Below are 56,891 nucleotides of genomic sequence, written 5' to 3'. Positions count from 1 at the left end.
CCAAGCTCCTACAAGGATTATATTCTCACATTTCTGTTCTTGAAGTATCTGTCGGACCTCTGGGATGAGCGCCGCCGCTTCTACGAAGAAAAGTACGCCACTGACCCTGAGCGCGACCTACGCGTGCAGCGCGCATTGCGTCACGAGCGGTTTCAGGTGCCTGACCAAAGCCGCTACCAATACCTTTATGAATGCCGCGACCAGGATGATATCGGAGAGCTGATTAATCACGCCCTCGACTCGCTCGAAGATGCCAACCGAGCCAAGCTTGACAAGGTGTTTCGCGGCATTGACTTCGCTTCCGAAGCTCAGCTCGGTGCCACCAAGGACATGAAGCGTCGCCTCAAGCACTTGATTGAGGATTTCCGCGCCATCGACCTGACACCAGACCACCTCACGAGCCAAGACGTCATCGGCGACGTGTACGAGTACCTGATTGAACGCTTCGCCTCGAATGCAGGCAAGAAGGCAGGTGAGTTTTACACGCCTAAAGCTGTATCGGCGTTGTTGGCGCAGTTGGTAGAGCCCCGTCCCGGCGACCGAATCTGTGACCCCACTTGCGGTTCGGCCTCTCTGCTCATCCGTACTGGTCAGCAGGTACCCAATGGGGGAAGCTTTGCTTTGTATGGGCAGGAGTTGAATGGAGCTACTTACGCGCTGGCTCGTCAGAACTGCGTGCTGCACTTCCAAGACGATGCTGTATTGGTACAGGGCGACACGCTTACCAATCCGCTGCTTACCGACGGCGACCGGCTGCTACGTTTCAATGTGGTGGTGGCCAACCCGCCATTTTCGCTCGATAAGTGGGGACACGAGACTGCCGCCGCCGACCCCTACCGCCGCTTCCACCGTGGGCTGCCGCCCAAGAGCAAAGGCGACTTCGCGTTCATCTCGCACCTGGTGGAAACCATGACCGAAACCGACGGACGCGGTGGCGTGGTAGTACCTCATGGCGTATTGTTTCGGGGAGCAGCCGAGGGGAAAATTCGGCGGCAATTACTTGAGGAGGGCCTGATTGAAGCCGTGATTGGCTTGCCAGCTAACCTGTTCTTTGGCACTGGAATCCCCACGGCTATTATCCTGCTGCGCCGGCAGCGCCCCACCACTGACGTTCTGTTTGTGGATGCCAGCCGCCTCTACACCGACGTGCGCACCCGTGCCATGCTGATGCCTGAGCATGCGGCCCGCATTGTGGACGTAGTGAAGGGCTTTCGGCAGGCTGGCGCCGCAGGGCCAGCCGGCGTGCTGGAGCCCCGTCTAGCCTACCGCGCTACTCTGGCCGAGCTGGCAGCCAACGACTTCAATCTCAATATTCCGCGCTACGTGGACACCTTCGAGGCGGAAGACACTGTGGATTTGCCCACCGTGCAAGCTGAACTCCACACCCTAGAACAACAGCTTACCGATGTACGCCAGCGAATGCAACAGTACTTAAAGGAGCTGAGCGGTAACTAACCTAAAGTCGGAAAAGCGATGAATAACACGCAACAGCTGCCGACCGGGTGGGTTATGAAACCGCTCGGCGAGTTAGGCAAATGGTACGGCGGTGGCACGCCTAGTAAGGACAAGGCCGCATACTGGACGGAAGGCACCATTCCATGGGTTTCACCCAAAGACATGCGTCACCTGTGGGTTAGCGACGCCGAAGACCACATCACAGAGGAAGCAATTGCCAATTCAGCCACCAATTTGATTCCGGCTGGGTCACTGCTGGTTGTAACGCGAAGCGGCATTTTGCGCAGGCTAATTCCTGTAGCTGTAAATACTGTGCCCGTGGCAATCAATCAGGACATGAAATGCTTAAGGTTAGACCAGGGGCATGACCTGCATTACGTGTTGTTTTGTCTGCGAGGCTTTAATCAGAGCCTACTTCAGTACGCGGCCAAGGTGGGCACTACAGTAGAAAGCCTGGAGTTTTCGAGCCTGAAAAGCTATAAGATTCCACTTCCTCCGCTGCCAGAGCAGCGCAGCATTGCTGCCGTGCTCGTAACTTGGGATGAGGCTATCCAAATCCAAACTAAGCTACTGACAACCTTGCGCGTGCAGCAGCGTGCCCTACGGCAGCAGTTGCTTACGGGTGCTAAGAGACTACCGGGATTTGCAGATGAGTGGAAAAAGCACAAGTTGAGTGCTTTGCTGCGCGAGGTGAAAAGGCCTGTCTCTTGGAATGACGACGAGACTTATGAGCTGCTATCAATCAAGAGGCGTTCAGGTGGTGTGTTCTACCGCGAAAGTCTCAAGGGTTCCGAAATCAAAACTAAAAACCTGCGCACCGCTAAGGCAGGAGATTTTCTGATTTCAAAAATGCAGGTTGTACATGGTGCTTCTGGCTTAGTTAGGGCAGAACATGATGGCCGCAAAATTTCCGGCTCTTATTTAGCTCTTGTTGCAAAAGATTCTGGTAAGCTGGACATAAACTTCTTCGATTTCTATTCTCAACTGCCTGCTTTCTATAGACTTTGTTATGTGTCAAGCTATGGGGTTCATATTGAGAAAATGACATTTGATTTCAATGATTTTCTCCGTCATTCCATTTTCATACCCTCCCTTCCCGAGCAGCAAGCAATTGCAGCCGTTCTCAACACGGCCGCCGAGGAAATCCGCTTGCGTGAGGACGAGTTGAAGGCATTACGGGAGCAAAAGCGAGGGCTCATGCAACAACTCCTCACGGGTCAGCTGCGGGTGAGTGATATATCGGCCTGATAAGGCAAAATTCTTCTCTTGCATTTTGCTACCCGCTATGCCCACGGCCTCTCTATTTCGCGAAACACCCGCCAGCAAGGTGCCTGCGCTCTTGCTATTGCAGGCTCTGGGCTATACCTACCTGCCACCTGCCCAAGTCCGCACCCTGCGCGGACAACGGTCTGACGAGGTACTGCTGACCCCGGTGCTGAACGAGGCGTTGGCTCAGCTCAACCAGCGTCCGCCTGCTCTAGGTATGGCCCCCCAGCCACTGGCCGAGGCCGGCGTGCGTACCTCGGTGGAGGCCTTGCGCCGCTACCCCCTGGAGCGCGGTTACGTGGCTGCCAACCGTCACTTGCACGAGCTGCTCACGCTGGGCCGCTACCATGAAACCACTACGGCCAACGGGGAGCGACGCTCACACGCGGTGCGTTACATCGACTGGGAAACGCCCGCCAACAATGCCTTTCACGTGACAGAGGAACTGGCTGTGGCCCGCTCCGGTCGCGCCGATACTTTCCGGCCTGACATCGTGCTGTATGTGAACGGCATTCCCTTAGTAGTTATCGAGTGCAAGGCCCCTGACCAGAACAGCCCCGAGCACCAGGGCATCCGCCAGCATATGCGCAGCCAAGCACCCGACGGCATTCGGGGCCTATATGTGTACGCTCAGCTGCTGATGGCTATGTGCGGCCCTGGTCCTGCCCGTTACGCCACCACCGCTACCCCAACTGAGCTGTGGGCCCGCTGGCGTGAGCGGCCTCAGGATACCCCCGACCATGCTGCCCGCCGAGCCCGCTTGCAAACCCTCAAAAACGAGGCATCCGTCAACGAGACTCTGTATGCCGCTCTACGCCAGCACCCCGAGCACGCGGCCCTGCACCCGCCTACGGTGCCGGCTGGCGGCGCTCCTCTGTCTTGGGAGCTCACCGAGCAGGACGAACTGCTGTTTCACCTTTGCGAACCGGCTCGCCTGTTGGAATTGGTGCGCGACTATTTGTTGTTCGAGGCCGGCCATAAGGTGGTGGCCCGCTACCAGCAATACTACGGCGTACGCCGCACCCTCGCCGGCCTTGCCGACGACCCCACCCGACCAGGTGGCGTGCTCTGGCACTCGCAAGGCTCGGGTAAAAGCCTAACTATGGTAATGTTGGCCAGGCAGCTCACGCGCCACCCGGCTTTTCCGAATCCCAAGATTGTGCTCGTCACCGACCGAGTGGAGCTAGACGAGCAGCTATTCCACACTTTTAAGCGGGCAGGGCTGTCGGTGGAGCATGCTAGCACCGGCCAGCGCTTGGTGAAGCTGCTGGGCGAGGCACATTCGAGCACTATCATCTCCACGCTCATCCACAAGTTTGCAGCAGTGGTGAAAACCCTGCAGCCCGTGGAGCGCGACAACCTGTTTGTGCTCGTAGACGAAGGCCACCGCACCCAGTACGGCCGATTGAGCGTGCAAATGCGGCAGGTGTTTCCCAGGGCGCGGTTTGTGGCCTTCACCGGCACACCCTTGCAGCGGGGCGAAAAGCATACAGCCGAGCAGTTTGGCGGGTTTCTCCATAAATACCCCATCACCGACGCTGTACGCGACGGGGCCGTTCTGCCATTGGTGTACGAAAGCCGACTGCCTGATTTCCAAGTCAACGCTGACCCACTCGACCGCTACTTCAATCACATCGCTGAGCCGCTTACGCCTTACGCCCAGGCCGACCTAAAGCGCAAGTTCAGCCGCAGCGGGGCCCTCAACCAAGCCCAGCAGGTGCTGCGGGCCAAAGCCTGGGACATCGCGAAGCACTTCTCGCGTTTCTGGAAAGGCAATGAGGGTGGATTTAAAGGCCAAGTGGTTGCGCCCAGCAAGCGGGCCGCTGTGCAACTCAAACGCTTGCTTGATGAAACTCGTTTGGTAACGAGTGAGGTATTGATTTCGCCGCCCGATGAGCGCGAGGGTTACGACGACGCCCACGCCGCTGGTCCCACTGATGAGGTTCTTACCTTCTGGGCACGTATGATGGACCGCTTCGGCCGTCCCGACCAGTATGAGAAAAATCTAAAAAGCCAGTGGCTGAATCCCGACGGCGGGCCTGATCTGATGATAGTGGTTGACAAGCTGCTCACCGGCTTCGACAACCCACGCAACGTGGTGCTCTACCTCTGCCGCCGCCTCACAGGCCACACCTTATTTCAGGCAATTGCCCGCGTCAACCGTTGTGCGCCCGGCAAATCGCGCGGTTTTATTCTTGATTACGATGGTGTTACCACAGAGCTTAGCGCGGCCCTGGAAGAATTTGCAACCGACGACTTCGCTACCTACGACCCCCAGGCCTTGCACGACGCCGCTGTGCCAGGACTGAGCCTGCTCGATGTGAACACCGAGTTGGAGGAGCTGGGCGCGGCCCACACCGACGTACACGAGCTATTTAGGGGTTATGTATCGAACCGGCATGATCCTGCCGCTTACATTCTGGTGCTGGCAGACGAAGCGCTGCGCACCCGGTTTTTCGAGCGGCTACGGCGCTTTGGTCGTTTGCTACAGCTGGGACTAAGTACCTTACAGTGGGTGCGCACCGTGTCTCCAGAGCAACGGGCACTATACGAGCAGGACCTGGTTTTCTTTGAAAACCTGCGGCGAGCCATCATCCAGCAGTACTCACTGCGGGTTGACTACGCCCAATACGAACCCCAGGTGCAGCAGTTGATTGACACGCACGTAACCGCCGGCGACATCCGCGTGCTGACTGAGCCTGTGGACATCTTCGACCGCGAAAAATTCGCTGCCGAAGTGGCCCGCCTGGCCCAGGAAGGCACCACAGCACAGGCCCTTACCATTCTCACTCGTACTCTACGAACTGTCACCGACCACTTTGCCGAAGACCCTGCCCTCAACCAGCGGTTTTCCGACCTTATAAAAGCTACCCTTGCTGATTACGAAGCCGGTCGCCTAGCCGATGCCGAATTGCTGCGCCAAGCCCGTGCCCACGAGGCAGCGGTAGTCGGCGAGCCCGGTTCGGTGAGGCACGACCTACCAGGCGCTTTGCAGGATAGTCACAGCGTGGCAGCCGCCGTGTTTCGAATGGTGCAGCCCCAACTGCATAACGAAGCAGGGACTACCGGTGCCTCCTTGCCTGCCGAAGCCGTGGCCGAGTGGGCAACTGAGGCCGAGTCTATCATGCGCCGTGTCCTCACCGACCCTGCTACCGGTGCCGTTCGCGTGGACGCTCGTCAGTCGAGGGTGAGCAGCCAGTTGCGCCAAGCATTCGAGGACCACGCCTGGGACTTGCGTCGGTTACTACCATCCCTTACTCCCATCTGGCTCGACGACCTGATTCTGCAACTGGAACAGCTAGCCCAAGCTCGCTACCGTCCATAATGCCGCGCTCTTCCCACCCGTCAACAGCGGCTGAGCTAAGTGTGTACCCTCCGCTTGCCAACTCCGCGGCGACAGAGCCCGAGACCGGCTCCGTCGACTTTGGTTCGCTAACGCTTCGCTATGTGATAGAGCGCCGCTCACGCCGCACCCTGGCCCTGAATGTACTGCCCGATGGCCGACTGCTTGTAGCTGCACCCGAAGACGCCACCAGCGCGGCCATTGCTGACAGCGTACGTAAACGCGCTCCATGGGTGGTGCGGCAATGGGAGGCCCAGCGTCGGCAGGCCGTGGCTCAGCCTCGCCACTATCGTAGCGGCGAAATGCACTATTACTTAGGACGGCAGTACCGCCTGCGCGTGGAAGCTGGCCCAGCAGCCGTACGGTTGGTAGGAAGGCGGCTCCTGGTAACTGTTGCCGACCCTACCAACACCGCGCGGGTAGGCCAGCTGGTGAAGCAGTGGTACCGCGAGCAGGCCCAACGTCACTTGCCTCGTGAGTTCGCGGCAGTTCTTGCACGGTTGCCTGCAACGCTGCTGCCGCCCGGACCCGAGTTACGCTTACGTTTACTCACCATGCCCAGCCGCTGGGGAAGCTGTGCTGCCGCTACTCGTACCATTCTTCTTCACCCCGACCTAGTAAAAACACCACGACACTGCATTGAGTACGTCGTGTGTCATGAACTTGCTCACCTACTTATAAGACGCCATAATCAGGCTTTCTACGCCCTTCAGACCCGCCTTATGCCCGATTGGCCGCATTGGCAACAGCGCCTCGCAGAGCTGGAAAGCTTGTTGGAAACAAGCGCCGGTCTGGTTTCTCCCAGCCCGGCGTAAATAATGCGCCTACTATCGGATAAATTTTAACCGAAAGAACAGTGAATATGTTGTAGGTGCCAAGATAGGATGTATCTTTGCTGACGAAGCTGCTGTAAGCATTAACTAGGGTGCTTAGTTCCCCAGTTTCAATTTTTCCTAGCCAACGACATGAAAAAGGCCAGCCCGTCAGAGAACCTCTGCGCAAGCTGGCCGAAAATTTACGCGATGTGCGAAGCGGGGTCCAATCTACTTCACACTTCAGTTTAAGCCGGGGCATGGCTGCCCCTACTCCATACATGAATCCCGCCTCTTGGTGAGCGGGAGTGCAAAGGTACGAAAAACAATTACGTTTGGTCAATACCCTCTGCACTCACCCGTCGCCAGGTTCGACGTATCGCCCCCCGTTGAGGCTTCCGGGGCGCCCACCATGGGTCAGCGCGTAGCGCCTGGCCACCCACAGTTTAAGGATGTTCGGCCTGCCGTGCTGGTTGGTTTCTAACCAGCACGCAGCCTCCTTCGCTTGATTTTAGGCGTAGGGTATTCCGCGTGCACTTTTGGCACGGCGGGCCGGCACATCCTTATCAATCCCATTTTTTACTGCGGATTCGTCCATCAAAAAAACCGGCCTTAAGGGTCGGCTGGCGGAGCCGCGCCTCAAGGAAGCCTCCTCATGACCCCTCAACAACTAATACCCGAATTGCCCGCGCAGCTCGCGCGTCGCCAAGGCGTTGCCCAGCTTCTGACAACCGTTTCGCAGTCGCTCAACATTCCAAGCAGCCGCTACGACGAAGCCAATAAGCGTTATGACACGCTTACAAAGCTGCTTGAAGACTGCCCGCGGCTGGCCGAGCTCAAACCCCGCATGTTCCCACAGGGTTCTTTTGCCCTCGGAACGGTAACCCGACCGCTGAACGGCGAGGAATACGACCTCGATTTCATTTGCCACCTGTTGGCTGCCGGCTACACTGTACACACGCCCCGTAACGTGTATGACCTGCTCTTCAAGCGGCTAAAGGAACACGGGACGTACGAAGAAATGGTGCAGCTTAAGAATCGCTGCGTCCGAGTAGTGTACGCCAATCTTTTTCACATGGACATTACGGTGGCCGTGAGCAACCCGCTATGCCCCAATGGTGGCCTACTTGTGCCCGACCGGGAGCTGCACAATTGGAAGGAATCCCACCCAGCTGGCTACGTAGCGTGGTTTAAGGAACGAGCCGTACTGGTGCCCCGCTTCCGGCTGCTGGAGAAGGCCTATGAGCAGCGCCACATTGCCCTCTCGGGCCAAACCGACCCGCTGCCCGAGGAGCATACGCAGGGCCAGGGGGCGCTGCGCAGCATGATACGCTTGTTCAAGCGTCACCGCGACTTGTATTTCGAAAATCGCTCCGACGCTGATTTCGCGCCCATTTCCATTATCATCACCACACTGGCCGCGCATGCCTACGAGCACGCCGTAGCTACCCAAGTGTTTGACTCGGAACTGGACGTATTGCTAGCCGTGCTGCACGGCATGCCTAACTTTATAAGCTTGGAGCTGGACCGCGACACCAACCAGTACGTGCGTGTAGTGGCCAACCCCACCACCAACGGCGAGAACTTCGCCGACAAGTGGAAGCGGGGCCCAGCCTATCAACTGGCCTTCGCCGATTGGCAGCAACGGGCTCTGGCCGACTTCAGCCGCCTGGCCGAACTTGAGGGTCGCGACCGGCTGCAAGAATCCATGCGGGGCCTGTTTGGCACCCGTGACACGGACCCGGCGTTTGGCGTTCAGACGGCAAATCTTAATGCGCAGCGTCTGCAAAAAGCGGCCACGCTCACCCCGCTAGTAAGCGCCGGGGCCAAGGGCCTGGTCAATGCGGCAGGCTTGCCCATCCGGCGGGAAACGGACTTTTTCGGGGCCGCATAATGGGGCGCTTTCCTCGCCCTCGCCAGCTGCCGCAGGAGCAGCAACTGGCGAACCTGCGGGCCCTATGGCCCCTGGGTAACGCGTCCATCACCAGTGCCGGGCTGGTTTGGACGGGCTTTCTCACGCCAACTGTCCTGAGCCGCACCTACCGGGTGCGGCTCACGCTGCCGGCTCGGTTAGGCCCGCCAGTGGTAGAAGTGCTTGAGCCGGACTTACGGGCTCTGGCAGGCCCTGGCGAGATTCCGCATCTATACTGCCAGCAGCGGATGCATTTGTGCCTTTACACGCCAGCCAAAGGACAATGGAACCGCACCATGTCGGTGGCCCACACGCTGCTGCCCTGGGCCATGCTCTGGCTATACTACTTCGAAGACTGGCTTCCCGACCGGGTATGGCGTGGCGGAGGCACTCCGCACGGGAGTACTGCCCTCACGCCGCCGTCCCCACGACCACGCCGAGCCTCCGGCCCTACCATTGCAGCCCGGCTGCGCCAACTCCGTTTTCAACAACTCCATGCCCGCCGCTAAAACATCCCGCAAAACCCCTGCTGCACCAGCTGGTCAGCCGGCCAAGCAGAAGAAAGCGCAACGCACATCCCCTACCGAAAGCGTGCGGGTTGAAGTGTGGACCCGCGCCGCCGGACGCTGTCAGCTCTGCAACGAGTGGCTGCTCGAATCGACACAAATCGGCCATTACTCCTACCGCCGGGGCGAAATGGCCCATATCGTGGGGCAGAGCGACGACCCCCGTTCTCCCCGCACCGATTCCCCCCTTACCAAGGAGCAGCGTGAAAACCCTGACAACTTCATGCTCTTGTGTCAGCCCGACCACGATACCATTGACCACAAGCTGGGCGTGGGTGAATTCACCATTGCCAAGCTGCACGAGCTGAAGCGAGAGCAGGAAGCTCACATGCGTCACGTAACCGGCTTGCCGCGCAATAAAAAGACGTGTGTAGTCCGGGTGTTCGGCACCATCCGAAGCAACACTGTTCAACTCTCGCGGCAGGAGTGTAACGAAACAACGCTGCGCCACGCCAATCCCCGATTCGCCCAGTTCTACCTGGATCCTCGCAATGAAGGCACCGAAATCGAGCTGACTCCTCTGGGCAATCCCGAAGACCATGCCAGCCTCGAAATCTACTGGAGCGCAGCCCGAACGGCTATTATCAAGGGTATCGGCAAGATTCAGGATGCCGTGAAAGCCGGGGATATTACACACTTGTCCATCTTTCCCTTTGCCCGCATTCCCGCCCTAGTGTACTTTGGATTTCACCTGGGTAATAAAGTGCGGGTTACTTTATTCGAGCGACACCGGGTAGCGGAAGAAGAATGGTATTGGCAGCCTGATGCCGCCACTCTCGCATTTGAGTGGCGACGTCTTCAGCAGGGCACTCAGGTAGATTCCGTGGCGCTCATCGTCAATATCAGCGGCACTATTCCAATCGCTGATTTGCCCTCAGCCTTTGACCAGCGCTTCACTGTATATGAGTTGCGCCCTGTTGGCGTAACGCCCGTGCCTGGACTGATAGCATCGCAAGCAACGCTAGGAGCCTTTCGAGGCTGCTACCGGCAGTTCCTGGGTATGTTGGAGCAAGAGCACAAGTCGGCTCGACAACTGCATTTATTTCCCAGCGTGCCGCTTAGTATAGGCGTGGCAGTGGGAATGGACTTAATGCCCAACGTGCATCCTGAACTGCTGGTTTACGACCGGTGCCCAAGCAACTTTGCGCTTGCACTAACTGTGAATTCCTGAACTGTTGCCGGCCAGCGGCACAATCAAAACTCCCCGCGAAGGCACCAGCCTTACGGGGAGTTTTTTGTTCTCAACAGTAGAGTACACTCTCAGGCCCAGTGTCAGAATTTGCCCGAACGGCTAATGCTCCGCAGCAACTGATTCTGCAACAGTTGGTCGCGGTAAGCTCCTTCCACTGCCTGACGGGCTGGCCCAGGTTTACCTGCCTCCTGAATTAGCCGGTCGGCTTCCTGACGCAACTGCAGCGCTTTCACCATGTTGTCATTGGCCTGCCCCATGGCCCGTAGCCTCTCCGCCTCCGTCATCGAGTAGCGGCCGGGGTTCTTCAGCGTGGCCATAAGCTCAATGCTCTGAGCCGTCATCTCGTCGGCAATCTTCTGGTAGTTAAAGGCCGTTTCCACGTTCTTTTTCTTCACCACTTCCTCGTAGGCGTAGGCGGAGGCAAACGCCTCTTCCCGCATGTTCTTGTAGTCGCGGTAGGTAAAAGACTGGCTGCCGGCGCGGCCCACGTCGAGGCCAGAGAAAGCCTGGTAAACGGTTTCTACGTCCCGCTCGGTGCGGTTCTGCAAGGCCTGCCGGAGGCGTCGGGCCTTATTCACCGGCGGCATGTAGTCCGGCTGGGAGGAGGTGTTCATAGCCATGCCCCGGCTAAACAGCTCCAGCGGATTGGCGTAGCGCAGATCCTTCACCGATTCCACCTTGCGCAGGTCGGCCTGAATCTGCCTCTGCAGCTCCAGCCCTTCGTAGGTGAGCTCCTTGACCTGCCCTGTGATGTCGCGTGTGACGCCGGCTATTTGCCGGGCATCCTTGATGACCTGGTAGTTCTTAATGGTCTCGGTCCACTGCTTAAGCTGCTTGGCAAACTGCCCAATGTGCACACCCATGTGTACGGGGTCGTTCACAACCATTTGGGCGGATGCGAAATAGGGAACGGTGCCAGCCACAGCAGCCAGCGCGAGAGCAACGACAATCCTTTTCATGGCTTGGACAGTGAAGTACTACTTAGTTGTTAGCCGTGGGCGCGCTGGCATCGGTAGCCCCCGTGGTGATGAGCACCGGGTAGCCATCGGGCAGGCGCACGTCGCGCAGCTTCTGGCGGGGCGTCGAAGCCCGGCCTACCATAGCCGCGGCTACCCGGCCTCCCACCCCAACCACTGAGTTGGCCGCCGAGGCCGAGCGGTCAATGGCCAGGCCTACTTCCTGGGCGCCAATGGCGCGGGCATCGTTCAGCGGGTTGTCCCCGGCTGGCAGGGGCTGACGCTTCTGCGGGTCAATCATGAGCCCCGGCAGATAATGGTAATCGTAGATATCGGCCGCCACCCGGGTAGGGCCCAGCCGCGAGATGCGAATGGCCACGTGGTTGGTTTCAACGCTGGCCACGCCGGCAAACACCAGGTTTTTGGGGAAGGTCTGCCCGCTAATGACAGCATCCTCGACCAGGCGCAGTAGCACCACCGAACCCGTCCGAATCTTCTGCTCCCCGTTAACGACTGCTTTGTAGAAGATATCCGGCAGCAGCTGCGCCTGGTTATCCGAAGCGTACCGGAAATTACCGGCTTTGATGGTCCCGAAGGCATCGTAGCCCGCAGCATTACTACCAGCCGCGTTTGCGCCGCCGGCGCGCACGGCGGCGCGCCGGTCAAAGTAGCGGCGCCCGGTCATCTGTTCGTAGGAGGTGCGGGAAGCCGGGGAGGCTGCATCGAGCATATCCAGCACGTCATCGTTTTGCTCGTACGGCACGCCATCGGGGGCCGTGCGGGGCCGGGCCCCGGCGCGCAGTTGGCGGCGCGGGTCTGAGCTCCCGTTGTTACCCCGGTAACTGGTTTGCACCACCGGAACACGTACGGCCCGGTACGCGCCGGTCTGCGCATCAACGGCGGTTATCTCCGTCGAGTCGGGCGGCGGCAAGGCGGCACGGTTAGCCGCCGCGCGGGCCTGGCGCTCCGCGGCAGCCAACGCCGTACGGCGGCGCAGGGCCGCCTGCCCAACCGTATCGACGGCCATACCACCGGCCAGCTGGTCCGGGGACGGCACGGCGTCGGGCGCCGTTCCGGCCTGCCGGGCTGCGGCCTGTTTTTGCTCCAGTACATCGGTTGGCGCCGGCGCCGCGCTGGGCGTGGCCGGCGCAATGCTGGGCTCCAGGTTCTGGGAGGTTGCGGCGACGGGGTTATTCTGTTGGGCGACTTCCTGGGAAAGGGAGCGGGCGTAGAAAAACAGCGTGATGGCCGTTAGCAGGCCGATACCGACCAGCAGAGGGAGCCAGTGCCGGCGGGCCAGCTCCCCCACGGACGCCCGCGGAGACGGAGGTTGGTGGCCGGGCGGCGGACCAGCGGCCGACACCGGTTGGGATTCAGAAGCAGTGGTATCGCCGGCAGGGTACACCGGCTGCATGTTGTGCTCGGACATGGGAAAGAGGAATTAGATGGCAGCGGCCGTGTTGATGACTTTGCTGGGCACTTTGAGCACCAGCACCCGCGCCCCGAACTTCTCGCGCAGCGTGATTTCCAAGTGGCCGCGGTCGGTGGCGGCGTACAGCGGCACGGCGTAGAGCAGGTAGCCCGTGGCCCGGGCCGGAATCGTCTGGCTTTCCGCCCCTCCGGCGGGCGCAAGGGGCCGTCGCGCCTCGTTTTTCTTCTTGCCCAGAAACTTCTTGCGTGAGTTTTCTACCAGCTCGAAGTCGGTAAAGTCCACCGCGTAGTCGATGGTGGTGGTGTTGCGCAGCTTCAGGCGCAGGTAGGTAAAATCCTTGTCGTTACGCACGTTGGCCAGCGAGAGCACCAGGTCGTTGTCAGCCGTGCGCAGTCCACTTGTATCAGGATGCTTGGCCGTGGCCAGCTTGGCCAGGCGGGCTTCGGCCAGCTCCCGCTTTTCGCGGCCCTGGTCCAGAGCCAGTGCGTCATCGACGCCAGCCCCGTTGCGGGCCTTGCCGCCAGCACTGACGCCCAGGGCGCCCCCGTCCTGAAAGTCGTAGAGCTGCAGCACCGGTCGGCCGGTATACACCAGGTGCCCCATCCAATAGCGCGAGCCGTAGCGCACCAGAATGGGCGTGGGCGGCGGGTTGCGCCGCTTGGCCCGCACGAACACGGCGTTGCTTTCAATCTTGACTAAGTAGTGCGGCGCCTGGCCCACGTCGACCAGAGAGACGGGGCCGGGAAATACCAGGTAAGTAGTGGAAGAATCCGAAACCGCTATTTCCAGCTGCATCTTGGGCGCCACGTTGGCTGGATGCGGAGCCTGCACGCTGGCAGAAGGTGTGGTAGTCGAAGCACGGGACTGCGCTTGCAAAGTGCCGGGCAAAAGCGCCAGCAGCGCGCAGGAAGCGGAGGAGAAGAGAAAACGCATAAGAAATGGATAGGGGTAGCTTACTGAGCAGGTTGGGCTGCGGGGGCAGGCGTGGTCGGGGCCGGTTGCGTCAGGGGCACGCCAGCGGCTTCGGCTTCTTCGCGCAGCTTGCGTTGCCGGGCCTGCTCTTGGTCACGCAGCTGGTCTTTCTCTTCCTGCGTGACAGGCGGGTTGTATGCGATGAAGTCGAAGTCAGTGATGAGCAGTCCGAAAGGGTTGGCGTCGGAGCGGTCGGTTTCGACCAGGGCGAACTTGGCACCCAGGGGCTTGCTCTGGCTTTGCTGGTCACCAATGAACACCGTCTGCTTGATGTAGGCGCGCCCGGTGATGGGCCGATGGTTCATGTCCAGGTGGATGCTGTCCACGGTCACGGCCTGCCGGGCGCCGTAGCGGATGTAGTTCTGCAGCACCTGCCCTCGTTGGAAGCTCTCGAACAGAAAGCGCCCGCCACGCTCTTCAATCAGGGGCAGGCCCGCGTCGAGGTTGTGCTTGAAGCTGTACTGGTCATGTCCGAACATGGTCAGCAGAAACGTCTTGACCAGGTTGCGGGCCTCGAAGGGTGTGTGGCCCGTACCGCGACCAATCTGGGCCGAAAACGAGCCCGTGTCGCTGACCACGTACACGCGTTGGCCGGTGGATTCGTAGGCGCGGTAAAGCAGCGCGCCGGCGGCCACCGTGACCACGCCCAGCAGCGCCAGGGCGGCCAGCGCCATGGTGCGCATCGTGACGAAGGACTTATTCAGGTCTTGCACTGGATTCATCGGAAAGTCAAGGAGTTTTGGTTGAGAAAAGGGTGTTGGCCCCGAGGAATTTTATCCCCACTGCCCCGGCCTAGAGCGGCAGGTAGACCATGTGGCGGGTATCGGGCGGGCCGAGCGGGTTGCGGTAAGGGTAGAGCAGCAGGCGGGGCGAGTCGCCCGCAGTGGGGCTGGTGGCATAAGCGTAGAGCAGCCCGCGCACAGTCACCGTCTGCCCGGCCTTCACCAGAATAGTTGCGGGCGTAGCCTGACCCGGCAGGGGACCTTGTGGCTCGCGCAGGGCAAAGCCGCGCAGGGTATCGGGTGCCCAGGGCCCCTCCAAGGCCAGGGCGGTTGGTACTTTCTCCCCGGGCGCGTAGCCGGTGGGCTTCCACTTCAGCACGGCCTCAAACGGCTGGCGGTAGCCCGGCGCAACCGTGGGGTAGTTGCCTTTGACCGGCCGCCACAAGGTGGGCAGCTGCAGGATAGCCGGTTCGGCCGGACTGACTGCCCGTACTGACACCACCTGCAGGTAGCCCTCTAGGGGCAGCAACTGCTCGACGGCCAGGCGCAGATTCTTGGGAGCACCGGCCGCCAGCTTCGCCGGCCGGGTGGTAGCCAGCTTCCAGGCCGCTTCCCGGGCTTTGGCTTCCGGGGACTCGGCGGCCGCCCGGGCTACTTGCTGCAAGGCGTCGGCCGCTTTCTCGCTGTCACTTTTGCATCCGGGCAACAGTAGGCCCGCACTGAGCAGGCCACAAACAAGCTTTTTCATCAGGGTAAGTGGTTAGCGACGGCGGCGCGTGGGGGCGCTGGTGTCGGCCGAAGACATAGTGGGCAGCTCCACCGAAGCGGAACTCGTCGGAGCACTGCTGGCAGAGCCACCGGTACTGCTACCTTTCTCGGGCCCGAAGCCCATCTTGCGACCCAGCGCGCCGCTGGCCCCCCCGCCGTAGGCCCCGGGAAACACCACCCCGCTCACGGCCCCTGCGGCCCCGGCCACGGCGCCGCTGAACATGCCCACGAAGCCCTGCACGGCCGAGGAGCCAATCAGAAAGCTGGTCAGCCAGGGCACCATGCAGTAGAGTATGACAAAGCCAATCGAGTTAATCAGGTAGGTTAAATCATTGCCGTAGTCACCGGACGTCATGCCCGTGGGCAAGAGCACGTTGCCAGTCGCGGGCCGGGTGGCCGCGTAGTTGGCGTAGATGGTATCGAGCAGCGAGTAGGTGAGCGACCAGAACTGCACGGCCATGAAATTCTGCAGCCACTGTTTGCCCAGCTGGGCGAAGGGCGGCAGCGCCGACAGGCAGATGGCAATGGGGCCGCTCACGTACAGGAAGGCCACCACGTACTGGCGCACGAGCACCAGCAGCTGCCGAATCAGGGCCACGGTAGTCGTGGTAAATAGTTCGGTGAGCAGGTTCAGCAGGGAGAAGTGAGTGAGCTTGTCCCAGATGGACGTGATGTTGCTCACCTGGTCGTTGACAAAGCCCGCCGTGTTGACGGCCTGGTCGGGCGCGACGGTGGGCGCCCCGGCCGGATTGGTCAGCCCCTGCAGCGCCCGGGCAATCACACCGGGGTCGCTCGGGGCGACGAGGCTGGAAAATGCCCCAATAGCCCCGCCAATCAGGTCCATGAAGTCGCGGTAGAAGAACAGGATGAAGTAGACAAACAAGGCCTTGAGCAGCGGCGAAAAGTCCATGCGCAGCTGCCCGCCCTGCAGGTAGCCCCGGCCCACGGTGTAGAGCAAGGCCACCGAGAGAAACGGCGGAATCAGATACAGCTGACAAGCCTGCAGCACCTTGCGCAGGGCCCCGTCGGCGGCCGTGATAAAGTCGGTGTCGAGGTCCATGCCGACGAGCAGCAGCAGGGGTGCACTCATGCCGGCAGCGCCCCCTTGCGCTTCTGCTTTTCCTCCACAAACTGGTCGACGGCGAAGTCCAGCCGCTGCTCGGTGACGGTGGTGTAGGTGGGCCGCCCGTCGGCGTCGCGCACCAGGTTGCCAAGCGCGTCGCGTACTTCCACCGGCCGCTGGCGCTGGTAGTGGCGCACGAGCTGGTTGAGGTAGTTGCGTTCCGCCGGGCGAGAAGTCAGCACCGCGTCGAGCTGAGGTGAGGCCTCCAGCGCGTACACCTTGGCCTGGCTGCCCTGCTTGATGAAGAACTCCCGGAACGAGTCGGTGGAGCGCACCGAGCGAATCAGATCCATCTCGTGGCCGGTGAGGCCCAGTGGGGCCTGCAGGCGGGTGAGCGAGGCCTCGTTGGCGTGGCGCAGGATGATTTTCGTGGAGGAGTTGTCAATCAGCGTGTAGCCGATGGGCGAGTCAATGATTTCCTGGATGCCCTGGGTGATGATGGTGATGCTGCCGTTGGTTTTGCGGATGGTGCGGTACATCGAGACGATGAACTCCTCCAGCACCCCCGAAAGCAGGGCCCACGCCTCGTCGAGGGCGATGTACTTCACGGCGTCGGGATACTGGCGGAACAAGTCCAGGCTCAGCTCGGTGATGAGCATGGCCACCACGGGGTACAGAGTCGGGTCCGACTTCACCCGTGCCAGGTCAAAGCAGATGAGCGGGTACTGGCTCAGCTGGGCTTCGCGGGTGGAGTTGAGCACCTTGGCGTAGCGCCCACCCGACACGAACTCACCCAGCACGAGGAAAAACTCGTGCATGTCGATGTACTTCATGTCGGTCTGGTACTGGGCCCGCTGCAGGGCCAGCACGGCCGCGGCCTCGTCGGAGGCTTCGCCCTCCCCTGCTGCCGGCGTCTCGGCCCGCATCCATTGGTCAAAGCGCTGCACGTACTTGTAGAAGCTTTCCATGCCCGGAAACTCCTCGTCCGACTGGCCCAGCCGCTCATGCTGGTTCAGGTCGTGGTAGTAGCCGGTGAGAAAGCGCGAGAGGATGGTGCGCTCGGACTTGCTCAGGGCCCGATCCTTGCCGCCCTTCCAGAGGGCCGCCAGCAAAGCCAGGTGGAAGTTAAGCTTCTCGTCGGAGTAGTGCCAGGGACCGTTTTCGCCTTCGCGCGGGAGCAGGAAGGGGTTAAACTCAATCGGGTTCTGCGGGTCGTACTCGAAGTAGGTGTTTTCGAAGTCCGGGCCCATCAGGCTCTGGAAAACATTGCGGTAGGTGCCCCCGATGTCGATGATGATCTGGCGGGCACCGCGCTCGTAGCGCTGCACGATGAAGTTGCCGAAGGTGTAGCTCTTACCCGAGCCGGAGGGGCCGATGACCAGCGCGTTCTGGTTGTCGAGGTCGGTGTTGAACAGGTTTACCTTGACCAGGTTGCGGAACCGGTCGCAGAGGTACTCGCCGGTGGACTCGGGCCGGTAGGTGGTGGTCCAGTGAAAGTAGCAGGCCGCCCGGTCGGCCGAGGTCGTCAGCCAGCGGTCGGGCACCTGGTAGGCGTTGCCGGGGGCCAAGCCGAAGAACAGCGGTAGGGTCAGGTAGCTTTCCACCACGGCTTCGGCCCCGAAGATGGCGCGAAATGCGGCCGTGGTCTTTTCCACGTGCTCCCGCCGGGCCTGGTCATCCACGTCCCAGAGCAGCACCGACAGGTGCAGGCCCACGACCTGCTTGCTGCCCGAACGCACTTCGGCGGTGAACTCATCAATCTCCGCAGCCCGTAGGTGGTTGTCCTGCGTGGCCAGGAAAGACAGCGAATTGTTGATTTTCTTGTCGTTGTCGAGGCTCTTGAGCTCCGCCCGCGAATCCTGAATCAGCAGGGCCTGCGTGAGCACGTGCGGGCAGGACAAGAAGGCGGTGAGCGGGTAGAGCATGGGCGAGGTCACCCCGTAGCCGTTGCGCACGGCCGGGTGAGCTTCCGAGCCCTGCCCCACCAGCGAAACGATGCTCACCTGGTTTTCGCCCACGGTGAAGGCCCCGGGCACGTTGCTGATTTCGCGGGTTAGCCCCGCGGACTGCTGGTCGAACTCCAGGTTGAAGTACTGGGTGAAGACCTGCGGCAGCTGCGTCTGGTTAAGGCGGCGGTAGTCCAGGCCTCCGAGGCCGCGCAGGCTCTGCAGCAGCTCGGTGGCGAGGCGCTCGGCCGCGTCCAGAGTCTGCACCACCCCGGCAAACGGGTTTTTGGCCAGCTTCTCACCGGCACGATTCACCAGCGCGCTCAGCGCGTTCGGCCGCACGGGCTTGGCCTCATCCGAGGGGGCGAACGAGACGAATAGGTAGGCGCGGTGAAACAGCACCAGCCGTTCGGCGAAGTGCGCGTTCATTTTGCCCTCGAAGTAGCCGGGGCGGGCGTCGCCGCCGAGGCCCTGAAAGGGCCGGTCGTAGTAGATATCGGTTTTCTGCACCACCGTGCCCACGGGTAGCGTGCGCAGAGCGCCGAGCAGGGCCGACTGGAGGTTGACAAACTCTTCGGCCTGCCAGCTTTCCATTTCGGGGCATTCGAGCACGAAGCCGACGCCCACGCGGCCATCCCGGAAGATGACCTTGTCGTCCTGGTAGGCGTAGGCCGGGTGCAGGTCCGCGAAGTCCGCGGTGCGGTCAGCCGCCTTAGCGGGGAGAATGTTCATGCGAAGGGAGAAGTGCGGTAGCGTCGCCCGCCGAAGGCCCGGACCGGGCGCGGCCCAGGGCAATGCGGCGCGGCTGCCGCCGGTGGAAGGATAGCCAGCTGAGCAGAAAGCCCGGCGGACGGTGCTTGGCCAGGTAGCGCAGGCCGTAGAGCAGCACGACCAGCACCACCAGAATCAGCAGGTAGAGAAAGCGCGGCACGGTGACGACCAGACCCGTGACGCCGATGGCCAGCACGGCGGCCAGAAACAGGCCCACCACCAGCCCCAGGTCCGGCAGGTTCATGCCCAGCACCTGGGCGGGGCGCTCAATGCTTTTGTAGGAACGCATGGGCCGGTTTGCTTAGGGCGTTACCCCGCCTTCGCCCCCACCCATGGCGCTGGCCAGGTCTTCCTTGAAGTAGTTGAAGCCGAACCAGAGGATGACCCCGCCCATCAGCCAACCCAGGGAGCCCAGTGCATCCGGGGCGCCGCTGATAAACTTCTGCACCACCCGCACCAGGCCGATGGCCAGCACGATGATGAAAAGCACTTGCACGATGCTGATGACGATGGTCTGCACGCTGCGCAGGGCCCCCACGGCGCGGCCGCCGGCGCCGGCCTGGCCAAATACCAAATCCGGGGAAGTGGCCAGCAGCAGGGCCATAGCGAAGCGTTCGGCGCGGGAGGGTTGGTAGGCGTGGCCCGCCGCGAGCAGGCGCAGCCCGCCGGCAGCCGCGTGGGCGGCGCCGCGGTGCAGGCGCGAGAGCAAGGGAGTTTGCATAAAGAAGGAAGTGGGTGAATGGTGTGGAAAAGCAGATCGGTGAGGGCGTAATCTTCAGGTGGTGGACGGCGCCGCGCGGCGGTTTTCGAGGGCGGTGCCCATCAGGGCGCGCATTTTGGCGCGGCGCTCGGCCGCAGTGAGCTCCACGCCGCGGTTGTGCGCGTCGGTGGCCGTGGGGGCCGGTGCGGAGAGGTAATTGTGCCGGGCACCCTCTGGCAGCTCTCCGGCTTCGGCTGCCGGCGGCGATGGCTGCTCCGGCTCTGTCAGTAGAGGCGCAGCTGCTGGTACCTCTTGTGGGTTGATGGCAGGCTGCTCCGGTTCATGTGCGGGCTCCGGGGCCGGTGGCACAACCACGGGCGCCGGGTGGAAATCAGCCAGCCGATAGTGGCGGGTGCGCAGCGAGGGATGGTTGCCGCTCAGCGCCGGCGGGGTTACCGCTACGCTGGGGCCTGCCGGCATGGCAAAACGCCACCAGAGTACGCCCAGGGCTGATAGCAGCAGAAAAAGCAGCAACCAAAGCATCGGTTTCAAGCAAGCGGAGCAAAGTTTTTTGTGAGCATTTGCGGCAACTATACGGAACACTTCCGTATAAGTTCTGGTTTTGGTGAAGTTTTGCAGCAGCTATGCCGAAGCTTTGCGGTGTTTTGACTGTCGGACCAGTGTAGTCATGTACCGACAGCAATCGGGTAGTGCACACGGCCGACTGGTTTGTTACCTTGCGTCACACACCTATTTGCTCTAATGCCTACTGCAACGCCAAGCGTCCCTCCTACTGCTCCCCAGCAGCCACTAAATGCGGGCTTTCCGGACCCCGCTTTGATTGTTTCCTATGCTACCGTTCTGCGCTATATCCGCCACCGCCTCAACACCCTGCTGCACGGGCAGCTCAAGCCCTGGGCCCAGGAGCACAAGTTCAACTACGCCCGGCTGATTGAACTCAAGAAGCTGGAGGAGGAAACCCAGGCCGTGCTGCTGCAGCGCCTGATGGCCCACTTCCAGTTTCCTACCGAGCTGCTGCGCATCATCGTGCACCAGTCGCGCCGGCATTTTTTCCTGTTCACCTCCCTGGAAAACCTGGCTCGCTTCAAAGCCGAGCTCCAGCTGTTCGACAACCCCCCGTTTGACGCTCCGGCGTCGCCCACTACCCCTCCTAACTAGCGGAAAGGCCATGGAGCCTGCCCGCTCCATGTTGCTCTTTCCCCTATGCCTGTTTCCGTCGCTTCCCGCCGCCGCCCGGCAAAATCCCCTACCTCCCCAGTCGCCTTGGGGCCGCAGCTGCCCAACCCCGCGCTGGCCATTGACTACGACGAGGCCCGCCGCTACGTGCAGCTGCGGCTGCGCAGCCTGCCCCACGGGGGCCTGCGGGCCACTTGTACCGCTTTTGGCTTTCCCTACACCACCAGCGTGGGCCTGAAAACCGGCAGCCTGCAGCGGGAGGAATACCGCCTCGTGCAAAAGCACCTGCGCGTATTTGGCTTCGAGACGGAGCTGGTGCGCCTGCCGGTGGGCGGCCAGCTCTGCGAGCATTACCTCTTCGCCGATGCCGCCCTACTGACCTCCCTGCGCGAGCAGCTGGCTGCCCACGAGCAGCTGGTCAGCTAGCGCCTCTTCCCTCCTACTTACTGGTCAGTGCTACACGCCCCCTTCTGCGGGTGTGGCTGCGGCATGCCCTTTCCTATCCTGTTTATGCCAACCTCAACCCCTCCCCTACGCGACAACGACCCCCAAGAGCTTGACCGCTTCAAGCAGTCCATCGACTTGGTGGAATACGCCACCCGGCGCCATGGCTACGACGTGAAAAAGGCCGGCCCCCGCGGCCAGTGGCACCAGCTGGAAAAGGACGGAGAAATGCTCATCGTTTCCCGCAAGGGGGACCACCAGGTGTACCTGAACCCCGGGGATGACCGGGACTCCGGCTCCATCATCGACTTCGTAAAAACGCGCGAAAACCAGACATTGGGCCAAGTTCGGCAGACCCTGCGCCAGTACCTGGGCGAACCGGAGCAGGGCTGGCAGGCGGCCACCGTTCCCCCACCGCCCACCCCGGCGGCCTACGCGCCCAAGCCCAGCGAGCCGGCTGAGGTCGAGACCGAAGCCGAGCGGCGTGCCCGCCTCGTGGCCGCCGTGATGGGCACCCATGCCGCGCTGACCGACCGCAGCTACCTGCACCACCGGCACCTGTCGGATGAGACCATTGACAGCCCGGCTTTCCAGGGCCGGGTATTTACCAGCCAGCAGGGGAATTTCCGCAACACCGCTTTTCCGCTCTACAACGAACACGGCATTGCCACCGTGGAGCAGCGTAACGAGGACTACAAGCACCTGCTGCAGCTGCCCAAGACGGGCGTGTGGGTGTCGCATCCCACCGAAGGCAAGGATACCCCGGTGCAGCGCCTGGTCGTGTCGGAAAGCCCCGTGGATGCCATGAGCTACCACCAGCTGCACCACCGCGGTGCTGAGGGCCGGCCCAATACCCTGTATGTGGCCACTAGCGGCACCGTCACCGAGCGGCAGGTGGAGCTAATTCAAAAGCTCATCGATAAGCAGGAGCCCCGGGAGGTGGTGCTGGCCAACGACAACGACGCGGCCGGCCGGCGCTTCAATATCAATTACCTCAACGAGCTGCAGGCCCCGCGCCGCGCCCGCGAAGTGGCCGACGGGCACGTGGCTTACGACGAGGCGCCGCGCCCCGTGGAATGGCACGCCACGGCGGCTGGTAAGTACCATACGGCCCTGCGCGTGGAGTTTCACCACGCCACCCGCGCCGAGGGCACCGAGCACCTGGCCCAGCTTGCTGCGCAGGTGCAGCAGCTGCGGCCCGGGGCCGATGACGCCCTGAGTCTGGAAGTGCAGCGGGCCAGCCGGCGGGAAACCGTGGTGCGCCTAGTCGCGCCTAATGCCGACAGCCAGGCCTTGGAGGAGTTGGCCCGCACCCTGCACGCCCAGCGCGAACGGCAGCGCGAGCAGCTGGAGCGACAACCCGCCGAGCCCGGCCGGCAGCCCGAGAACTTCATTCGCACGGAATACGCCATCAGCAAGGACTTTAACCGGGACCTGGAGCTGCTGAGCCAGGGCCTGAGCCGCGAGCAGGTGGCCCAACAGGCCCGCGCCGATGAGCTGGCCAAGGAGCAGCAGCGTCAGGAACGCGCCCGCCAGGAGCAGGCTGAGCGGCAACAGGCCGAGCAGCGCGCCGCCGCGCAGAGCCCGGATGAGCAGCGCCGGGAAGCGGAGCAGCAGCGCCAGACCGTAACCCTAGCCGTGGCCGCGGCAGCCGGGGACCCGGCCCTGCAGCGCGCCGTGCAGTTGACGGTAACCGAACCAAGCCACGCCGACGAGGCCACGCCCAGCCAGGCCCAGCAGATGCGCGAGCTGCTGCGCAAAGCCGGCGCCGACGTGGCGTTACGGGCCGAAGCGGACCCGGCCAGCGGGCACTTGCGCAGCGAGCTGGACGTGCGCTACCATCCCCATGGCACCCCCGGCGGGCTGCGCCAGCTCAGCCAGACGCTGGACGCGCTGGAGAAGTCGCCCCTGGTAACGCTGCGCGAGGATGCCGGCGAGCAGGCCCAGCGCCGGGAGCTGGCGGCGGCCACCCCACCCCCGCAAGTGACGAAAACTGCTATTATCCGCATCGACGAGCCCGAACCACAGCCGGGCTGCACCGGCCAAGCCGAAGCCGTGGCCGAGCAGCTGCGCGAGGCCGGACTGAATACCGGCTCGCTGCGCAGCGCCACCGACCCGGCCACCCACCAGCGCCACAGCGAGATGGAGGTCAGCTACCGCCTCGACCAGCCGGATTTAGCGCGCGTCAATGCCGCGCTCGACGATGTGGCCCGTCAGCCTGGCGCCCACGTGCACGAACATTCTGCCGACCGGGCCGAGCGGCACCGCCTTGCGCCTAGCGGTGTAAATGCCAATATGCTAACCGGGCGCACTAACGAACAAGAGCGGTAGCGGTTATAAGGCGTAGCGTTGAAAAGCTCTCAAAGTATAGGCCGATTATTTAGCTTTGCGACCATAGCAAGCTGCTTACCATGCTGGCGAAAACAGGTCTTACATCCTTATATGCTCCGTTCGGCTTCCCTCTAATGGGCCGAACCCTGGCACCCGCCGCCCGGCGGCCGCTGCCTATTTCCGAGCGCCCAGCCCTGTTCGTCGGACCGCATCGAGGCTAATCCAACTTTCTGGTAGACATCCCCCGCAGCTGCTGCTGCGGCTGCCGTCGGCTTGCTATTAGCCAACGGGTTGGGCTGTCTATTTCCGGGCCCCGCTACGCGGCCGGCCCGGAACCCTCGTTGCCTTCCTTCCCACGCCATCACCCCTGTTATGATATTTACCGGTCACCGGCCTTTTTCTAGTTTTTGCCCCGCAATGAAAGGGTTGATTCTGCAGCTCATCCGCGACGAGTATCAGCCCCTGCTGCACCTGCCCGCGAACCTCTCGGAAGATTCCTGGAGCCAAGCGGTTGCCAAAGCTAATCCGGTCTTGTTTTACCTCAACGATGGAGCGCCCCTGATTCAAATCGGCGAAGCCTCCCGGGCGAGCCTGCAAGAGTGTCTCCAACAAGAGCTCAGCCAACCCGAATAATCTGCCCTGTGAAGCGGTGAACGCGCCCGACAGCAAACCTGTCGGGCGCTTTTGTTTCCGGCCCCTCAAGGTAAGTGGAAAGGCGAACCGAGCGGCGGGGGCAGTGGGGAAGAAATGGTTTGGGGGGACAAAATAATGGCTTGTTAATGCTGTTTTTTGTTGTCTTTTTAGCAACAAAAACTGTTGATTTTACGTTTAATAAGTAAGGAAACGGTTTTAAAAACAGTCACTTAGCCTCCACTTAGCGATGAAAAAGCAAACCAGCACCGCCGCCCAAACGACCACCCGCCCCGACGTGTACCAGATTGTTACCGACCGGGTAATTGCTGCCCTTGAAGCGGGCCAGATTGCTTGGCGCAAGCCCTGGCATGCCGCCTATGGGTTGCCCCGCAACTACGTCAGCGGGCGGGCCTACACCGGCATCAATGCTTTTCTACTGCACTTGGTAGGCGGTACGCCTTTCTTTCTCACGTTTCGGCAGGCGCGTGAGTTGGGCGGCAACATTCGCAAAGGGGCCAAAGGCATGCCCGTGATTTACTACAACGTCACGACCCGCACGGACAAGCAAACCGGCGAAGAGGAAAAAAAACCCTTTATCAAGTACTACACCGTCTTTTCGGTGGATGATGTCGAAGGCGTGGATATCGTTCTACCGGAGCAACCCCAGGACCGGGCCCACGAGCCCCTGGCGGCTGCGGAGGCCCTGGTAGCAAATTGGGCCACCTGCCCCCGCATCGAGCACGGCGGCAGCCAGGCCTACTACGCCCCCGGCCCCGACTTCGTGCACGTGCCCCGCCCGGAAACCTTCACCAGCGGCGAGGCCTATTACTCAACCCTGTTTCACGAGCTGACCCACGCCACCGGCCACGCCAGCCGCCTGGACCGGCCCGACCTGACCGAGGCCCTGCGCCCGAGCGGCCGCGCCAGCTACGCCCGCGAGGAGCTGACGGCCGAGATGGGCGCCGCCTTCCTGTGTGGCCATGCGGGGCTGGACCCCAGCGCGACGCTGGAAAATACCGCCGCCTACCTGCAGTTTTGGCTGGAGCAGCTGCGCGGCGACAAAAAGCTGGTCGTGCAGGCCGCCAGCCGGGCCCAGCGGGCCGCTGAGTTTATCTTAGGTACCACGGGCACCGATGATAACGAGCCGAGCACCCCGGAACCGACCCCGCCCAGCGCAAGCCCTGCGGCCCCTGTGGTAAATGACGAGCCCGAGGAAGCCCCTTCCCCTGCGCTGCCCCGTCCGGCCCGGCCCGCCTTGCCCCTGGTTGCTTTGGGGCAGGAAGCGCTGCCTACGCTCACGGCTGTAGTGGTTTCCACGCAGCGCATCGAGCTAACGCGCCTGATGGAGCATCCTGCTTTCACCGACGAGCAGCGCCGCACCGCGACGGCCCGAATTTTAGCCGAGGCAGACCCCGCCCGGCTGGGCCTCTGGCTGACCAACATCATGCGGCAGATTGCCGAGTGGGAGGAACGCACGTTAGCCGAAGAAGCGCGGCAGAACCCCCACTTTACGGCCCTGGAGCACGCGCCGGAATAGCCATTCACCTTGTCGCCTCGCCCATTACCGGGCGGGGCCGGGGGCGGTGGGGTACCCGCTCGCCACACTCCTTTACTTCCTCATCCAATAACCACCATGCCGAATACTCCTCACCTACCGCCCAAAAGCCAAGTGGAGTCATCCGCCCCGCGGCGATTCACTGACCTGCTTCGAAACGGCCGATACCACTTTACAGAGCGCGAACTGATGGAACATCTTCGCATGACCTACCGCACCATTAAGCAACGCGAGGCAGATCCGTCCACGCTTACCGTGGCTGAGTTACTGCGCGTGGCAGATCTGTTAAACATTACTGCGGAGGATGTCTTAGCTGTTGTATTAGATGAGTTAAAGGCCAACCAGCCTCATCTCACAGTGCCATAACCCATTCTGTGTGCTTGGCAGAACTATAGCTCCTTAACTCCTACTAATACTTGCGTATGAGATACCAGAGGATGCCATTTCGGTGTAATGCCTTGCAGTAAACCGTCTTCAAGCAGGTGATAGTGAGCGATGTTTGGTAGTAACGCAGGGTCCAGAGGGTGTAAGGAATTAGGGTTATGGTATAACTCTAGACCCTCGCTCCATGATTCGGTATATACCGTTGGGTCAACACGGTGAATGAATGGTAATGGTTCTGTTGCATTGGGATCGTGGTTTACGGCAGATCCATGCCTGAGTAACGTTACGTTTTCTAAGCCAAACCCAGCCAGTACCCCCATTCTGTTGAACTTGGAAATAGTACCACTATTGCTGAACAGCACCCCGCTAATGTGTTCGGAGTCGGGTAGATTAAAGAAGCCGGAGGGAATTTCCTTTGAGCCCCAACGGTGGGTTTTTACCTCACGGGGAGTTATAACCAATTGGCCATCATTATCATGGGTCCAATCGTAGTCTATACCATATAGGTAAATGGGGAGGCCAGCTCGGGAATCCAGCAGGCTACCTGGTGCAGAGAAGTCCTGAATAGCAAATATTAGCGGCTTACCTGCAACATGAGGTTTTTCCCAGTACCTCTTCTTTAGCTTGGATGTGAGTGGGCTGCCAAACTTAATGGGCATGTACTCACGCTGATATTGTAGAATATCGTCCGGCGTATTAATCTGTGGAGGAGGCTGAATAGCCCCATCTATAACTGTAGGGTTAACTGTAACTGCCTCAACGCAAAAAATGCCGTTTATGCCTTCGCAAGTGAAATCAGGCATTGGTTTAGTGCGGTCGAACGCATAACCCATCTCTACAAAAGCCGCATATAGGTATAGCTCCCAAATGCGCGCATCAAATCCACTTGATTGAAATTGCTCAACAAAATTTCCGTCTGGGTCTTCAAACCAGTGCATCAATGGTTTGATAATCCCTTTGGCAGCCGCATGCCCCTCGTCGTTCAGTAGCATGCGAAACGAGGGATTTTGTTCTTTATCGGGTGCTTGAGGCGCAAAGAAGTCTAAAGGTTTCCCCTTCTCATCACCCTGAAAATAAGATTCATCAGGTTGTCCCGATACTCTTTCCATTGCCCGGCGTAGATCTATTCTCGCGAGGGTGGCATTTTCCTGAAATGGAACTGTAAGCTCTACTGCGCGGTAACGTCCTTTCCTGTCACGGCCAAAAACTGCTCCCGCAAAGTCACCATCCTCCCAGTGCTTCACCAATACACCTAGAACACGCTCGTCAAAATGTGAAAACCAAGCAACTTCTTGAAACATGTGTTTGGTAGCAGGTTGACGGGCATATCCAGCCAAAGCGTCAAATCGCAAACCTGAAATTTGCTTCATATTCAGTCTTGAGAGTTGGAAAGAGGCCGATGGGAGCTTACTTCATTTTCGATGGCGGTCCGTGCTGGAGGTAATAGTTCACCGCTTCATCTACCAACTCCTTCAGATACACGCGGCGGCTGTGCAGCATCAGCTCCTCGTGGATGTAGGCCAGCGCGGCCCGTTGCGTCTCCCCTTCCAGACGAATCAGTGACGGCTGCAGTCCGGACGGAGCCGTTTCGGCAGCTGCTGTTTCGGCTTTTGGTGGCCGGCCCCGACCCCGCTTTACTGCCTGCGTGGCAGGGGCAGCTGGCTTAGGAGCCGCTACTGCTGCAACAACCGGTGCCGGCGCTGGAGCCGCAGCCTCTACCACCGGCGGAGCCACTGGCGCTGGCTCGGGTGCCGGTACAGGCGCGGGCTCAGGAGCAGATGCCGTGGTGGGCTCTGCTGCTACGGGCGCGGCCGGCATGTGCCCAGGCTGCCCGCGCAGCATGGACATCTTCTCGTCCGTGGAGATTTTCAGGCGTTGGATCTTGGCCATTACGATACGAGTTCAGCGGTGAGCCCGGCACGGGCAATCAGTTCGTCGCACAAGGCCCGTACTTCGGCTTCCACCGAAGCATCGGCCCCCACGGCCCGGCGGTAGGCCGGATTGAGGTAGCTGTAACGGGTGGAGAGGCGCTTGTAGCAGCCCAGCTGGCGCAACGAGGCCTGCAGGCGCGGCAGCCCCAGGGCGTCGGTGAATTCATCCATGTCCTTTTCCTCCTTCAGGTTGGTGCGGTGCGAGTGCACGCCGAAGAACTGGAAGTCCAGCCCCTGCTCCCGCGACAGCCGGGAAATCTCCTGCAGCAGCTGCATAAAGGAAATCGTGGCCAGGCGCTCGGCATCCGAGGCCCCTACCGGCACGAGCACCACGTTGGCACCGCTGAGCACGTCAATCATGGCTGTGTCATCGGAGCGGCCTGGTACGTCAATAAACACCACGTCGTAGTCGTCGCTGATTTCGTCGAGCCGATCATACACCTGGCTCATGCCTACCGATTCCAGCGCATAGGGAAACGCTGGCTCGGTCAGTGTACCGGCTTCGCGCTCCAACTCGACGCTCGGCTGGTCGTTGGTGAGGCGTACCCCCGCCAGCGTCTGCTGCGAGTCCGCGTCGACCACGAGCACGCGGTAGCCGTAGTCGGCGGCCAGCGCACCAGCCAGCACGGTGATGAGGGTACTCTTACCAATGCCACCCTTCTGGTTGGCAACGCAAATGATTTTCATAAGGCAGGGGAACTAATAGGGAAAGCCACTGGAGAAGCAGTTTGCAAAATAAGCATCTTGTTTCTCAGTTTTCAAAGCTACTTGTAAACTTGTTTTTTTATTTCCTAGAAAATAAAGAAGCTGAATTACTTGAAAAATGAGATGGATATTTCCTATTTTACTTATTTCCTAGTAAATAAACATAAAAGGTGCTCAGTAAAACAGAAAACAAGTTGCTCAGTAAACATTCTACAAAAGTTCTTAAGAAACTTATTTCCTAAAATCTTAAGAAACAAAGTGGCATACGGGGCGTAAAGCGGCCAGGATTCACAGTTAAACTTTTGATTTACTTGTTTCCTGAGAAATAAAAAATTAGGCCACTTTGCTCTGTTGCTCTCACCAGTTCCCTGCTAATAGCATCCCGGCCGCTTCAATGCGAGGGTATACCTAGAGGTCACAGGTCTCCATACCTGAAAGCAGAAAGGAAGCATAGGGATAGGGCAGTAGCTAAAACTCACTTAACCAGCACACCTGCAGATAGTGCGAAGCCGGGCTTAATGGTAGTTAGCAAGAAGACCACCATTTACTCGCGCTAATACGCTGACTAAATGGTAGTTACATATCAACAAAGTTGATATTAGTTAATATGATCCTTTAAAAAGTTGACAGTCAGGGTCTAGAAGTTAAAATCACTGATATGCAGGAACTGCCACAAAACCCGCCACCTCAACCCGCCCAGAGCTCCGCCGTCAAGCACCTGACCGTGAGTGGGCCGGCCCACCGCCTAGTAGGAGCAGAGGCTGCGCGCCTAGGCATTACCCGCACCGAATACGCTGATGCGGCCATTCGCTACTTCGCGGAGCGAGGCCTGAACCCAGTGGAATCGCAGGCTCGGGAAGGTCAACTCATCATGGCCGAGGTAAAGCGGCTGGGCGACCGGGTATTCGCTTACCTACAGGAGCAGGAGCGAGGCATATTGCTGGAAATGCTGCGCTTTCAGCTGCGGCAGCAGGCAGTGCAGGACCAAACACTACGCGTTGTCGAGAATTTATTAGCCCCGGAAGGAGGGGAAGCGCTGCGCAAAATACAGCAGAAAAACCAGACGCGCATCGCCGAAGCCGTAGCGGCCGGACTGGCTGCTCTAGATATAAAGGCTCTTAAAAAGGCCCGTTAGATCAGGATTACCGCCATGCACGCCAAGCTTATTAACCCTAAAACGAACGGCAAAAAAGCCTACAACAACCAGGGTAGTGCGGCCCAGGCGCTGAATTACCTGACCCACGAGGCTCGCCAAAACGGCGAGGCGCCGCGCTTCTTCAACGGCCAGCAGGACTTGCTGGACCGGGAGGCATTGCTGGCTTCCCTGGACGGCAACGTCAAAGGACTGCGGGCAGGGGAGGCCAAGTTTTATTCCCTGGTGCTTTCCCCGAGCCCGGAAGAATTGGCGTACATCGGCGGAGGCGACGAGGCGAAGCTGCGCGCTTACACCCGGGAGGTAATGGCCGCCTACGCCGCCGGCTTTCGGCTCAAGGACGGAGGGGCCGTGGGGAAGGATGATTTGGTGTGGGGTGCCATCGTGCACCACGAACGCACGCACCGCGGCACCGACGCAGCCGTGCGGGCCGGAGCGGCTCGGCCAGGACAGGTGCGGCCCGGCCTGCAGGCCCACGTCCACGTCGTTGTTTCAGCCCGGGATAGAGCGCAGCGCGTCACGCTGAACCCCGGCGGCCGGGTTAGCCGCTTTAGCCTGCGCGACTGGCAGGACGAGGCCCGGTTGGCATTCGAGCGCCAGTTTGCCTACCAGGGTCCGGCGCCCCGCCGAAGACCCGCCCCAGTCCTGACGGAGCCCAACCCCCAGCGCAATGCCCGCATTGCCGAGCGCGTCGCGCAGCTAAACCGGCAGGTGGACCCGAGCCAGCCGCTGGATGCGGCGCGGGTGCAGCGCATTGCGCAAGGGAGGGGCTACGACCGGATTTTCTACGACCGGCTCCGCCGGCTGGAGGGGCGTGCCCGGCAGGGACAGCCCTTGGACAATGCCTACCACTTGCTGGCCACGGGCCGGGAGGAGCCCGCCCGTGGCCAAACCGGCCACCAGGTGCGGCACGCCCTGCACAGCTTTCAGCAGGCCCTGCGCGCCACCAGCGGACCCGACCGCGTGGCCACCCAGGACATCGGCGAGCAGCGCGGGCGCCGGCAATGGGAGCCCGAGCTGTAATCCCGATGAGCGAACCTCTTGATTTCATTTCCGCATGAGCATGATGAGCGCCCCCCGGCAGCCGACTACCCACCGCCTGACCGGCTTGTATGTGGCCTTGGGCCTGCTGTTGGTTTTGCTGACCACCGGCGAATACTACTTGCTTTCCCATCCAGAATTCGCGCTCGACGCGGCGGGTTCGGGCACGCCCGCTGCCGGCCTGAGAACATCCATTATCAGCCGCTTGCTGGCGGGGCTAGTAAGCTTCTACCACCGCTTTGGCCTAATCGTGCGCGCAGGGGTGCTGGTCGCCGGGCTGTTGCTGGCGCTGCTGCTCAAAGCGCCGCCCGCCCGGCCCGGCCAACGCCGCTGGCAGCCCACGCAGCTGCAGCTGCGGCGGGTACAACTGGGAGCCGCCGCAGTGGGCTTGGTGGGCGGCGCGTTGCTGCTGGCGCTGGCATCGTTTCCCGCTGGGGTAATTAGCTGGCTATACCCCGCCGCCGCCCTGCTCGTGGTGGGCGCGGGCCTGGCAGCCGGTATCACGCGGGCCCTGCACAAGACCGAGCGGTTTGGCCTGCGCACCGAGCGCCGGCAGCAGGTCTCGGAGCACGGCTTTAGCCTGGCCACCACCGACGGCGGCTGGATCAACATTCCCAACCCGTTTCGGGGCACGCTGGTGCTCGGCGGGGCCGGGGCGGGCAAGTCGTACTCGATTGGGGAGCCCCTGATTGAGCAGTTCACCGAGAAGGGCTTTGCCGGGCTCATCTACGACTTCAAGTTTCCGGTGCTGGCGGAGGCCGCGCAGAAAGCGTTTGTGCTGGCCGACGCCAAAGCCGCGGCGGCAGGGCAGGAGCGAGCGGCGGTGCAGCTGCACATCATCAACTTCAAAGACCTGGAGCGCAGCGAGCGGGTAAACCCGCTGCGGGCCGACAAGATGCCGGTGGTGGCCTACGCCAACGAGTACGCCCGCGCCATCATGGCCAACCTGAACCCGGAGAGCATCAAAAAGATGGACTTCTTCGACACCAGCGCCAACGCCTTTCTGACGGCCATCATCTGGTTTTACAAGAAGAACTTCCCCACCTTCTGCACCTTGCCCCACGTGGTGAACACGGCCCTGCACCGCGACTTTACCCACGTGCTGAGCATGCTCGACACCGACCCGGAATGCGGCGACATGGTGCGCTCGATTACCACGGCCGTGAAGCAACGGGCCGAGAAGCAGGTGGCCGGCGTCATTGCGTCCCTGCAGATCGTGCTCACGCGCATCAACTCGCCGGAAATTGCCTGGGTGCTCACGCCAGATGAGGCGAGAGGGGAGGGGTTTTCGCTGGACCTAAATGACCCGCAGGCACCCAAGGTGCTGGTGGTGGGCAACGACCCCACGCTCAAGGAAACCTTCTCGCCGGTTATCAGCTGCATCGTGGCCGTGGCCCTGAAGCTGATGAACCAGCAGCACAAGCACCCGAGCTATGTGTTCCTCGACGAGGCGGCGACCATCTACGTGCCCAACCTGGAGGTGATACCGGCCACGGCCCGCAGCAACAAGGTGGCCATGATTTACATGACCCAGGACCTGAGCCAGATGATTGACGCCTACGGCCGCGACAAGATGCAGGTGATGGTGAGCAACCTTAACAACCAGTTTTTCGGCAAGGTCAACTCGCTGGAAACAGCCAAATTCGTGTCGGAGCTGGTGGGCAAGGAGGACCGGGAGATGGTGTCGGTCAGTACGGGCCGCAGCCAGAGCGGAGGCAGCCGGGGCGCCGGCAGCAACGCCAGCCAGAGCGTGAGCTGGCAGGAGCGCAACCTGGTGCGCCTGCAGGATACTATTACCCTGGAGACCGGCGAGTTCATCGGCCAGACCGTGGAAACCGAGCAGCCCTTTTTTCAGGGCAAGGTGGAGCGCCAGGCGGCGCCCGGGAATTACCCCCTGCAGCCGTTGGCTACGTTCGAGGGCGGCCCCGCGCCGACGCTGGGCAAGGCTCCGGTAGGGGAGGGGCAGGAACAAGACTGGCTCAGTCAGCGGCGCGCGGCCCGTCAGGCGGGTAGCGGCCCCGTGGCCGGCCCGGTTAGTGCACTGCAAGCGGTGATTCAAGCGAATTTTGACCTTATCCGGGAGGACGTGGCGGGCATCGTAGGCCAGTATGCCAATACCTTGAAGTCTGGGCAGATGCCGGATAATGAGCCCATGCTCTAAGGGCCACCGGGGCACTATAATGCCGGGTTTTTTGTTTAATTTGTACTCTCGATTCCCCGTTTACGTACTGTCTTTTATGAACACGCAAGCCTCTCACACCCCGCAGTTTGGTCCCCGCGAACAGACCCGCGAGCAGCGGCAGTTTATCATAAACCAGTCGCTGGGCATTACCCGCAGCCAGGGCGCCTACCAGGAGCCCGAGTGGCTGGCGGAGCTGCACGCGCAGTACATCGCCGGCCAGATTGACCTGGCCACCGTGGGGGCCCGCCACGACGAGCACCTGCGCCAGGTGCAGGCGCGCAACGTCGAGCACGCCTTGGCCCACGTAGCCTAACACAGCATATTTTCAAGTCTTTCATTGCAGTAGCCCGGCTTCGGTCGGGCTACTTTTTTGGCCCTATTCCAGCGAGCAGCCCGGCGCTCGTAGTTACCCCCGCGATGGATAAGTTTACGGACCCTCACACCGGCGTCTTTTACAACAAGCTCGGTATAACGGATGCCGATGAATTAGAGCAGGCTACCAAGGACGCGTCGCTGCGCCGCCTGCAGGAATTGGCCGCCGGCTACGGGCCGCAAGGCGACACCTTTGATGCTGCGCGGCTGCGGGCCGTGCACCAGCATTTGTTCCAGGATACGTTTGAGTGGGCCGGGCAAACCCGCCGGGAGGCCGGATTTCAGGGCGTCAAAGCCGCCGACCTGCCGGGTACCACGGCCGTGCCGATGCATTTTGCGCCCTTCGAGCGGATTGACGAGCGGCTAAACGCGCTGGGCGAGCAGCTCAAGCGTGAAAACAACCTCAAGGGCCTACCGACGCCCGAGGCTTTTGCTGAGCGGGCAGCCTACTATTTCGACCACTACAACCACGTGCACGCCTTCCGCGAGGGCAACGGCCGCACGCTGCAGGCCACCTTCGCCGAAATTGCCTACCAGGCGGGCTACCAGGTCGACTTCAACCGGGAGCACGAAAAGCTCAACCCCGCCCGCGACCAGGGCATTGTGAGCTTGCACGGCGCAGGGCACCGGGAAAAGGACTTACAGGCGCTACGCGACTTATTTGCCCGCAACACCACGCCGCTGCCCGGACCGGAGGCCGAAGCGGCGCGTCACCCCAGCCAAGCTCGCCCCCTGCCGGAGGGACCGACCCCCGCCGTCCGACAGCTAGAACAGCTGCGCGAATTGGTGGCCGCCACCCCGGCCCTGCAGCAGCTGGTAGCCGGCGTGGATTACCGGCGCACCCAGCGCGCGGACGCCCTGCTGAGCCAGGTGCTCGACATTGACCGCAATCCGCAGGAAAGCCTTGCCCGGCACGGGGATGGTCTGCGGGAGCTGCTGCGGGAGGTTGAGCAGGATCAACGGTTTCAAGATCCGGAGTCGAAGCGCGAGGCCGCCCGGTTCGGGGCCGCGCTGGCCACCTTACACCCGGAGCAATCGAAGACCGTAGCCGCTACGCCGGCTGTGTCTTCCACCAACTCGCCCCCCGCGCTGACGGCCGCATTCGTGCAAGCTGCCAAAGAACTGGTTGACGGACTACAGGAGCAGGGCTACCCCGGGCCAGCTGATTCGTTGGGGCGGGCTGCTAAGGCCGTGGAGAAATCTGCCTACCTGGGTGGTGCCAACCTGCAGGCCGTAGCCGAGGCATTGACTAGGGCGGAGAAAATACCGGCATTAGCCGACGAGGCCGCTGCCCTGCGAAGTGCCGGACGCGGCTTGCAGAAAGCGCAGCGCTCAGTTGCGTCAGCGAAGCCAGGCCCGGAAAACGACGGGCCTGAACGGTAGGCAACTGCCTACACCGCTTGTACCCCCCAATCAGGCCACTACCTTACCAATCAATGAACGACGATGAACTAGAGTTTCTGCAGGAGCAGCTAGCGGCTACCGAATTGCTGCCTTGCGCCACCTGTGGACAGGAAACGCTACACGCCCATCTGGAGGTCTTGGAGCAGTATGCACACGCCACGGAGTTCTTGATGGAATGCACTGCCTGTGGCACAAGACGTACCTGGCTGCAATTGGAGATGCCAGATTAGCAGTGCCATACTGCAAGATGTTTGACAATAGTTTCGAGCTGTCCCCAACCAAGTACCCAATCCGTTAGGGGCAAAGATGCGCGAGGGGCTCGCAACCGCGCCTGAAATCAGTACAGCCGTTCACCACCCAAGCAGCTGTAACTAGTTTCCTCTGGGGTACTACTTTTTCTCGACTGCCCATCCTTGCCGCTTATGGCGTGCGCGGGACGGGTAGCCGGCATTTTTCTATCTCTTGCTGCCGCATCCGGAAGCGCAGCCAGCCGGTGAGCAGCACAACGCCGGCAGCACCAACCGCCCAGTAGCCCAATGAGCCGGCGCGCACCGGATGCAGCTGAATCAGGGCCAGACCAAAGCCCAGCATAGCCAGGCTGGTGCGCACGTAGGTGAGAAACGTGCGCTCGTTGGCCATGCGGGTGCGGGCCGCGGCCAGACCTTGCTGGTCATAGTTGGGCGGTAACGGGGAAATGCGGGCATTTGGAAGCAGTAAAGCGGGCGCCCGGGCTGCCCCGGGCCTTATACCACTACGAACGTCGCGTGCGGATGAACGACCATGGGCCGGTGCTGGGTTAAATAGGCCCGCATAGCGGCTACTACGTGCTGCCCGGTTTTGCGGCGGTGGCGGCCAAACTGAGGCGGGACGCCCTGCGCGGTGATATACGCGGCCGTATAGGTCCGTTCCGGGTCCAGGGGCTGGTCTTGCACGAATACGGTTTGCAGGCGGCTGCCCTTTGGATTCTCGGCTTTGAAGTACGCTTTCAGGCCCAGGGCCCGCTTTACGTAGCCGCCCATCTGGTGCAGTGGATCCTGGCTGTAGGTGCCTTCCAGGTTCTTCTCCAGCATCTCCCGCAGCTCCGCGCCGCTGAGCTCGACCGTTTCAATCTCCGGGTCCATCGGCACCAGGTCGTACAGGTCGTTGAGCTGCATCGGGCCGGGAGGAATGGGGGCTCCGTAGCGCCAGCCGTTGGAGAAGTACACGTCGGCCGGCACCAGCGCCCGGATGCTGGCCAGCAGAAAATCGTCGGCCGGGCATTCCACTGACGTGCCCCGGTGCAGCCCGGTCGCGGTGACGCCCACCACCTCGCGCAAGCTAGCATAGGGCTGCAGGGCCGCATCAATGCGCGCCTGCATAGCCGGGTCGGGCGGCAGGTCCGCGCCGACTTCCCGCAACTCGTGGTCGTGGGCGGTGACGCGGCCGCCTTCTACGGTGAGGGTGAGGCGGCCCACGAAGGACCCGTGGGCGCCGGACTGCATGACCAGGCAGTTGCCCGCGCGGAAGGGCTCGTAGAGGCGGTTGTGGGTGTGGCTGCTCAAGCACACGTCCACGCCGGGGTGCGCCTGCAGTAGGGCCACGTCCTGGGGGAAGCCGCAGTGGGAGAGCAGCACCACCAGGTCGGCGCGTTGAGCCCCGCGCAGCTCGGCCACGTAGCGGGGCAGCTCCGCCGTGCCATCGGTGAAGCGCAGGCCCTCGCCGAAATGCGCCGGCATGGTTTTGTCGACGATGGGGCAGGCCAGGCCGATGACGCCCACGCGCAGGCCGGCCGTTTCGTAGACCTGATAGGGAGCGTACACCAGCTCCCCCGAGACCTTATCGTACACGTTGGCGGCCAACAGAGGGTAGTTGAGCTGATCTACCAACTGCCGCAGCCGAGCCGGGCCGTAGGCAAAATCCCAGTGGGCCGTCATGCCCGCTATGTTCAGCTCGTTGAGAATGGGTACCAGGATTTCGCCTTTCGTGTCCACCACCGGCCGGGTGCCGTGAAACGTGTCGCCGCCATCGAAGAGCAGGCTCGCCGGGTATTGCTCGCGCCACTGTCGCAGCAGCGTGGCAATGCGGGCATAGCCTCCACAAGGGCGGTACTCGGGACCCGAGGGGCCGTAAAACAGCTCCTGGTGCAGGTTCAGGTAGCCGTGCACATCATTGAGCTGGAAGAAGGAGAGGGTGGTGCCCATAGTGAATTGCAAGGCTAAAAATCTTCCAGCATGCCGTCGGCATCCTCGTACACGATGGGATCTGGAAACTGGATTCCGTGGTGGTCAGTTAGATATTGCCGGCTCAACAACTTAACCAAGTACTGCGCTTCAGGTAATGGCATCGGATTGGCAGGCGGTTGGTTGTTGCTAGGGCCGTGACGCGCTAGCAAGCCCGAAGCGCCGAAGTTGTCCGCTGTGCGGGTGAACAGTTTGTACTTGGCGTTGGAAATGCCCGCCTTCTGTAGAAGCCCGTCAAAGTCACTTTCATAATGGCGCAGCGTATCCACAATGGCGTAGAGCGTGCGTAAGTCTAGTTCTTGGCCCAGTTGGATCAATAGCGTAAGCACATCGTGCTCCGTGCGGGCAAGCAGCAAGGCTTGGCTCATCGGGCCGCTGCTATAAACCGGATGCACTGGCTCAGCCAGTACAGCGGCCGTGTAAGGCTGCTTGCTTGGCTCATCCGGCGTTTCGGAGTCGAGCCCTTTGTCAGCCCATAAATCGTACAGATTATGAAGCACCGGACGTGCTGACCCGAAGGGGGAATTGGGAGATAAAGAGGCCAGTACGTAAATGCCATGGAACATATCAAGCAACTGCCGGGCCCTTCCCCAAACCTGCGCTGGCTCACTTAATTCGTTCAGATGAGCAGATGTGAAAAAGAACTGAGGAGCACCACTGTCGTACTCCTCGTTCATAAATGCCAGATCGGGACTAGGGTTGCGTGCAGATAAGTCGTAGAGCAGCGGATGCGAGTAGCCCCGAATGGCAAAGCGGTAGTGGTAACCTTTCATAGGTCAGGTGCAGTAAGGCCAGTGTTAGCCTGATTAGAGTTAACTAGGCCATACGGCTCTGCCGTGGGCACGTTTAGGTAGCAACCTAGCTCTATGCGGGTAAAGACAGCAACCGGAAAGGTTACGCTTTACCGGCCAGAATTTTGTTCCAGTACAGCCACGGCAGAGCGTAGCGCTTGAGCAGCCACATGGAAAAGCGCTCCTGGGCCTGGTCGATGGGGAAGCTGGGGGTGGGGTTGTTGTCGTAGTCGAACTCGGCCAGAATCAGCTTGCCGTAGCCCGTTACGAGCGGGCAGGAGCCGTAGCCGTTGTAGGGCGGGTTGCCGGCCAACTGCTGCCCGCGCAGCAGCGACAACAGGTTGTTTACCACCACGGGCACCTGCTTGCGCACGGCCGCGCCGGTTTTGGCATTGGGCGTGGAGGTGGCGTCGCCCAGCCCGAAGATGTTGGCGTAGCGCACGTGCCGCAGCGTGTGCTTGTCCACGTCCACCCAGCCCAGCGGGTTGCCGGGCACGGCCAGGGGGCTGTGCTTGATGAAATCCGGGGCGCTCATGGGGGGCACCACGTGCAGCAGGTCGAAGTGCTTGGTGACCTCGCCCACCACCTGGCCGTCCCGGTACACGTCGTACACCGCTTCGCGCTGCTCGCCGCGGATTTCCTTCAGGTTATGGAAAAAGTCCGTTTTGATGCCGTAGCGGTTGACGACCTTTTGCAGGGCCTCGGCAAAGATCTTCACCCCGAACAGCACCCCGCCGCCGGAAGTGAAGCGCACGTCAGCCTTATTAAGCACGCCGCGCTTGCGCCAGTTGTCGCTGGCCAGGTACATGATTTTCTGGGGCGCGCCGCCGCACTTGACGGGCGTATTCGGGGCGGAGAACAAGGCCGTGCCGCCGGTAAAGGTGCGCACGAACTCCCAGGTGTACGGGGCCAGGTCGTAGCCGTAGTTGGAGCACACGCCGTTCTTGCCCAGCGCTTCTTTGGCCCCCTTGATTTTGTGCCAGTCCAGTTGAATACCCGGGGCTACGATCAGGTAATCGTAGCCCAAGCGCTGCCCGCTGGCCGTGACCACCACGTTGACGTCGGGCTCGAAGGAGGCCGCTGCGTCCTGCAGCCACTGGGCACCTTTCGGAATGAAATCGGCCTCGTTGCGCTCGGTATCATAAATATCATAGGCCCCACCGCCCACCAGCGTCCAGGCCGGCTGGTAGTAGTGCTTGGCGCTGGGCTCAAGGATGGTGACCTGCAGGCGGCGGTCAGCCAGGAGCAGCTGGGCGGCTACCGAGAGGCCGGCGTTGCCGCCCCCGATGATGAGTACTTGGTGATGGGAAGCAGGATGGACATGCATGGCGTCAGGGGTTGTAGGGAGTGGGAAATGACAAGTGGGGGAGTACTTTACATGAACATGGGTAAATAGGATCATGCTTTCACATGAATGATGTGTGTATGGTGCAGTTGAGCTGGCAGGACATTGTAAGAGTGCTTAGCGGGTTTGCACAGAACTAGTAACTGGCCTCATCGAGGCGCACTTTGCCCCGGAAGACCCAGAACACGAAGCCCGTGTAGGTGGCCACCAGCGGGATGCCTATGGCGGCAATCGTGAGCATGATGCCCAGCGACTTGGCAGAAGAGGCCGAATTGTAGATGGTCAGGTTCCAGGCCGGGTTGAGCGTGGAACGCACCAGCACCGGGAACAGGCCTGCCGCTACCATCAGTAGCAGCAGGGCGGCAATGGAGCCCGAGCAGAGAAAGGCCGCGAAGTAGCGCCGGCGCCGAATCAACTGGCCAATGCTCAGCACTAGGCCCAGCGTGAGCAGGGGCACGGCAAACAGCCAGGGCTGGGCCCGGAACACGGTGAGCATGTGGGGCACGTGCCAGAGTGTGGCCACTGACAGTACCAGGTATAGGGCCACGAACACGCGCAGGGTCTGGCGCACGATGAGCGTGAGGCGGGCAAAAATGCGGTTCTCGGTCTTGAGCAGCAGGTACACCGCCCCGTGCTGGGCAAACAGCGCCGCCGTGGTAGCGCCCACCAGCAAGGCGTATGGGTTCAGGAAGGTCAGCCAGGAACCGTGAAATTCCCGGTCGGCGCCAATGGGCAGGCCCTGGATGAGGTTGCCCAGCACCACGCCCAGGCTCAGGGCAATGACCACCGAGGCCACCGAGTAGCTCCAATCCCATAGCGTACGCCACCACGGCATGGGTTCCTTGCTGCGGAACTCGATGGAAATGGCCCGGAAAATCAGGGCGACCAGAAACAGCATGAACGGCACGTAAAAGGCCGAAAACACGGTGCCATAGACCACTGGAAAGCCCGCGAAGAGTGTGCCCCCGCCAATCACCAGCCACACCTCGTTGCCGTCCCACACCGGCCCGATGGCGTTCAGGGCGATGCGGCGGCTTTCTTCCTTGCGCAGCAGCAGGTGCACAGCGCCGGCCCCCAGGTCGAAGCCGTCCAGCACGGCGTAACCCGTAAACACTGCCCCCACCACCAGGAACCACCATACGGCCAGGTCCAGTCCCAGAAAAGTTGCCATGCTTGTGGGGGTTAGAGGTCGGATACGTGACGCAGCGCGGCGGCGGAAGCTCCCGGTGCGTCGTGGGAAATGACGGGGTTGTTGCGCTTGGAGGCCGGCGAGAGGTGATGGGCTTCGCTGAGCTCCTCCTCGTCGGGGCCGTGCTGAATCTTCTTGTTGAGCAGGTACAGGAACAGGGCGAAAAGCAGGGCGTAGACCAGCGTAAACAGAATCAGGGAAAACCACACCTGACCCGCTGTCACGGCCTTGGACAGCGCGTCGGAGGTGCGCAGCAGGCCGTACACCACCCAGGGCTGGCGGCCCACTTCGGCCGAGTACCAGCCTAGCTGATTGGCCAGCTGCGGCAGCAGCACGGCCGCCACGAACACGCCCAGCAGCCAGCGGGACTGCCAGAGCTGGCCCCGCCAGAGCAGGAAGCTGGCCAGCAGCGTCAGGCCGATGAGGGCCATGCCGATGGCCACCATCAGGTGGTAGGTCTGAAACACGAAGTTGACCGGCGGCCGGTCCGCGGGCCGGAAACTGTTAAGCCCTTTCACAGGCGCCTTGAAGTCTTCGTGCAACAGAAAGCTCAGCCCGCCGGGCACGGCCAGCCCGCTCACCTGCTGCGTGTTGTTGTCGACCCAGCCCAGCAGGTACATATCGGCCGGCGCGGAAGCGGCGTAGTGGCCCTCAAAGGCGGCTAGTTTGGCCGGCTGGTTCACGGCCACGCCGTTGGCCGAGTGGTGGCCGGTAAAGAGCTGGCCCAGGCCGGCCACGGTGGCCACGGCCAGCGCAATTTTGAAAGCAGCCCGTGAGCTCTCCACGAAGCGGCCCTTGAGCAGGTACCAGGCACTCACGCTCAGCACCAGGGAGGAGCCGGCCAGCAAAGCGCCGATGATGGTGTGGGAAAGCCGGTCCACGCTGCTGGGGTTAAACACCATGGCCCAGAAGTCGGTCACCTCGGCCCGGGCCGTCATCCCGGAGCCCACGATGTGGAAGCCGGCCGGGGTCTGCTGCCAGGAGTTGGCCACTACAATCCACACGGCCGAGAACATGGAGCCCAGGGCGACCATGATGGTGGAAAAGAAGTGAACCGGTGGCGAGACGCGGTTCCAGCCAAAGAGCAGGATGCCCAAAAAGCCCGATTCCAGCGCAAAAGCGAAAATGCCCTCCGCCGCCAGGGCCGAGCCGAAAATGTCGCCCACGTAACGCGAGTAGGTGGCCCAGTTAGTACCAAACTCGAATTCCATCACGATGCCCGTGGCCACGCCGATGCCGAAGATCAAGGCGAAGATGCGAATCCAGAACCGCGTCAGCCGCTCGTAAAGCGGGTTGCGGGTCTTCAGGTACATGCCTTCCATGCCCACCAGTACCACCCCGAGCCCGATGCTCAGGGGCGGGTAGATGTAGTGAAAGGCAATGGTAAAGGCAAACTGGATGCGGGACAGGATTTCGACGGACATGGCAGCTGACAAAGCGGATAGACCCTGGATTAGGCGCCGCTAAGCGCCTGATAGCATGAAAGCTACCCGGCAGCGGGATAAAAACCTACTGCTCGGCGGTCATCGGGCGGGCCGCCGCCCGCGGCCGCCACTGGTGGCCCGTCACGCGCGCCTCCACAGCGGGGTCGTAGTCGATGCCGGCGAACAGGTGCAGCATGACCAGGCGGGAGAAGCGGAAGGAAAGCGGCACCATGAGCAGGGTCGTGACGGCCACGGCCGTGATGTACACCCAGGCGTCGGGGTCGTGGCCCAGCACGTAGGTGGCAATGCCCACGGCTACCACGATGGCGACCGAAAAGGCGTAGCTGATGTACATGGCGCCCCAGTAAAAGCCGGGTTCCGGCTCGTAGTGCTGGTGGCAGACCGGGCACGCCTGGTGCATATCCTGAAAATGGGCCAGGTTCAGGGCCGAGGTTTTGAACACGCGGCCCTGGTGGCAGCGGGGGCAGCGCTGGTTTGCAAAGGCCAGCAGCGACGAAGAGGAAGTTGCCATAACCAATAGGAGCGAAAGGAGTGGCCCCCGTCCGGACGGGTGGGGCAGTACCCAAGCGGATGGAACCGGCGGCGCCGGTGCTCTGGTACATTTACAAATTTACCCTTTCTCTAAAAGCGGGTAAAGGCACAAAACAGGGTGTTTTGCGTACAGATCAACGATTTTCCCGGAATTGGTCGGGCGTCAGGCCGGTGCGCTTGCGGAAGAAGCGCCCGAAGTAGGACGCATCCTGAAAGCCCAGCTCGGCAGCAATCTGTTTAACGGGCTGCCGGGAGTGCACCAGCAGGCGCTGGGCTTCCACCACCACCCGCTGCTGAATCAGGTCGCTGGCCGTGTGGCCCCGGTGCCGGCGGCACAGGGCGTTGAGGTGATTCGGCGTCAGGTTGAGCCACTGGGCGTAGGTCTGCACGGTTTTCTTGGTGCGAAAGTGCTGTTCCAGCAGCTCCTCGAATTGGTGGAGCTGCTGCACCTGGCGCGGGCTGCTGCCGGCGGGCTCCGCGCGGGCGTAGCGGGCGGCCATTTCCAGCAGCACGTAGAGGCAGGCGCGTAGTACTTCCAGCCGGTTGTCGAAAGGGCTTTCCGCTTCCTGCAGCACGTGTTCCAGCAGCACGGGAAAGGTGCCCGCGCCGGCGGGCAGCTCCACCACGGGCGAGTGCAGGGGCTTGAAGAACGGGTACTCGTGCAGGCGGCTGCTGGGGTAGCGCTGCAGGTAAAAGCCGGCCTCAAAAAACAGCAAATACCCCTGGCAGTCAGCACTCAGGTTCCAACTGTGCATCTGGCCGGGGGCCAGCAGAAACAGGCTGCCGGGGTGCACCGCATAGGTAATAAAATCAACCGTGTGGGTGCCCGTGCCAGCCGTGACGTACAGCAGCAGGTAAAAGTCGTGGGTGTGGGCCTTGTCGATGCCCGAAAACCCGGCAATCACCGTCTCCAGCCGCTGGGCGTGAAACGCATCGTGCCCGTGGCCTTCCGGGTAGGAATCGATGCAGTAGACAGGAACCGGAGCCGTTTTCACGCGCAGTGTAGAGTAGGCTGGAATCGGTAGGAGCTTAGCGGGCGGGCCAGCAGCTGACTGCTCAGGCGGAATGCTGGGGTCGGCCGGCTGCAGCTGCCAGCCGGCAACTCAACGCTGCTCGAAACGGGCAGGCAGTACATGCGGCGGCGAATCACGAGGGAGGAAAGCACCGTCAGGCCCCCGATGGCCGCCAGCGCTGCCGGAAGCCCCAGCGTATCGGCCAGCACGCCGGTGAGCAACGCCCCGATGGCGTACCCCGCGTCGCGCCAGAGGCGGAAGATACCCACGCTGCGGGTCCGCTGAGTCAGGGGGGAATACTCGGCAATGGCCGCCAGGAACGTGGGATACACCAGGGCCGTGCCTGCCCCAAGCAGGGCGGCCAGCAGGAGAAACACCGGGTAGGACGAGGTGAAGAGCATGGCCAGCAGCACCGCCCCCTGCAGCAGCATGCCCCAGAAGAGCAGGTCTTTCTTGCAGAGGCGGTCGGATAACGGGCCGGTCACCAGCTGGCCCAGGCCCCACACGGCCGGGTACACCGCCGCCACGGTCCCGATCTGGGTGAGGGTAAAGCCCTTGCCGGCCAGCAGCAGCGGTAGCAGCCCCCAGACCATGCCGTCGTTGAGGTTGTTCACGAGCCCGGCCTGCGTCACGGACCCCAGGTTGGCGTGGCGCCAGGTTACGTCCCAGAATGAGAGGGGAGCACCCACCGGCCCGGCCGGGGCCTGGGCCGCTTCCAGCGCCACGTGGTGACGCGTATCGCGCACCAGCAGGGAGCCGAGTAGGCCCAGCACCGCCAGGGCGATGCCCAGGTAGAACGGGTAGGGCCGCAAGCCGTACTCGGTAGCCAGCCAGCCCGAGGCAAAGGCCGTGGCGGCCACGGCCAGGTAGCCGGCCGACTCGTTCAGGCCCATGGCCAGCCCGCGCTGCTTGGGGCCGACCAGGTCAATCTTCATCACCACCGTGCTCGACCAGGCCAGGCCCTGGTTGAAGCCCAGCAGCACGTTGGCCACAATCACCCAGCCCCAAGAGGGCGCCCACAGCAGCAGCAGCGGCACTGGCAGGCCAAACAGCCAGCCGAGTACCAGCAGGTTTTTACGGCCCACTGTATTGGCCCAGGCCCCCGCGTAGTAGTTGGCCGCGGCTTTGGTGAGCCCAAACACCACGATAAAGGACAGGATGGCCGAGCGGGCCACCAGGTGAAATTCCTGCTCCGCGAGTTGGGGCAGGATGGTGCGCTCCAACCCCACCATGCCACCCACGAAGGCATTGACCAAAACCAGCAGGCTGAACTGGTGCCAGTTTTCACGCAGACCCAGACGCGGAGTAGTCATGGCTAGTGGCTTTAGGGGACGGAAGTATAGGAGACTCCGTTACTTAGGGGTGTACGATGGCCCAGCCCTGGGCCTGGCGGATAATCAGCTCCCCGTTGCCGGTGGGCACGTAGCTAACGAAGGGAAACAGCTCGTCCTTGCTGATCTTGCGCTCTTTCATCGTGTTCAGGCACTGGGCCAGCAGCACGCCCTGCTGCTGGAGGGCTTTCAGCTCGGCCTCGTAGGGCTGGGCTTTGCGGTACACATCCGTGCCGCCCCCGTAGGCTACTAGCTCCATCTGCAGCTTGCCCTTGAGGCGCGGGTCCTCCAGCGCGTTTTTCATATTGCGCAGGGTCTGCTTGATGAGCTTGGGGTCGTCGCTGTCGAGCTGGTATACCACTTTATATTCTGCCTTATCCGCCACGGCGCCCGTGAATTCGGCGGCGGGTTTCCCGGCGGCCGGGGTCTGGGCCAGCGCGGTGGTGAGGCTGGCCAGGAGCAGGGCCAGGGCCGCAAGTAAACGGAGCGGAGCATTCATAGCGCAGGGGAAAGGGTTAAAAATCGTAGTTGAGAATTAGATTCAGCAAGTGCAGGTCTACTTTGTTGACTTCGTAGCGGTCCTCGCCGTAGGTGTTGCCCAGTCGGCCTTTGTACACGTAGAGCAGCTGTCCGCGCAGTCCCTTGGCCCAGCCCGGGAAAGCATAGGTCAGGGAAGCGTTCAGCTGGCGATACGAGGGCATCCCGTACTTGTTGAGGCGGGTGTTCTTTACGTCCGGCAGGTAGTAGTGGCCGTAGCCGGCTTCCGCTTTCAGACCCGGCACCCGGGCGAAGGTATAGCTCCCGAGCAGGGCGGCGGCATCTACGCCCCCAAAGCCCTCCTCCCGCTCGCGGGGCAGAAAGGTGTAGAACGGCTCCCGGCCCCACTCCCGCGGAAACAGGAAGCGCCCGCGGCGGGTGATACGGGTGTAGTTGCCGCTCACGCTCCAGGCCCCGCGCTGGTAGCCCAGGCGCGTGCTCAGGGCGTGGGCCTGGCGTCCCGGGGCGCTGTAAGCCAGTTGCGGATTCGCGTTGCCGCCGGTACCCACCGTGCGCTGGTAATGGTACTGGGCGCCCAGCGTGAGCAGGCCCGCGCCCAGGACCCGGCCGGTGGTCAGCTCCGCGAAGCTGGCGTTGAACAGGTTATCGGCGTAGTAGTTCCAGACCTGCGCGGTAGTGCGCGGGCTAATCTGCCGGCTCACGCCCGCAATGCCCAGCCCCCGGCTGCGCAGGCTGCCCGCATAGAGGGCCCGCTGGCCCGCCTCCGTTACGCCCGCCGGGTACAGGCCCACGGAGCCACCCACCGAAGTCCAGTCAGTGGTGGAGCGCACGGCCAGCCCGGTCAGCCAGCCCACGGAGAACATGGTACGGGGTAGCTCTTTCACTTCCAGCCACAGCCCTTCGGCGTAGTTCGGGCTCAGGCGGCCGTCCTGGGGGTTGAGCAGCGGGGTAGTGAGCAACTGCCGGCCCAGCGTAAGGGTGGACTGCCGCCAGCGGTAGCGCAGAAACAGCTCCTCGGCCCGCCCGGTGAGCCGGCGCCGTCCGGGGTTCGTCACGTCGAATAGCCCTACCTCGTAGCGGCTCACGGCGCCGGTCAGCGAATCCGGCGTGGCTAGGTCATTGGAGGCCAGATTGGCCCAGAAAAAGCCGCCCACGCCCACCTGTAGCCCGTGGAAAGAGGCCGTTTCAAAGTGGGCCCCAGCACCCAGACCCTGGGCGTAGTAGTCGGGGTAGCGACCCTGGTTCAGGGTGGCCATCGAGTAACTCCGCACCCGTCCGTGCCAGTGCCCCCGGCCGAAGGCCTCCGGCAGGGAGCGGGCCCGCACTGTATCCGGCGCCGCCGGGGCGGGGTAGGGCGGCAGTTGCGTGCGCCCCGTCACCGGCCGGGTCAGGGCCGGCTCGGCGTGCTGCGCCCAGGCCGCCGCCGGCAGCAGCAGGCTGGCCAGCAGCAGGAGCAGGGTGCGCGGCAGCGCGAACGACTTATTTGGCCTTGGCCAGTTGCGGGTGGGCATCTTCGATGGGCTGGTAGGGCCCGTATTTGTGCTGGCGCTCCGAGAAGGAGTCGGTATAAGGCCCGAAGGGATGATCCACGGGCTTTTTGCTGATGTCGGGCCAGTCCCGGGGCGTGTTCAGGTGCGGCCGGGGCTGGGAGTTGACAAAGGCGGCTACGTCCCAGGCCTGGGCATCGGTGAGTTGGGGGTGGTCGAACGCTGCCCCGAAGGGCATGGCGGCCTTCACGTACTTGGCCAGATTACTGATGCGGTACAGGCCCGCGCCGTCGTTGTAGCTGTGCTTTCCCCAGAGCGGCGGGTACTGGTACTCGCGCCCGTCGGCTAGTTGCTTGCCTTCCCCGTTGGGGCCGTGGCAGCTCTGGCACTTGGTGGCAAACACCGCCTTGCCCACGACCGGGTCGGCGGCGCGCGGTAAGTAGGCCAGCTTCGTGAACCCGGTGCCGTACACCTTTTTCCCCTTGGGAATGTCGTGGCCCAGCCAGTTGATGTAGGCCACGATGGCGCGCATCTCCCGGCTGCTGTCAGCCAGCGCCCGGCCGTTGAGGCTGCGCTCCACACAGTCGTTCACCCGCATTTGCGTCGTGACCATCGTGCCCGAGCGGGCCCGCAGTTTGGGGTAGGTAGCGGCTACGGCCAGGTAGTTGTTGGCGAAGCCCTTGGTGCCGGCGTCGAGGTGGCAGTTCTGGCAGTTCATGCCGTTGGTCAGGTGCGCGACGGAACCCTGCGGCCCCAGATAGCGGGCGGTGTGGGCAATCAGGTCGCGGCCGTAGCGGATCTGGCGGCCAGCGGCGGTGCGGGGAATGGTCGCCGTGTCCGGGGCCGGGGTGGCCGGCCGGTGGTAGCTACCGGAAGGGGGCGGCCCCTCGTCGGCTTCGGCTACCGGGGGCGGCGGCGGTGGGCTGGCTGGGCCATAGAACTGGGTTAGCACCACCACGACCACCAAGACCAGCGCGGCCGTCAGCAGCAGCAGCACCCGCACCAGCCCCGAGAGGCGCGCGACAATGGGTTCCTCAGCAGGTTCCATGACAGGCGTAGGCTAGAAGATAGGGGAGAAAAATAGTTGGTTGCTCAACCTTACATGGGCAGCTTTTCGCGCAGGGCGCTGTAGGTCCAGGTACCGGCCAGGGCGGCCAGAATCAGGACGGCCGCGCCGGCCACGCCGCTGCCCAGCTGCGCGAACATCGGGCCAGGGCAGGCCCCGGTCAGGGCCCAGCCCAGCCCGAAGATGGTGCCCCCGATCCAAGTGCCGTGGTTGTACTTCTTGTCGGCAATGCTGATTTCCTCGCCGTTGATGGTCTTCAGGCGGTTGCGCTTGATGAGCTGGATGGAAATCAGGCCGACCACAATGGCGGAGCCGATGATGCCGTACATGTGGAACGACTGGAAGCGGAACATCTCTTGGATGCGCCACCAGCTTACCACTTCGCTTTTAGTCAGGACAATGCCAAACAACACGCCCAGCACCAGGTATTTTAGATTTTTCATGTCAGGTAAGAGAAGGAGAGGTTAGGCGCGCGTGGCCAGCAGGCGCACGATATTAGCCGGGCCGGAGTGGAAGCTGCCCTCGTGCAGGACGACGCCCAACTCGTGGTTTTCCCGCACCGTGAGCCCGGCGAAATCGGCGGCCAGGGTGTCAGGGTCGTAAAGCAGTTCAGCCGATTGGGGGCCGCCGGAGGGCAAGCCCAGCTGGCGGGAACTGAAGGCTTCGAGAATCAGGTGTCCCCCGGGGGCCAGGCTGCGGGCGGCGGCGGCGTGCACGGCCCAGCGGGCTACGGACGGCAGGTGGGCGTAAATCAGGCCGATGGCGTCATAGTGCCCGGGCTGCAGCCAGCGCAGGCTGGTCACATCGTCCACTTGGTAGTCCACGTGTACGCCCTGGGCCACGGCCAGGCGCTGGGCCTTGGCGCGGGCCTCGTCGCTGAAGTCCACCGCCGTCACCTGCCAGCCGCGCCGGGCGGCGTACACCGCGTTGCGGCCCTCGCCCTCGGCCAGCAGCAGCAGGCGGCCCGGTGGCAACTGATCCAGCTGCTGGCGGAAGTAGGTGTTGGGCTCGGTGCCGTAGGCGTACGCCTCGCTTTCGTAGCGGGCATCCCAGAAGTCGGCGGCCGCGGGGTGAGGAGCAGCTTGCATGGCAGGGTAGGGGAGAACAGGCCGGTTAAAACAGCATCGGATAGAATACCCAAGTCATTAGCAGCCCACCCACGAAGAAGGCAATGACGGCCACCAGCGACACCCACTGCAGATTGGACAGGCCCGAAATGGCGTGGCCCGAGGTGCAGCCCCCGGCGTAGCGCGTGCCGAAGCCGACGAGGAAGCCGCCCAGTACCAAAAACACCCAGCCTTTCCAGTTCGAGAGGTTTTCGAGGGCAAACAACTCCTTGGGCAGCAGGCCCGAGAAGTCGGTCAGGTGCATCTGCGCTTTCAGGTCGCGCACCGTCTCGGCCGATATGGCAATGGTATCGGGATGGCCCAGCAGCTGGTAGCCGATGAAGCCGCCCAGGCCGATGCCGAGCACGAAAAACAGGTTCCAGATTTCCGCGCGCCAGTTGTAAGTAAGAAACGGAATGCCGGCGGGCACGCAGGCCGCGCACACGTGGCGCAGCGAGGAGCTGATGCCCAGGGCTTTGTTGCCGATGAGCAGCAGGGCCGGCACGGTTAGCCCGATGAGCGGGCCGGCCACGTACCAGGGCCAGGGCTGGCGAAGGAAGTCAAGCATACGATTAGAAAGTCAGGGGAATAGAACTCCGGCCCGCCCGCCGCAGCTGCCGGCCGGAGTCCTTGCTAAACAGGAAGTGGAAATGGAAGAAGGCTAGCGGACCAGCTTTTCGGGCCAGTCCAGCACCCCACCCAGCAGGTTGGACACGTGCGCAAAGCCGCTCTTGGTGAGCTGGCCGGCTGCGGTAGCCGAGCGGGCGCCGCTGCGGCAGTACACGTAGGTGGGCTTGGTTTTGTCCAGGGCCGCCACGCGCTGGGCGAAGTCAGGGGCGGTCACGTCGATGTTCACCGCCCCGGGCAGGTGGCCGCCGGCAAACTCGTCAGGGCGGCGCACGTCCAGTAGCACCGCGCCGGGCTCGCGCAAGGCCTGCGAAAACTGGGCGGGGGTAAGGTTTTTATACGCGGGCGAACCGCCTTGAAACAGACCAAACATAGCGAAGAGAGAAAGCAACAGGGTGAGAGAAGACATGGAAGAGTTGGCAAGGCAACCGGAGAGCCATCGTGGCGGCAGCTCTCCGGTCGGCCGTTGGGGGTTAGTGCTGCGCGGCTGCGGACTGGAAGGACTTCACGGCCTCGCTTAAGTCGAGCACCTCGGTACCAGGCAGGGCCGGAGCCACGATGCTGCTGCCCGCGGCCGAGCGGTAGCCGCCGGCACAGTGTACTACCACGGGCTTATCCGTGGGAATCTCCTGGGTCCGCTCGCGCAGCTCGGGCAGGGGAATGTTCAGCGAACCGGCAAACAACGGCTCGTCGCGGTGCTCCGTGGCGTTGCGGATGTCCACGATGGTGTACTGCTCAGGGTGCTGGCGGAACTGCTCCACATCGAGCTTCGGCAGCGTGGCCTTCGTCGAAGGCGAGCCAACCAGAGCGCCCTTGATCAGGGCTTCGTAGCCGATTTTGGCCGTTTTCTGAATCAGGTTTTCAAGCGTGGCCTCATCCGCGGCTACTAGGTAGAACGGCTCCTCAGGACCCACGATGGAGCCCAGCCAGGTTTCAAACTTGCCCCCCTGCTGAATGTTGAGGGCCCCTTCCACGTGGCCCTGCTTGAACTCGGCTTCGGGGCGGGTGTCCACTACGGGTATACCGGCTTCCAGCTGGGTGCCGGCGGCCAGGCGCGGCACCTGCTGCAAGCTGGGGGCGTAAGCCGGGGCACCGGCTTTGTTCAGGGCCACGTCGTAGCCGAAATATTTGGGAATGAAGGGTTGGTCTCGGAGCAGCTCCTTCACGAACTCTTCCTCGCTCATCTCCCGCAGCATGGGGTTGCCGAATTTCTCGTCGGCAATGGTGCTGCTGTTGGCGCCGCTTAAGGCCTTGCCGCAGAGGCTGCCCGCGCCGTGGGCGGGGTATACGACCACCGTCCCGGCCAGGGGCATGAGCTTGTCGCGCAGCGAGTGGTACATCTGTTTGGCCAGCTCCTCGCGCTTAGCGGTCATGTTGCCGGCTTTCTCGCGCAGGTCAGGGCGGCCTACGTCCCCAATGAAGAGTGTATCACCGGTAAACACGGCTTCGTCTTTGCCTTCGCGGCTTACCACGATGCTGATGGAATCGGGCGAGTGGCCCGGCGTATTCAGGGCGCGGAAGGTGAGCTTGCCTACGGTAAAGGAGTCACCTTCGTCGAAGGCCTCAAAGGCATAGTCGGCGCCCAGCAGCTTACTCACCCGGATGGTGGCGCCGGTCTGCTGCGCAATTTCCAGGTGGCTGCTCACAAAGTCCGCGTGGGGGTGGGTCTCGATGACGCTGACGATAGTAGCCTCGTGGGCCTTGGCGTAATCGTAATACGGCTGCGGGTCGCGGGCCGGGTCAATCAGCACAATTTCGCGGGCGCACTCGCTGAGAATAGCGTAGGAAAAGTGGGCCAGGCCCTTGTCTTCAAACTGTTCGATTTTCATGATCAAAAGCGGTTGTGAGGCGAGTGGAAGCAGGTAAATGAGTAGGAGGAGAGAGGAAAAAAGCGGGAATTACTGGGGCAAGGAGCAGCGGCTTAATGCGTAAAGACCAGCTCGCGCAGTAGAATGAAGGTGCCCATGGCCAGGGTAAACCAGCCGAAGGCCGGCTTGAGCTTAGCCCCCGGGATAAAGCGGGCCAGGTAGGTGCCCAGCACGATGCCCGCTAAGGCAAAGGCCAGGAAGCCGAACAGGAACGTCCAGGCAATGGGAGTGCCGGCGCTCAAATCCCCCGTAAAGCCGATGAGCGAGTTCAGGGCAATGATGGCCAGCGAGGTGCCCACGGCCAGCTTCATCGGTAGGCGGGCGCCCAGCACCAGGGCCGGAATGATGAGGAAACCGCCGCCCGCACCCACGAAGCCCGTGAGCGTGCCCACGATTAGGCCAATGCCCAGAATCAGCGGGTAGTTAAAGGAATGCTGGTGGTGCAGCTCCTCGTCGAGCACTTCTTCCGCCTGCTTGCTGCGGATCATGGAGGTGGCCGCTACCACCATCAGCACGGCGAAGGCCACCAGCACCAGCAGATCCTTGGTAAAGACAATGCTGCCCACCGTGAACAGCTCGTGCGGAATGGCGGGCATCAGCAGCTTGCGCACCGCAAACACGGCTAGTAGGGAGGGAATCAGGAAGACGACGGCCGTCTTCAGCGACACCAGCCCCTTGCGGAAGTAGCCGGAGGCGCCCACCACGGAGGTAGAGCCCACCACAAACAGCGAGTAGGCCGTGCTCAGCACCGGGCTCACGCCCATCAGGTACACCAGCACCGGGACGGTGAGGATAGAGCCGCCCCCGCCCATGATGCCGAGGGAAAGGCCGATGAAGATAGCCGCGAAATAGCCGAGAGCGTGAGACATGCCTGAATGAGTGAACGTATGTATTTATGAAAGGTTGTTCATGTATTTTGACAAAAAAAGGCCGGTTCCCTTACAGGAATGTACAGCCGGCCAGGCACTGAATCACGTCGACCACTTCGCGCATTTTCAGAGAGTAGAAGATGTTCTTGCCGTCGCGCGAGGAGTTCAGGATGCCCTTCAGCTTCATGCCCGTCAGGTGATGGGAAAGCAGGCTCTGCTCTACCCCCAGCTTCTCGCTGATGTCCGTCACCGACAGGCTTTCCTGATTAGCCAGCAGCTGCACGATGGCAATGCGGGTGGGGTGGGCAGTGGTCTTGAGGATAAAGGCCACCTTCTCCATCTTCTCAGTGGTCAGGTTCAGATCGGCGGAGGTGGTAGTCGGTGTCATAAGGTGCTGCAAATGTATGATCATTTGTTCATGTATACAACGTTGCTCTCCCCTTTGGTTCCAAAATATTTCAAATACTCCTGCAAACTATTCAGGACGATGATCTTAAGGCCTTACCATGATTTGAGAATCTCTGGTGCTGGGCGGCAGGGGAGAAGAAAAATAGTTGGGTTTGCGAGCAAACTAATGGGCTTTCCAATCCTATAAACTATGTCTACCTGCTGTGGGTGGATGTAAAAAATAACACATAAGTACATGATTAACAAGAAATTAAACCCTCTAGACCTGTTGCCAAAAGGTCGTCGTTTCAACGCGAATCAAGCATTGAAACGGAAAATAGCGTCGTCGTTTGCCGCGGATGCCAATGATTTTCTCTGGCGCGTCGGTCTCCTAAAGGACAATCGCCCGCACGATACCACGTCGTTCTTTGCCAAGCTGTACGTGGACCTGCTCATGAGTGCGGAGTGCGCACTCAAGTCGTTAGTGGTGAGTTTGTCGCCAGCCAGCGAAACGCCCGAGGACGCCTACCTGAAAATCCGGAGCCTCGGCCACAAGCTGGATAAGCTCTACGAAGAAGTGGAGCACCGCGCGACCCGTCGCCTTAAGCTGCTGACGCCGAAGCAGCGCGCATTGCTCATGCAAGCAAACAACATCGTCGTCGGCTACCGGTATGATATCACCACCTTCTTCTTTTTAAGCCGAGAGTCCCGACTGGACCGTGCCTTTCAGCGGGGACCGGTGAGCAGCATCCTCAACTACGAGTTTATCACGGCCTTCTATACCATGTTACACGATTTGCGGGACTTGGCCGATGCGGCAGAGCGAAAGCGCTTTGGACAGCTTGCGCCACTTACTATGAGCCAGTTAGGCAAGGTCAACAAGCGAGAAGACGACTTCTTTGCCGCAGTCGGTAGACGCCTGTAATCCGGCTGTGCTCAAGGGCAATCCACCGGCTAGCGGCATGGTTTGTGCAGCCCCGTCTGCAACCATGCCGCTAGCCGGTGTGACTTTTGACCCGGTTACGTTCCGGCAAAAGTGTGCACCTTTGCACCTGCTACCGTTGTCTATGTCTCGTTTGCTGGCCCATTTGCTGTTGCTACTCTATGCAGGTATTACCCTGCATTGCCAGCCGCTGCCTGCCCGGACCACGACAGCGGTGTCTGATTTGGGTAGTCAGCAGGAATCGTCCCGAACCGGCCTCTGCAAAAAGAAGCTGCAGACCGTGCAGGCCGATCCGCAGGCCAAGCACGCACTGGAGATCAAAGCCAAGCTGCTGCCCCTGGATGTGGTGTTGGGAAATGATTTCCCGGCGTTGTATTTCGGCCTGCTGTTTCCGGTCGATGCGCCCACGCTCAACCCCGCCCGCGGCCCGAATGCCGGCCCCGAGCAGTCATTTGCCAACCACCCCAACAAGGCTCCGCCCGTCCGCTTTTCTTAGGAAAACGCGCAGTGGAGCCGGGTGCGTACCCGGTTAATTGCCTCCTGCTATGGGGGCGATAACCGGTTTTTTTATGCCCGGTCCGGCCCGCCGCCATGCGCGGCACCCTTCCGTTGCCCCGGCTCCGGCCCCCGGGCAACCCCGCCTTTTCCTGAGAGTCCCAGCACCTCTGCCTGTCAACTGGCCGACTGCGCCCCTGCGCGCCCGGCCCGGATTTCTATCCTGACTTCTCTCAGCCCATGTTTTCTTGTTTTTACCCGACCCGGGGGGCATTGCCACCGGGCCGCTGGCTCCTGACTGCCACCCTACTGCTGGCGACAACGGCCAGCCATGCCCAAGGTACGGCCACTGGCCGGCCATTATCCTTGAACGAAGCCCTGGAGCTGGCCCGCACCCAGGCCCCGCACCTGCAGGCCAAAGCCTACCAGGTGCAGGCCGCCGAGGCCGATATTGCCCTGACTAAAACCCAGCGCCTGCCCTCCGTGCGGCTCAGCGGGCAGGTGAGCTACGGCTCCAACAACGCCGTGGCCGGCACCATGCTGCCCATCGGCACCATCATCCCCAGCAGCGGCTCGCTGAGCGGGGTCAACTCCTACAACGCCGTGTTCGGCAGTATGGGCACGGCCCTGGCCGAGTGGAGCCCGGTCACCTTCGGCCAGTACCCGGCCCAGCAGGCCCGCGCCGAAGCGGCCCGTAGCTACGCCCAGGCCGACGCCGACAACGAGCTGTTTACCCAGCAGCTGCGGGTGGCCCAGACCTACCTTGATTTGCTGGCCACCCAGAGCCTGCGCCAGGTGCGCGAGCAGGATGTGCGCCGGGTAGCCGTACTCAAAAAAACCATCACCCGGCTGGCCCTGAACGGCCTGCGCCCCGGCGTGGACAGCACTTTGGCCCGCGCGGCCGAGGCGCAGTCCCGGCTGGCGCTGGTGAGTGCCCAGGAACAGGAAGCCGACCGCCAGGCCCGCCTTTCCACGCTGCTGGGCCAGCCCGGTGCTACCTGGCAGCCGGATACCCTCTACAACCGTACCCTGCCGCCCGCGCTGGTGCCGCCCACGGCCACGCACCCCACGCTAGGCCTGCAACAAAGAGCGGTGGACCTGGGCCAAGCCCGCGAGACGGTTATTCGTCGTCAGTACCGGCCCCGGATTTCGTTGCTGGGCGCTACATGGGGCCGGGGATCCGGTCTGGGCTACAACGGCCAGACCGACTACGGGCTGGCCGGGGCGGCACCCACCCGCTTCAATTACGCCGTGGGGGTAGGGGTGGTGTTCGACCTGCTCGACTGGCCCCGCGTGCAGGCTCAGGCCAAAGCCGAAAACCTGCGCACCCAGGGGCTGCAGGCCGAATACCGCCAACAGCAGCTGGAGCTCAGCAACCAGGCCACCCTGGCTGAGCAGCGCCTGACGCTGGCCGCCGAGCGCGCCCGCCAGGGCCCGCTGCAGCTCGCGGCGGCCCGCCAGGCCTTCCGCCAGAAGCTGGCCCTCTACAACGCCGGCCTGGCTACCGTGGTCGACGTGACCCAGGCCCTCTACGGGCTGCAGCAGGCCGAACAGGACCAGGTGCTTACCGCCAACGCTGCCTGGCAGGCCGTGCTGCTGCAAACCGCCGCCGCCGGCGACTTCTCCTTCTTTTTCACCCACGTAACGCCCTAGCCGCATGTACGAACTCATCCGGTCGGCCCTGCAGCGGCCCCTCACCGTGGTGGTGGCCATGCTGGCCATCCTCTTTTTCGCCTTCGCCGCTGTGCGCGACATTGCCGTGGACATCTTCCCCAGCATGGATGTGCCGGCCATCTATGTAGCCGAGCCCTACGGTGGTCTCTCCCCTGAGCAGCTGGACGGCTTCATGGCCAACCAGTTCCAGAACAACTTCCTGTTTGTGTCCGGGGTCAAGAAGATCGAAACCAAGAGCATCCAGGGACTGACCCTGATCAAGCTCTCCTTTTACCCCGGCACCGACATGGCCCAGGCCGCGGCCGAGGTGGCCACCCAGGTCTCGCGGGCCACGGCCTTTATGCCCACGGGTACCCTGCCCCCGCAGGTGGTGCGCTTCGATGCCAGCTCCCTGCCCGTGGGCCAATTGGTGCTGGAAAGTGACAAAAGCTCCCTGACCCAGCTGCAGGACTTGGCCGCCAGCCGCATCCGGCCCATGTTTACCACCATCCCGGGCGTCACGTCCACGGCCCCGTTCGGCGGCAATATCCGCACCATCGTGGTGAAGGCCGACCCGGCCAAATTGCGCGGCTACCAGCTCACGCCCGACGACGTGGTCAAGGCCATCGTCAGCAGCAACCAGCCCTCGGCGGCCGGCAACGTGAAGATGGGGGACGTGGCCTACATGGCCCCGGTGAACTCGCTGATTGAACACCCGGCCGACTTTCTGGACGTGCCCCTGCGCACCGGCGCCGGCCCGGGCGTGTACCTGCGCGACGTGGCCACGGTGGAAGACGCTGCCGACGTAACGACGGGCTAC

The 56,891-nt window shown here is 62.0% G+C and carries 53 protein-coding genes (1 of these 53 running past the window's edge); 21 read left to right on the top strand and 32 right to left on the bottom strand.

The features are described from left to right. The 6 genes from FDY95_RS25515 to FDY95_RS25490 all read left to right on the top strand — a co-directional run. Positions 1–1,455: the 3' portion of a type I restriction-modification system subunit M gene (locus tag FDY95_RS25515; protein ID WP_138082507.1), read on the top strand. 108 nt of this gene lie to the left of the window's left edge; the window shows 1,455 of its 1,563 coding nt (coding positions 109–1,563); the start codon falls outside the window, past its left edge; the stop codon is at positions 1,453–1,455. An 18-nt stretch (positions 1,456–1,473) separates the two neighbouring features. Then, complete coding sequence (locus FDY95_RS25510) at positions 1,474–2,703, top strand: restriction endonuclease subunit S (protein WP_138082504.1); 1,230 nt, start codon at positions 1,474–1,476, stop codon at positions 2,701–2,703. 37 nt (positions 2,704–2,740) lie between these two features. Then, the gene (locus FDY95_RS25505) at positions 2,741–6,046 is read left to right on the top strand and encodes a type I restriction endonuclease subunit R (protein ID WP_138082502.1); all 3,306 of its coding nucleotides are present in this window, start codon (positions 2,741–2,743) and stop codon (positions 6,044–6,046) included. Next, positions 6,046–6,879 (top strand): M48 family metallopeptidase, encoded by an 834-nt coding sequence (locus tag FDY95_RS27180; RefSeq protein WP_138082500.1) that lies wholly within the window; start codon positions 6,046–6,048, stop codon positions 6,877–6,879. The genes FDY95_RS25505 and FDY95_RS27180 overlap by 1 nt, the downstream gene beginning before the upstream one ends. A 652-nt stretch (positions 6,880–7,531) precedes the next feature. After that, positions 7,532–8,770: a nucleotidyltransferase domain-containing protein gene (locus tag FDY95_RS25495; protein WP_138082498.1), complete on the top strand. Its 1,239-nt coding sequence runs from the start codon at positions 7,532–7,534 to the stop codon at positions 8,768–8,770. Positions 8,771–9,283: 513 nt separating this feature from the next. Then, complete coding sequence (locus FDY95_RS25490; RefSeq protein WP_138082496.1) at positions 9,284–10,525, top strand: SAVED domain-containing protein; 1,242 nt, start codon at positions 9,284–9,286, stop codon at positions 10,523–10,525. A gap of 101 nt (positions 10,526–10,626) precedes the next feature. Here FDY95_RS25490 and FDY95_RS25485 read toward each other — a convergent pair whose 3' ends face one another. From FDY95_RS25485 to FDY95_RS25440, 10 genes are all read right to left on the bottom strand, one after another. Next, positions 10,627–11,505, bottom strand: coding sequence for a hypothetical protein (locus FDY95_RS25485; protein ID WP_138082494.1), 879 nt, complete (start codon positions 11,503–11,505; stop codon positions 10,627–10,629). A gap of 22 nt (positions 11,506–11,527) precedes the next feature. Then, positions 11,528–12,931 (bottom strand): conjugative transposon protein TraM, encoded by a 1,404-nt coding sequence (gene traM / locus FDY95_RS25480; protein ID WP_138082492.1) that lies wholly within the window; start codon positions 12,929–12,931, stop codon positions 11,528–11,530. 12 nt (positions 12,932–12,943) lie between these two features. Beyond that, positions 12,944–13,867: a DUF4138 domain-containing protein gene (locus FDY95_RS25475; protein WP_138082490.1), complete on the bottom strand. Its 924-nt coding sequence runs from the start codon at positions 13,865–13,867 to the stop codon at positions 12,944–12,946. A 20-nt stretch (positions 13,868–13,887) separates the two neighbouring features. Beyond that, positions 13,888–14,628 (bottom strand): conjugal transfer protein TraK, encoded by a 741-nt coding sequence (locus FDY95_RS25470; protein WP_138082488.1) that lies wholly within the window; start codon positions 14,626–14,628, stop codon positions 13,888–13,890. Between the two features lie 70 nt (positions 14,629–14,698). After that, positions 14,699–15,376, bottom strand: a complete 678-nt coding sequence (locus FDY95_RS25465; protein WP_138082486.1) for a hypothetical protein — start codon at positions 15,374–15,376, stop codon at positions 14,699–14,701. 12 nt (positions 15,377–15,388) lie between these two features. Beyond that, positions 15,389–16,486 (bottom strand): conjugal transfer protein TraG, encoded by a 1,098-nt coding sequence (locus FDY95_RS25460; protein ID WP_138082484.1) that lies wholly within the window; start codon positions 16,484–16,486, stop codon positions 15,389–15,391. Next, positions 16,483–19,137, bottom strand: coding sequence for a VirB4 family type IV secretion system protein (locus FDY95_RS25455; RefSeq protein ID WP_138082482.1), 2,655 nt, complete (start codon positions 19,135–19,137; stop codon positions 16,483–16,485). Before FDY95_RS25455 ends, FDY95_RS25460 begins: the two co-directional genes overlap by 4 nt. Then, entirely contained in the window at positions 19,118–19,465 is a 348-nt protein-coding gene (locus FDY95_RS25450; protein ID WP_138082480.1) for a hypothetical protein, read from the bottom strand. Before FDY95_RS25450 ends, FDY95_RS25455 begins: the two co-directional genes overlap by 20 nt. A 12-nt stretch (positions 19,466–19,477) precedes the next feature. Next, positions 19,478–19,897: a DUF3810 domain-containing protein gene (locus tag FDY95_RS25445; protein WP_138082478.1), complete on the bottom strand. Its 420-nt coding sequence runs from the start codon at positions 19,895–19,897 to the stop codon at positions 19,478–19,480. A 54-nt stretch (positions 19,898–19,951) separates the two neighbouring features. Further along, complete coding sequence (locus FDY95_RS25440; RefSeq protein WP_138082476.1) at positions 19,952–20,419, bottom strand: hypothetical protein; 468 nt, start codon at positions 20,417–20,419, stop codon at positions 19,952–19,954. A 294-nt stretch (positions 20,420–20,713) separates the two neighbouring features. On the opposite strand from FDY95_RS25440, the gene FDY95_RS25435 reads away from it, so the two are divergent. The 6 genes from FDY95_RS25435 to FDY95_RS26525 all read left to right on the top strand — a co-directional run bounded on the left by FDY95_RS25435 (position 20,714) and on the right by FDY95_RS26525 (position 26,402). Then, positions 20,714–21,055 (top strand): hypothetical protein, encoded by a 342-nt coding sequence (locus FDY95_RS25435; RefSeq protein ID WP_138082474.1) that lies wholly within the window; start codon positions 20,714–20,716, stop codon positions 21,053–21,055. A 45-nt stretch (positions 21,056–21,100) separates the two neighbouring features. Next, positions 21,101–21,499: a hypothetical protein gene (locus FDY95_RS25430; RefSeq protein WP_138082472.1), complete on the top strand. Its 399-nt coding sequence runs from the start codon at positions 21,101–21,103 to the stop codon at positions 21,497–21,499. 84 nt (positions 21,500–21,583) lie between these two features. Continuing rightward, entirely contained in the window at positions 21,584–23,848 is a 2,265-nt protein-coding gene (locus FDY95_RS25425) for a toprim domain-containing protein (RefSeq protein WP_171025855.1), read from the top strand. Between the two features lie 417 nt (positions 23,849–24,265). Next, positions 24,266–24,481, top strand: a complete 216-nt coding sequence (locus tag FDY95_RS25420; RefSeq protein WP_138082468.1) for a hypothetical protein — start codon at positions 24,266–24,268, stop codon at positions 24,479–24,481. Positions 24,482–24,728: 247 nt separating this feature from the next. Then, positions 24,729–26,018, top strand: a complete 1,290-nt coding sequence (locus FDY95_RS25415) for an ArdC family protein (protein ID WP_138082466.1) — start codon at positions 24,729–24,731, stop codon at positions 26,016–26,018. Between the two features lie 222 nt (positions 26,019–26,240). Continuing rightward, on the top strand, positions 26,241–26,402 hold the full coding sequence (locus tag FDY95_RS26525) for a hypothetical protein (RefSeq protein ID WP_171025854.1): 162 nt from the start codon (positions 26,241–26,243) through the stop codon (positions 26,400–26,402). 23 nt (positions 26,403–26,425) lie between these two features. Here FDY95_RS26525 and FDY95_RS25410 read toward each other — a convergent pair whose 3' ends face one another. Genes FDY95_RS25410 through FDY95_RS25400 form a run of 3 tightly spaced genes read right to left on the bottom strand, consistent with a single transcriptional unit; the run spans position 26,426 to position 29,038 of the window. After that, positions 26,426–27,790, bottom strand: coding sequence for a hypothetical protein (locus tag FDY95_RS25410; RefSeq protein ID WP_138082464.1), 1,365 nt, complete (start codon positions 27,788–27,790; stop codon positions 26,426–26,428). Between the two features lie 37 nt (positions 27,791–27,827). Then, positions 27,828–28,310, bottom strand: a complete 483-nt coding sequence (locus tag FDY95_RS26650) for a hypothetical protein (RefSeq protein WP_138082462.1) — start codon at positions 28,308–28,310, stop codon at positions 27,828–27,830. Beyond that, the gene (locus FDY95_RS25400) at positions 28,310–29,038 is read right to left on the bottom strand and encodes a ParA family protein (protein ID WP_138082460.1); all 729 of its coding nucleotides are present in this window, start codon (positions 29,036–29,038) and stop codon (positions 28,310–28,312) included. The genes FDY95_RS26650 and FDY95_RS25400 overlap by 1 nt, the downstream gene beginning before the upstream one ends. A 676-nt stretch (positions 29,039–29,714) precedes the next feature. Here FDY95_RS25400 and FDY95_RS25395 point away from each other — a divergent pair. The 5 genes from FDY95_RS25395 (at position 29,715) to FDY95_RS25375 (ending at position 35,187) form a co-directional block, all read left to right on the top strand. Continuing rightward, positions 29,715–30,191, top strand: coding sequence for a hypothetical protein (locus FDY95_RS25395; protein WP_138082458.1), 477 nt, complete (start codon positions 29,715–29,717; stop codon positions 30,189–30,191). Positions 30,192–30,206: 15 nt separating this feature from the next. Further along, a complete protein-coding gene (locus FDY95_RS25390) occupies positions 30,207–31,232 on the top strand; it encodes a DUF5712 family protein (protein WP_138082456.1) in 1,026 nt (341 codons plus the stop codon). Between the two features lie 40 nt (positions 31,233–31,272). Further along, positions 31,273–33,411: a type IV secretory system conjugative DNA transfer family protein gene (locus tag FDY95_RS25385; RefSeq protein ID WP_171025853.1), complete on the top strand. Its 2,139-nt coding sequence runs from the start codon at positions 31,273–31,275 to the stop codon at positions 33,409–33,411. Between the two features lie 76 nt (positions 33,412–33,487). Beyond that, a complete protein-coding gene (locus FDY95_RS25380; protein ID WP_138082452.1) occupies positions 33,488–33,745 on the top strand; it encodes a hypothetical protein in 258 nt (85 codons plus the stop codon). Positions 33,746–33,849: 104 nt separating this feature from the next. Then, positions 33,850–35,187, top strand: a complete 1,338-nt coding sequence (locus FDY95_RS25375) for a Fic/DOC family protein (protein WP_138082450.1) — start codon at positions 33,850–33,852, stop codon at positions 35,185–35,187. Positions 35,188–35,628: 441 nt separating this feature from the next. Here FDY95_RS25375 and FDY95_RS25370 read toward each other — a convergent pair whose 3' ends face one another. From FDY95_RS25370 to FDY95_RS25280, 19 genes are all read right to left on the bottom strand, one after another. Continuing rightward, the gene (locus tag FDY95_RS25370) at positions 35,629–35,847 is read right to left on the bottom strand and encodes a DUF202 domain-containing protein (protein WP_138082448.1); all 219 of its coding nucleotides are present in this window, start codon (positions 35,845–35,847) and stop codon (positions 35,629–35,631) included. Between the two features lie 104 nt (positions 35,848–35,951). After that, positions 35,952–37,388 (bottom strand): bifunctional metallophosphatase/5'-nucleotidase, encoded by a 1,437-nt coding sequence (locus FDY95_RS25365; protein ID WP_246074124.1) that lies wholly within the window; start codon positions 37,386–37,388, stop codon positions 35,952–35,954. Positions 37,389–37,402: 14 nt separating this feature from the next. Next, a complete protein-coding gene (locus tag FDY95_RS25360) occupies positions 37,403–38,200 on the bottom strand; it encodes a hypothetical protein (protein WP_138082446.1) in 798 nt (265 codons plus the stop codon). 121 nt (positions 38,201–38,321) lie between these two features. Continuing rightward, a complete protein-coding gene (locus tag FDY95_RS25355) occupies positions 38,322–39,545 on the bottom strand; it encodes an NAD(P)/FAD-dependent oxidoreductase (RefSeq protein WP_138082444.1) in 1,224 nt (407 codons plus the stop codon). Positions 39,546–39,699: 154 nt separating this feature from the next. Then, positions 39,700–40,734: a cytochrome d ubiquinol oxidase subunit II gene (gene cydB / locus FDY95_RS25350; protein ID WP_138082442.1), complete on the bottom strand. Its 1,035-nt coding sequence runs from the start codon at positions 40,732–40,734 to the stop codon at positions 39,700–39,702. Between the two features lie 11 nt (positions 40,735–40,745). Further along, on the bottom strand, positions 40,746–42,176 hold the full coding sequence (locus FDY95_RS25345) for a cytochrome ubiquinol oxidase subunit I (RefSeq protein ID WP_138082440.1): 1,431 nt from the start codon (positions 42,174–42,176) through the stop codon (positions 40,746–40,748). 85 nt (positions 42,177–42,261) lie between these two features. Continuing rightward, a complete protein-coding gene (locus FDY95_RS25340) occupies positions 42,262–42,708 on the bottom strand; it encodes a DUF983 domain-containing protein (protein ID WP_246074123.1) in 447 nt (148 codons plus the stop codon). 154 nt (positions 42,709–42,862) lie between these two features. Further along, a complete protein-coding gene (locus tag FDY95_RS25335; RefSeq protein WP_138082439.1) occupies positions 42,863–43,723 on the bottom strand; it encodes a helix-turn-helix domain-containing protein in 861 nt (286 codons plus the stop codon). Continuing rightward, the gene (locus FDY95_RS25330; RefSeq protein WP_138082437.1) at positions 43,720–45,054 is read right to left on the bottom strand and encodes an MFS transporter; all 1,335 of its coding nucleotides are present in this window, start codon (positions 45,052–45,054) and stop codon (positions 43,720–43,722) included. Before FDY95_RS25330 ends, FDY95_RS25335 begins: the two co-directional genes overlap by 4 nt. Positions 45,055–45,097: 43 nt before the next feature. Next, positions 45,098–45,571, bottom strand: a complete 474-nt coding sequence (locus FDY95_RS25325; protein WP_138082435.1) for a DsrE family protein — start codon at positions 45,569–45,571, stop codon at positions 45,098–45,100. A gap of 16 nt (positions 45,572–45,587) precedes the next feature. Further along, entirely contained in the window at positions 45,588–47,081 is a 1,494-nt protein-coding gene (locus FDY95_RS25320; RefSeq protein ID WP_138082433.1) for an OprD family outer membrane porin, read from the bottom strand. Continuing rightward, positions 47,050–48,105, bottom strand: a complete 1,056-nt coding sequence (locus FDY95_RS25315; protein ID WP_138082431.1) for a c-type cytochrome — start codon at positions 48,103–48,105, stop codon at positions 47,050–47,052. The genes FDY95_RS25320 and FDY95_RS25315 overlap by 32 nt, the downstream gene beginning before the upstream one ends. A 50-nt stretch (positions 48,106–48,155) precedes the next feature. Next, positions 48,156–48,566, bottom strand: coding sequence for a DUF6691 family protein (locus FDY95_RS25310; protein ID WP_138082429.1), 411 nt, complete (start codon positions 48,564–48,566; stop codon positions 48,156–48,158). A 21-nt stretch (positions 48,567–48,587) separates the two neighbouring features. Further along, the gene (locus FDY95_RS25305; protein ID WP_138082427.1) at positions 48,588–49,211 is read right to left on the bottom strand and encodes a class I SAM-dependent methyltransferase; all 624 of its coding nucleotides are present in this window, start codon (positions 49,209–49,211) and stop codon (positions 48,588–48,590) included. A gap of 25 nt (positions 49,212–49,236) precedes the next feature. After that, the gene (locus FDY95_RS25300; RefSeq protein ID WP_138082425.1) at positions 49,237–49,797 is read right to left on the bottom strand and encodes a YeeE/YedE family protein; all 561 of its coding nucleotides are present in this window, start codon (positions 49,795–49,797) and stop codon (positions 49,237–49,239) included. A 93-nt stretch (positions 49,798–49,890) separates the two neighbouring features. Continuing rightward, complete coding sequence (locus tag FDY95_RS25295) at positions 49,891–50,229, bottom strand: rhodanese-like domain-containing protein (RefSeq protein WP_212744959.1); 339 nt, start codon at positions 50,227–50,229, stop codon at positions 49,891–49,893. Between the two features lie 100 nt (positions 50,230–50,329). Next, positions 50,330–51,685 carry an MBL fold metallo-hydrolase gene (locus tag FDY95_RS25290; RefSeq protein WP_138082421.1) on the bottom strand — a complete coding sequence of 452 codons (1,356 nt, stop codon included), beginning with the start codon at positions 51,683–51,685 and terminating at the stop codon, positions 50,330–50,332. Positions 51,686–51,777: 92 nt separating this feature from the next. Further along, positions 51,778–52,593, bottom strand: a complete 816-nt coding sequence (locus FDY95_RS25285) for a sulfite exporter TauE/SafE family protein (RefSeq protein WP_138082419.1) — start codon at positions 52,591–52,593, stop codon at positions 51,778–51,780. A 70-nt stretch (positions 52,594–52,663) separates the two neighbouring features. Further along, on the bottom strand, positions 52,664–52,981 hold the full coding sequence (locus tag FDY95_RS25280; RefSeq protein ID WP_246074122.1) for an ArsR/SmtB family transcription factor: 318 nt from the start codon (positions 52,979–52,981) through the stop codon (positions 52,664–52,666). A gap of 255 nt (positions 52,982–53,236) precedes the next feature. Here FDY95_RS25280 and FDY95_RS25275 point away from each other — a divergent pair, with 255 nt between their 5' ends. The 4 genes from FDY95_RS25275 to FDY95_RS25260 form a co-directional block, all read left to right on the top strand. Then, positions 53,237–53,905, top strand: coding sequence for a hypothetical protein (locus tag FDY95_RS25275; protein WP_138082417.1), 669 nt, complete (start codon positions 53,237–53,239; stop codon positions 53,903–53,905). A 142-nt stretch (positions 53,906–54,047) separates the two neighbouring features. Next, on the top strand, positions 54,048–54,419 hold the full coding sequence (locus FDY95_RS25270; protein ID WP_138082415.1) for a hypothetical protein: 372 nt from the start codon (positions 54,048–54,050) through the stop codon (positions 54,417–54,419). A gap of 365 nt (positions 54,420–54,784) precedes the next feature. Beyond that, the gene (locus FDY95_RS25265; RefSeq protein WP_171025852.1) at positions 54,785–56,071 is read left to right on the top strand and encodes a TolC family protein; all 1,287 of its coding nucleotides are present in this window, start codon (positions 54,785–54,787) and stop codon (positions 56,069–56,071) included. A gap of 4 nt (positions 56,072–56,075) precedes the next feature. Continuing rightward, positions 56,076–56,891: efflux RND transporter permease subunit (locus FDY95_RS25260; RefSeq protein WP_138082411.1), on the top strand; the 816-nt coding region annotated here is incomplete at its 3' end.

The organism is Hymenobacter jeollabukensis, from assembly GCF_005771675.1.
GTDB lineage: Bacteria > Bacteroidota > Bacteroidia > Cytophagales > Hymenobacteraceae > Solirubrum > Solirubrum jeollabukense.
Note: the sequence above shows the minus strand (reverse complement) of the source record. Positions and strands in the feature narration are given on the sequence as shown.

Coding starts and splice junctions, on each gene's coding strand:
- FDY95_RS25270 (WP_138082415.1), top strand. CDS start 54,048: ATGTCTCGTTTGCTGGCCCATTTGCTGTTGCTACTCTATGCAGGTATT.
- FDY95_RS25425 (WP_171025855.1), top strand. CDS start 21,584: ATGCCAACCTCAACCCCTCCCCTACGCGACAACGACCCCCAAGAGCTT.
- FDY95_RS27180 (WP_138082500.1), top strand. CDS start 6,046: ATGCCGCGCTCTTCCCACCCGTCAACAGCGGCTGAGCTAAGTGTGTAC.
- FDY95_RS25470 (WP_138082488.1), bottom strand. CDS start 14,628: ATGAATCCAGTGCAAGACCTGAATAAGTCCTTCGTCACGATGCGCACC.
- FDY95_RS25385 (WP_171025853.1), top strand. CDS start 31,273: ATGATGAGCGCCCCCCGGCAGCCGACTACCCACCGCCTGACCGGCTTG.
- FDY95_RS25305 (WP_138082427.1), bottom strand. CDS start 49,211: ATGCAAGCTGCTCCTCACCCCGCGGCCGCCGACTTCTGGGATGCCCGC.
- FDY95_RS25345 (WP_138082440.1), bottom strand. CDS start 42,176: ATGTCCGTCGAAATCCTGTCCCGCATCCAGTTTGCCTTTACCATTGCC.
- FDY95_RS25375 (WP_138082450.1), top strand. CDS start 33,850: ATGGATAAGTTTACGGACCCTCACACCGGCGTCTTTTACAACAAGCTC.
- FDY95_RS25465 (WP_138082486.1), bottom strand. CDS start 15,376: ATGAAAAAGCTTGTTTGTGGCCTGCTCAGTGCGGGCCTACTGTTGCCC.
- FDY95_RS25485 (WP_138082494.1), bottom strand. CDS start 11,505: ATGAAAAGGATTGTCGTTGCTCTCGCGCTGGCTGCTGTGGCTGGCACC.
- FDY95_RS25410 (WP_138082464.1), bottom strand. CDS start 27,790: ATGAAGCAAATTTCAGGTTTGCGATTTGACGCTTTGGCTGGATATGCC.
- FDY95_RS25400 (WP_138082460.1), bottom strand. CDS start 29,038: ATGAAAATCATTTGCGTTGCCAACCAGAAGGGTGGCATTGGTAAGAGT.
- cydB (WP_138082442.1), bottom strand. CDS start 40,734: ATGGCAACTTTTCTGGGACTGGACCTGGCCGTATGGTGGTTCCTGGTG.
- FDY95_RS25360 (WP_138082446.1), bottom strand. CDS start 38,200: ATGAAAGGTTACCACTACCGCTTTGCCATTCGGGGCTACTCGCATCCG.
- FDY95_RS25455 (WP_138082482.1), bottom strand. CDS start 19,137: ATGAACATTCTCCCCGCTAAGGCGGCTGACCGCACCGCGGACTTCGCG.
- FDY95_RS25395 (WP_138082458.1), top strand. CDS start 29,715: ATGCAGGAACTGCCACAAAACCCGCCACCTCAACCCGCCCAGAGCTCC.
- FDY95_RS25510 (WP_138082504.1), top strand. CDS start 1,474: ATGAATAACACGCAACAGCTGCCGACCGGGTGGGTTATGAAACCGCTC.
- FDY95_RS26525 (WP_171025854.1), top strand. CDS start 26,241: ATGACCTACCGCACCATTAAGCAACGCGAGGCAGATCCGTCCACGCTT.
- FDY95_RS25505 (WP_138082502.1), top strand. CDS start 2,741: ATGCCCACGGCCTCTCTATTTCGCGAAACACCCGCCAGCAAGGTGCCT.
- FDY95_RS25390 (WP_138082456.1), top strand. CDS start 30,207: ATGCACGCCAAGCTTATTAACCCTAAAACGAACGGCAAAAAAGCCTAC.
- FDY95_RS25490 (WP_138082496.1), top strand. CDS start 9,284: ATGCCCGCCGCTAAAACATCCCGCAAAACCCCTGCTGCACCAGCTGGT.
- FDY95_RS25275 (WP_138082417.1), top strand. CDS start 53,237: ATGATTAACAAGAAATTAAACCCTCTAGACCTGTTGCCAAAAGGTCGT.
- FDY95_RS25330 (WP_138082437.1), bottom strand. CDS start 45,054: ATGACTACTCCGCGTCTGGGTCTGCGTGAAAACTGGCACCAGTTCAGC.
- FDY95_RS25370 (WP_138082448.1), bottom strand. CDS start 35,847: ATGGCCAACGAGCGCACGTTTCTCACCTACGTGCGCACCAGCCTGGCT.
- FDY95_RS25450 (WP_138082480.1), bottom strand. CDS start 19,465: ATGCGTTCCTACAAAAGCATTGAGCGCCCCGCCCAGGTGCTGGGCATG.
- traM (WP_138082492.1), bottom strand. CDS start 12,931: ATGTCCGAGCACAACATGCAGCCGGTGTACCCTGCCGGCGATACCACT.
- FDY95_RS25420 (WP_138082468.1), top strand. CDS start 24,266: ATGAAAGGGTTGATTCTGCAGCTCATCCGCGACGAGTATCAGCCCCTG.
- FDY95_RS25415 (WP_138082466.1), top strand. CDS start 24,729: ATGAAAAAGCAAACCAGCACCGCCGCCCAAACGACCACCCGCCCCGAC.
- FDY95_RS25475 (WP_138082490.1), bottom strand. CDS start 13,867: ATGCGTTTTCTCTTCTCCTCCGCTTCCTGCGCGCTGCTGGCGCTTTTG.
- FDY95_RS26650 (WP_138082462.1), bottom strand. CDS start 28,310: ATGGCCAAGATCCAACGCCTGAAAATCTCCACGGACGAGAAGATGTCC.
- FDY95_RS25315 (WP_138082431.1), bottom strand. CDS start 48,105: ATGGAACCTGCTGAGGAACCCATTGTCGCGCGCCTCTCGGGGCTGGTG.
- FDY95_RS25445 (WP_138082478.1), bottom strand. CDS start 19,897: ATGCAAACTCCCTTGCTCTCGCGCCTGCACCGCGGCGCCGCCCACGCG.
- FDY95_RS25310 (WP_138082429.1), bottom strand. CDS start 48,566: ATGAAAAATCTAAAATACCTGGTGCTGGGCGTGTTGTTTGGCATTGTC.
- FDY95_RS25340 (WP_246074123.1), bottom strand. CDS start 42,708: ATGGCAACTTCCTCTTCGTCGCTGCTGGCCTTTGCAAACCAGCGCTGC.
- FDY95_RS25440 (WP_138082476.1), bottom strand. CDS start 20,419: ATGCTTTGGTTGCTGCTTTTTCTGCTGCTATCAGCCCTGGGCGTACTC.
- FDY95_RS25460 (WP_138082484.1), bottom strand. CDS start 16,486: ATGAGTGCACCCCTGCTGCTGCTCGTCGGCATGGACCTCGACACCGAC.
- FDY95_RS25325 (WP_138082435.1), bottom strand. CDS start 45,571: ATGAATGCTCCGCTCCGTTTACTTGCGGCCCTGGCCCTGCTCCTGGCC.
- FDY95_RS25295 (WP_212744959.1), bottom strand. CDS start 50,229: ATGTTTGGTCTGTTTCAAGGCGGTTCGCCCGCGTATAAAAACCTTACC.
- FDY95_RS25430 (WP_138082472.1), top strand. CDS start 21,101: ATGCCTGTTTCCGTCGCTTCCCGCCGCCGCCCGGCAAAATCCCCTACC.
- FDY95_RS25300 (WP_138082425.1), bottom strand. CDS start 49,797: ATGCTTGACTTCCTTCGCCAGCCCTGGCCCTGGTACGTGGCCGGCCCG.
- FDY95_RS25290 (WP_138082421.1), bottom strand. CDS start 51,685: ATGAAAATCGAACAGTTTGAAGACAAGGGCCTGGCCCACTTTTCCTAC.
- FDY95_RS25280 (WP_246074122.1), bottom strand. CDS start 52,981: ATGACACCGACTACCACCTCCGCCGATCTGAACCTGACCACTGAGAAG.
- FDY95_RS25320 (WP_138082433.1), bottom strand. CDS start 47,081: ATGCCCACCCGCAACTGGCCAAGGCCAAATAAGTCGTTCGCGCTGCCG.
- FDY95_RS25365 (WP_246074124.1), bottom strand. CDS start 37,388: ATGGGCACCACCCTCTCCTTCTTCCAGCTCAATGATGTGCACGGCTAC.
- FDY95_RS25285 (WP_138082419.1), bottom strand. CDS start 52,593: ATGTCTCACGCTCTCGGCTATTTCGCGGCTATCTTCATCGGCCTTTCC.
- FDY95_RS25380 (WP_138082452.1), top strand. CDS start 33,488: ATGAACACGCAAGCCTCTCACACCCCGCAGTTTGGTCCCCGCGAACAG.
- FDY95_RS25495 (WP_138082498.1), top strand. CDS start 7,532: ATGACCCCTCAACAACTAATACCCGAATTGCCCGCGCAGCTCGCGCGT.
- FDY95_RS25355 (WP_138082444.1), bottom strand. CDS start 39,545: ATGCATGTCCATCCTGCTTCCCATCACCAAGTACTCATCATCGGGGGC.